The sequence below is a fragment of the Nioella ostreopsis genome (genome assembly GCF_004000255.1).
In the GTDB taxonomy this organism is placed as follows: Bacteria; Pseudomonadota; Alphaproteobacteria; order Rhodobacterales; family Rhodobacteraceae; genus Nioella; species Nioella ostreopsis.
The window spans coordinates 1-46,393 of the sequence record NZ_RCIQ01000026.1; the positions used below are offsets into that span (position 1 = coordinate 1).

Here is a 46,393-nt window from a genome sequence, read left to right on the forward strand (position 1 = left end):
TGAGCGCCCGGCAGGTGCCGGGGCGAATAAGGGCACGGTTGGCGGAGAAGGCGGTGGCTTAACGGTAGCGTGAGCAGGGTGGCTCAGCTTCCGCGTCGAGTGCGCAACACATTTGATCCAGAAGTTCGGATGCGTCATGCTTTGTTCGGGAATTGGGGATTGTGATATCGGGGTATCATCATGGCTACATGGCAGGCGACTCACTACGTGGACTACAATCAAAGCGGTAATCTGGCGGGTGCGGGAACCCTTTCGGCACCTGCGTCCCGCTGGCTGCTCGATGACGGAGATGCAGATACGTCGTTTGAAGTCGGCGACGTTTTCACCAACGATCTGGGCCAATACACCTATCTGGGCACCGTGGAAGTGGACGGGATTACCGCCCCGGCCTTCGAATATGATGCCCCGGGGGTCTCAATCTACGATGGCTATGTCACGGTTTTCTTGCAGGGGCCCTCGACCGCCCCGAGTACGACGCTGTCGATCACGCCGGAAAGCTATATCACCTGTTTCCTGGCCGGATCGCTAATTGCCACGCTAGATGGGGAACGGCCGGTCGAAACGCTTGGGGTCGGTGACAGGATCATGTCGGCAACGGGTGTGGTGTCAGTCAACTGGATCGGTCGTCAGACCGTCTCCACCCGTTTCGGCCCTGCCGAGCGGCTTATGCCGGTGCGGTTCGCTGCCGGGTCTCTGGGTGCGGGTGTGCCGCATTCCGACCTGACGGTCACAGCCGATCATGGGATGCTGGTCGATGGGGTGATCTGTCATGCGGGCGCGCTGGTAAATGGCACGACGATCACCCGCGTGCCTCTGGCTGAAATGGGCCAGAAATACACCGTCTACCACATCGAAACCGAGGAACACGAGATCATCCTCGCCAACGGGGCGCCCGCCGAGACCTTCATCGACAACGTCTCCCGCCGCGCCTTCGACAATTACGCCGAGTTCGAGACGCTCTATGGCGACGTGCCGGAGATGGAGGAGTTGCCCTACCCCCGCGCCATGAGTGCCCGACAGGTGCCGGGCTGGATCAGACGCGCGCTGTCCGCCGGGCAGGCGGCCTGATCGCAATCACGCCGTGCAGGCAGGGTTTCTGCGCGGCGGATCACATGGCAGACGGCCGCGGCCCGACGCAATCGACCGGAGGTTCCGCCCGGCAGTGTGAGGGCCTGTAGCCCCCCGTTCGCGCAGCCATGGCGGGAACGGGGCGCAAGTCTGAATGGGGGAAACCATGCCAACATCTTTCGTATTCGACGGCTACGCCTGGGTCAACGACAGGGGCTCTGTCGATGGCTACGCCACGGGGCCGAATATCCCGACCATCACGGCCAGTGTCGATGACGGCTCCATCGACGTTGGGGATCTGGTCACGCTTTCCGGCATGGCCCCCGATGTCTACGATGAGTTCGCGGGCTCTCCCTTCGACTGGGACGGCGCAATGCGCTATTCCGGGACGGGCACCTTTGACGGCCTGACCGGCTACGTTTTCCGGCTGGAGCCGACAGCGACCGTCCCCGACGGCTATTTCGTGGTCTTCGACACCGCGCCGGGCCCCGTCCTGAACGATCTGGAAGCCTTTTTTGACGACCCGAGCACGCAGACCCTCGGGACCACCGCACTGACCTGTTTCCTCGCCGGAACCGAGATCATGACGGCAGACGGCCCGGTTCGGGTGGAAGACCTTGCCATCGGGGCGCAGCTTCGAACCGCTACGGGGGGCACCTGCACAGCACGATGGATCGGGCGGCAGACCGTGATGACCCGCTTCGGCCCCGCGGAACGCCTGATGCCGGTGCGGTTTGCGGCGGGGTCTTTGGGTGTGGGCCTGCCGCAGACGGATCTGACGGTGACCGCCGACCACGGGATGCTGGTGGAGGACATCATCTGCCACGCGGGGGCGCTCGTGAATGGGACGACCATCGCGCGGGTGCCTCTCGCTGAGATGGGTGAGTCCTACACCGTCTATCACGTCGAGACAGAAGCGCACGAGATCATCCTCGCCAACGGCGCGCCTGCCGAGACCTTCATCGACAATGTCTCGCGCCGCGTGTTCGACAACTACACCGAGTTCGAAACTCTCTACGGTGATGTGCCCGAGATGGAAGAACTGCCCTTCCCCCGCGCCATGAGTGCCAGACAGGTGCCGGAGCGGATCAGCCGAAAGCTTTCAGCCGCTCAAGCCGCATGATATTCCGCACTCTGGGTGGCCGGATATGACCAGTTACCGCAGCCCCCCCCCCGGGCCACGCATGCTGCTGGCACCAGCGCCTTACAACAGTTGAAACTGCGGCCTGGCTCTTACTTTGGCCAAGCTGTCGCGTGCGGGCGCTTTTAATTGACGAATCAAATAATATAATATGGCATTATCTCGCGGCGCAGGTCTCCCTGCGCTGCGGCCTGCGCCAAGCATGGCGGTTGGCCACGTCCGTTTCTGACCTGTGACATAAGGTGGTGCCATGGCAGATCTCTTCTTCCCAACCGGAACCCAGTTCATCGCCTATGACGGTCCCTCGGGCGCGTTTGCAGGATCGGGCACCGTCGATACCGATACCATCTTCCGTGAGACGACCGCGCCGAACTCGGTCTTTGACACGACCGAGCCGATTGACGTCATCCAGTATGGCTATGTCCACCGGCTCGCGACCTATCAGGGAACCGTGACATTCGAAGGGCAGCAATATCCCGTATTCCGACTGGTCAACAATGGGGGCTTTGCCTATGATCAAACTGTGGTTTTTGGCTCGAGTCTGTCCGACGCCTTTCCGACGGTCGCATCCCTGAATCTTGACAGCTCGGATTATCCGTTCTGCTTCCTCAGCGGCACCAGGATTGCCACGCCAATTGGCTCCGTCGCGGTAGAGGAGCTGTGCATCGGAGATTCAATCCTCACGTTTGACGGCCGCTGCGTTCCGATCAAATGGATCGGATACCAAACGGTTTCCACCCGGTTTGGCCCCGCCGAGCGACTGATGCCGGTACGCTTCGCCTCCGGGTCGCTTGGGAGTGGCCTGCCGCAGACTGACCTGACCGTTACGGCGGATCATGGGATGCTTGTGGATGGGGTGATCTGCCACGCGGGCGCGCTATTGAACGGAACCAGCATAACCCGCGTGCCTCTCGCTGAGATGGGCGAGACCTACACGGTCTACCACATCGAGACAGAAGAGCACGAGATCATCCTCGCCAACGGCGCCCCTGCCGAGACCTTTATCGACAATGTCTCCCGCCGCGCCTTCGACAATTACGCCGAGTTCAAGGCGCTCTATGGCGATGTGCCCGAAATGGAGGAACTGCCCTACCCTCGCGCGATGAGCGCAAGGCAGGTGCCGGGCGTAATCCGGGCGAAACTCGGCTGTACGCAGGCCGCCTGAGCGCGTTCCGCGTGGCGGCAGCGGTCTGCTGCCCCTGCGCGGCCTTGCTGTCGGAATCCGTTCATTCGCTTGCATCGGATGGCCAAGTCGGTGCAACTCAGTCCCATGCGACTCTATGCTATCGGAGATGTTCACGGCCATCCGGACCTGCTGCAACAGGCGCTGGACCGGATCGAGGCCGACCGTGCCCGGACGGGCGATTACGCCGCGCCGGTGGTGCAGATCGGCGATCTGGTGGACCGGGGGCCGGACAGCCGCGGCGTGGTTCAGGCACTGATGGACCTGACGGCGCGCGACCCGCGCGTGACGGTGCTGAAGGGCAATCACGACAACATGTTCGCGCTGTTCCTCGACAGCCCGCCACGCGTTGACCCGCGTCTCAGGGCCGATCTGACCTGGCTGCATCCACGGCTTGGCGGGCGGGACACGCTGGCAAGCTACGGGCTGGACCCCGACCTGCCCGAAGACCGGCTGCACGAAGAGGCATTGCGCGCCGTGCCGAAGGCGCATCGGGACTTCCTGAGCGCCCTGCCCCTGTCGGCCCGCCATGGCGATTGCCTTCTGGTGCATGCCGGTATCCGCCCCGGCGTTCCAATGGCGCAGCAGGAGCCAAGCGATCTGTTGTGGATCCGTCACGAATTTCTGGACGATCCCCGAGACCACGGCCCGCTTGTCGTCCACGGGCACACCCCGGTGGATCGGGTCGAGCATCACGGCAACCGGTTGGCCATCGACACGGGCGCGGCCTATGGCGGCCCCCTGTCCGCGGTGGTCATCGAGGCACGTCAGGTCTGGCTGCTGACCCCCGACGGTCGGCAGGACATCCGCCCCCATGCCCCTGCGTGATCTGATCCTCATCGGGCTGGTCGTTCTGGCCTGGGGCAGCAACTTCACCGCGATGAAACTGGCCTTGGAGGACCTGCCGCCGTTCCTCTTCGTCGGCCTGCGCTTCGCGATCCTTCTGCCTCTGCTGGTCGTGCTGAAACGCCCGAAAGTGCCGTGGTGGAAGATCATCGCCGTGGGCGCATTGATCAATATGGGCCAGTTCGCCTTTCTGTTCGCGGCCCTTGCGGCGGGTGCCTCGGCGGGGCTGGCCTCGCTCCTGATCCAGACGCAGGTGCCGCTGACGATCCTGCTGTCGTTCCTGGTATTCGGGGAACGCATCCGCCCCCTGCAGGTGGCCGGGCTGCTTGTGGCGGTGGCAGGCCTTGGGGTCTTCGCGCTTTCAGTCGGGGGCAGCGTGACCCTGACCGGCCTCGGGCTGATCCTGATGGGGGCGCTGTGTTGGGCGCTCGGCAATCTGGTGCTGCGGCGGATGGGGCCGGTGAACACGCTGGCGCTGTTTGTCTGGGCGAGCCTTGTGCCCCCCTTGCCGATGCTGGCCCTGTCCATGACTATCGAGTCCCCCACGCCCTTTGCCACCCTTGCGGCAATGACCGCACAGGGCTGGTTGGCAGTCTTCTACGTGGCCATTGCCTCGACGGTTCTAGGCTATTCGCTCTGGGGCGCCTTGCTGGCGCGGCACCCCGCCTCTGCCGTCACCCCGTTTGCCCTGCTGATTCCGGTCGTGGGGCTGAGCGTGGCCTGGGTGATGTTGGGTGAACGCCCCGCAATAGCGGACTGGATCGGGGCCGCGATCATCCTGACGGGGCTTGCGATCATCCAGACCCGCCCACGTCGCGCCCGGTCCGCACCGCGTCGCGCTGGCCCATGAGGACGGGGCGCGGACAACCTATAGTCAGCCCATGAGCCACGATTCCCTCACCCCTGCACAGGACTGACTCATGCGCCGTTCCCGCAGCGAGACCGACAAGGCCGAACCGCTTGCCCCCGGAGCGCCGCTGGAGGACAACACCCTGACCCGCGCGGGACTGGCCGCGGAGGGCAAAGGCAAGATTCTGCTGCTGGCCTGCGGGGCACTGGCCCATGAAATCGTGGCGCTGAAACGCCTCAATGGCTGGACGCATCTGGACCTGCACTGCCTGCCCGCCATCCTGCACAACAGCCCCGAACGTATCCCGGATGCGGTGGACACCGCCGTCACGAGATACCGCGCGCAATATGAGGACATCTTTGTCGTCTATGCCGATTGCGGCACTGGAGGTCTGCTGAAAGCGCGCTGCGATGCGCTCGGGGTCCAGATGCTGCAAGGACCGCATTGCTATTCCTTTTTCGAGGGCAATCTGGCCTTTGCAGACCGCGCTGAAGACGAGATCACCGCCTTCTATGTCACCGATTTCCTCGTTCGCCAGTTCGATGCCTTCGTGACCAGACCCCTGGGGCTGGATCGCCACCCGGAGCTGCGGAACATGTATTTCGGAAACTATACGAAACTGATCTATCAGGCGCAGACGGAAAACCCGGATCTTCTTGAAAAGGCAAAGGCTTGCGCGGCGTTCTTGAAGTTGGAATTCGTGCACCGAGTCACCGGCTACGGCGATTTGGCCACAGAGCTGAAAACTGTCGCGGAGCGGTGAGGCCGGGCGCGGGGAACCGCTTTGAAAGCGGTTTCTTCAAAGGCGCTTGCAAGCGCCTTGGTCGCGCCTAGCCCAATGCGGCGGTCTGACCGGCCAGCAGGCGAATCCGCTCCACCATCGCGCGCAACCCGTTCGAGCGTTGCGACGACAGGTGATCGTTCAACCCAAGCCGCGCCAGCTCGCCACCTGCATCGACCTTCAGCACCTCGGCCACGCTCAACCCCGAATAAAGCGCATGCAGCACCGCAATCAGCCCGCGCACGATCATCGCGTCGCTGTCGCCCCTGAACCGGAACAGCGCGCCGGGCCCCTCGCCCTCGATCTCGGGCAGAATCCAGACCTGGCTGGCGCAGCCATCGACCTTGGTGGCAGGCACCCGGAACGCATCTTCCAGCGGGTCCATCGCCTTGCCCAGTTCGATCACATGGCGATAGCGCTCTTCCCAATCGTCGAGAAACTCGAACGTGTCGGCAATCTCTTCGAACGCTTCGGTGGCCATGCGTGTCTCCGTCTTCTACCCGCCACAGACCTAGGGCGATGCGTCCCAAAGGTCCAGAGGCGCTTTTCAACCTGTCCTCAATGCGCTAGGCAAGAGCAGATGACAGGCGGAGACAACCGATGACCCCTCGCTTTCTGATGGCCCTTCTTGTGGTGGTGCTTGGCCTGACCGGCTGTGCGTCCCGTCTGAACCCGATGAACTGGTTCGGCCGTGATCGCGAAGAACGGGTGCAGATCAGTGAAACCGTCGCCGCCCCGGTGGATGACCGCCAACTGGTGACCGAGGTGATCAGCCTCAGCGTCGACCCCCTGCCCGGCGGGGCCATCGTGCGCGCCATGGGCCTGCCCCCGCGTCAGGGCTATTGGGAGGCCGATCTGGTCGAGGTGGGCCGCGAAGACGGCGAGATCGTCTTCGAATTCCGCGTCTATCGCCCCGCCGATGCAAATACCCGCGTCGGCACCCAGAGATCGCGCGAAATTCTCGCGGGCACATCGCTGACCACGCAGGACCTTGCAGGGATTCGCCAGATCGTCGTCATCGCGCAACAGAACCGCCGGAGCGTCAGCCGGCGCTAATAGCCCCGCCTGAGCGTGGTGCGGCCGGTTTCTGGCCCCGACTGTTCCACGACCCGCAAGACCGGCCAGCCCTCAAGGACTTGCCGGGCAGGATCAGCTCAGTGCAACGATCTTGACCCGCTGACCCTTGGCTGAAAGAGCAATCTCTCCGTTGCACAGCCGCATCGCGTCCTTGCCGAACACCTCCAGCCGCCAGCCATGCGCCCAGAGCCCGTCACGACCGCCGCAGGCGATATCGTCGAGATCGGCACTGGAGGCGATCAGTTTCTGCGCCACCCCGGCCTCTTCGGCCTTGGCCTTCAACAGCACCCGCAGCAGATCCGCCAAGGCCGGGTTCAGTGCCGACCGGTCCGGCGCATGCGCCGGTTTCGGATGGCGATCGGCGGGCATCTCCAGGCCCCGCTTGACGGCTTCGAGGATTCCGTCACCGATATCGCCCTTGCGCGCCTCGCGCTGCAGCAACCGGGACTTGCCAAGGTCCTGTGCGCTGCGCGGCTTGGTCGAAGCCAGCTCCAGCAGAACATCATCCTTCATGATCCGGTTGCGCGGCACATTGCGCGTCTGCGCGGTCGTCTCGCGAAACTCCGCCAGCTCCTTCAAAACGGCCAGGAACTTGCCTGAATTGGTCCGCGTCTTGACCCGCTTCCAGGCATCTTCGGGCGTCACAACATAGGCGTCGTGATTGGTCAGAACCTTCAGTTCCTCTTCCATCCACGCGGTGCGCCCGGTGCGCTCCAGCTCGCCCGACAGGTATTCGTAGATCTGGCGCAGATGCGTCACATCGGCCAGAGCATAGGTTTTCTGCGCCTCCGACAGCGGGCGGCGCGACCAATCGGTGAAGCGGCTCGACTTATCAAGGCTCGCCTTGGCGATCCGGCGCACCAGCGTCTCATATCCCACCTGTTCGCCAAAGCCGCAGACCATGGCCGCAACCTGCGTATCGAATAGCGGCGCGGGCATCACATCGCCGTCGACATGGAAGATCTCCAGGTCCTGCCGCGCCGCATGGAACACCTTGACCACGCTTTCATTGCGGAAAAGTTCGTAAAGCGGCTCCAGCGACATGCCCTCGGCCAGCGGGTCGATCAGAACCGCATCGGCCGTATCCGTGCCCGGCAGCGCCAGCTGCACGAGGCAAAGCTGCGCGAAATAGGTGCGCTCCCTCAGGAATTCGGTGTCGACAGTAACGTAAGGCACTTTTGCGGCGCGGGCACAGAAATCGGCCAGCGCGTCGGTCGTGGTCAGGGTCTGGGGCAAACGGGCGCCATCCTTCTTTTTCTTGGCTGTAGCGGGACATCCGCCGGTCCGCCCGTGATAGGCCAGCCAGCCGGGAATGAAAAGAGCTCAGACCCCTTTCATCTTGGCGCCAAATACCTCCGCCGGAGGCATCCTGCCCTCTCCACCGGTCCAACCGCCCAACTGGATAAACCGGCATCACCTGAAGTCCGTGGCAACGCGACCCTTCGATGCCTCCGGCGTCAGCCGGGGGTTGAGGAGGGCCGCTCCCGGGTCGACGCGCGATGCGCGGCGAAACCGCTCAGGGCAGCAGGATCGGGGTCCGGTCTCCCGCTGCGAACCGGCGCAGCACCGCCGGATAAAGCAAATGCTCTTGCACCAGCACCCGCGCGGCGAGGGTCTCGGGCGTGTCATCCGCCAAGACCGGCACCCGCGCCTGCCCGAGGATCGGGCCATCGTCCAGTTCCGGCGTCACCTCATGGACGGTGCAGCCATGTTCCGCGTCTCCGGCCTCCAGCACGCGGGCATGGGTGTGAAGACCCCGGTACTTGGGCAACAAGGAGGGATGAATGTTCAGCATTCTGCCCTTGTAGCGGCCCACGAACCCCTCGGTCAGCACCCGCATGAACCCCGCAAGGCAAAGGATATCGGGCTGCGCGGCATCGACCACCCGCGCCAGTTCCGTCTCGAACGCGGCGCGGTCGCCCTTGAAGGGCCGATGGTCCACAACGGCTGTGGGCACATCCATGGCACGGGCCTTGGCCAGCCCGCCCGCATCCGGCAGGTTGGAGATCACGAGACAGGGCCGCGCGGGGTGATCGCCCGTCATGCTTTCGACAAGCGAGACCATGTTTGACCCGCCCCCCGAAATGAAGATCGCGACCCGACGCGTCACGTCAGGGTTCCGCTATAGCGGATGCCCTCGCCTGCAACCACATGCCCAAGCCGCGCGACGGTCTCGCCCTCGGCCTCCAGCAGCGCCGCCAGCGGCTCGGCCCGGTCGGCGGCCACAACCACCACCATGCCAATGCCGGAATTGAAGGTCTTCAGCATCTCGGCCTCGTCCAGGTCCCCCTCGGACATCAGCCATTTGAACACCGGAGGCAGCGCCCAGGATCCAAGGTCGATCTCGGCCCCCATCCCCTCGGGCAGCACGCGCGGCAGGTTCTCGGTCAGCCCGCCGCCGGTGATATGGGCCAGCGCATGCACCCCCCCTGCCCGCACGGCGGCCAGTGCCTGCGTCACGTAAAGCCGCGTCGGGGCCAGCAATGCGCGGCCAAGGCTCTCGCCCCCGAACGGCGCATCGGCCTCCCAGGCCAGGCCCGACCGGTCCACGATCCGGCGCACCAGTGAATAGCCATTGGAATGGACCCCGTCGGACCCAAGCCCGAGCAGGACATCGCCCTGCTCCACATTCGAGGGCAAGGATGCGCCCCGTTCCATCGCGCCCACGGCAAAGCCTGCAAGGTCGAAATCCCCCGGCGCATACATGCCCGGCATCTCGGCTGTCTCGCCTCCGATCAGCGCACAGCCCGAGCGTTTGCAGCCCTCGGCAATGCCCTCGATGATGGTGGCGGCGTCGGCCACGTCCAGCTTGCCGGTGGCGAAATAGTCGAGGAAGAAGAGCGGCTCCGCCCCCTGACAGACCAGATCGTTGACGCACATGGCGACGAGGTCGATCCCGATCGTATCGAAAACGCCGGTGTCGATGGCGATCTTCAGCTTGGTGCCCACCCCGTCGGTGGCGGCCACAAGAACCGGGTCGTCATAGCCCGCTGCCTTGAGATCGAAGAGCGCCCCGAACCCGCCAAGCCCCGACATCACACCGGGCCGCGTGGTGGCCTTGGCGGCGGGCTTGATCCGCTCCACCAGCTCATTGCCCGCGTCGATATCGACACCCGCCTGCGCGTAGGTCAGCCCTTGTTTTTCGTCCGTCATGGCCCGCTCCTTCAAACTTGGCGCCCTGCTAGCAGGGGCCACGGGACGAGTCCATTGCCAGCGTGACGCGGGGCCGGGTCAATCGCTGGTTGCCACAACATGACGCCTTGGTAAGGTTCATGGACCACGTCGAGCGAATGTTCCCACGTTCAGACCCTTGTGTTGCCCGGAATGAAGCAGCCATTCTTGCCCACACCCACGACACATATCGGCGCAGTCCGCTTTACCGGCAATATCTCCGGAAACACTCTGACAATTGGCTCCTCGCCAGCAAACGTCTTCGGGGTCACTCAATGGGATGTGGATGACAGCGGATCCATCAACACCGGCGATTATCTCTATATCAATGCTTCCGCTCAACCTCAGTATTCGGGCTACGGCATCACCCCCATTGGGTCCAGCACGATGTACCCCCTGTTCGTGATTTCGGGATCCGGAGAATACTACGTCCCCCACGACACCGAGATTGGTCCCGGCAATTTTCCGGGCGGCGCCTACACGGTCACTCCGCTGACGGTCTTCTGTTTTCTGGCCGGAACCCTGATCAGCACCCCAAGCGGAGAGATCGCGGTGGAAGACCTGCGCATCGGCGATCAGCTGACAACGGCAGAGGGGTTGGCCGTGCCGGTCAAATGGATCGGCCGCCAGACGGTGTCCACCCGTTTCGGCCCCGCAGACCGGCTGATGCCGGTGCGGTTTGCGGTCGGGTCTTTGGGCAATGGCCTGCCGCATGCAGATCTGACGGTAACAGCTGACCACGGCATGCTGATCGACAGCGTCATCTGCCATGCCGGCGCGCTGGTGAATGGCAGTACGATCACTCAGGTGCCTCTGAAGGAAATGGGCGAGAGCTACACCGTCTACCACATCGAGACAGAAGCCCACGAAATCATCCTCGCCAATGGCACCCCCGCTGAAACCTTCATCGACAATGGCAGTCGTCGGAGCTTCGACAACTTCGCGGAGTTCGAGTCACTTTATGGCGACGTTCCCGAGATGAACGAACTGCCCTATCCGCGCGCCATGTCCGCAAGGCAGGTTCCCGCCCGGATTCGCGTGAGGCTTCAAGACTGCGCACGAAAAGCAATAGCCTGATCTCAAAATCATTTTCGTGAAAGAGGACCTTTGAGGCCCTCTTTTTTGTGCCAATTCGACGGCAATGATTTACAGGGATTACTATTTGATAGCCGCCAGAACTAATAAATGTCTTGACTAAATGAACAGGCCAGAGAATTCTTCATCTGTCCCGATGATATAAGTAACAGTTCCGACAAAACAAAGCTGCGACGCCTGTCGGAGGGACTAATTTACTGCCCGGACCTGGGCTCAAACCATAAGGAAAGCATCATGGCAGAACCATATTTGGGTCAGATTTATCTGGTTGGGTACGACTTTGCGCAGCGAGGTTTTGCGTTTTGCGACGGGCAGCTATTGCCAATATCCTCCAATTCTGCGCTGTTTTCCTTGCTTGGCACCATGTATGGCGGCGACGGCCGGACTACATTCGCGCTGCCCGACTTGCGGGGCCGGGTTGCCATGGGGCGTGGGCACGGGCCGGGTTTGAGTGTGCGCACGATGGGCCAACGTGGCGGATCTGAAACAAATACGCTGACTGTTGCGGAACTCCCGTCCCATAACCATTCTCCGACATTGCACGCTGAATTGAATCCTCCCGGCTCTCCCAGCCCATCCGGCAATATGTTGTCCCTCACGAATATCTATGCAGCCGTAGATTCTGCTGAGGACACACAGCTTGCCACCAATGCCATCAGATCCAGCAATGTCGGCGGCAACCTCCCTGTGAACAATCTGCAGCCCTATCTTGTGTTGAACTACGAGATCGCGCTTCAGGGGATCTTCCCGTCGCGAAGCTAGGCCATCAAAATGTGGTCGCTGCAGAGCCCCTGCGGCAACCATCCCCCTGCTCTTCATTCTTCCAGGAGGATGCCATGACATCTGACACCAAGCTCAGCCGCCGGGGCTATCTGGCAAGCCAGGCCGCCGTGGCGGCTGCGGCGACGGCCCTACCATCTGCGTCATTGGCCCACCCCTCGCCTGAACCTGCCGCAACCGGCCCCGTCGACTGGAGAACGGCAACCGCAGCCGATCTGCAACGCTTTGTCGGCGATCGGTTTCGGGTCACCTCACCTGACGGGTCGGTGACCGTTCTGCACCTGATTGATGTCGTAGCGAGGCCCTTCGGCCCCGATGCGCCCGCCGATCTGCCGCGCGCCGAAGGGGTGAGCGCTGTCTTCGACAGCCCCGACAAGGCCCCTCTCGTCGAGGCCGGCCACATGACCCGGCGCATCAGCCATATGCATCTGGGCGGCGCGGATCTGTTCCTTGGCCCGGTGCACACGCGTGACGGGTCTGACATGCTGGAACTGACCCTGAGTTGAGGCTGTGCAGCACCTAGGAAATGGCCTGCCGCACATATTGCGGCGGGCCTTAACGTTGAAATCACAAGGGAAATCCTGATGCAGCTGACGCGAGCCAAGATCGGCTTTCGCATGATCGAAGATGCGGACCGGGCCTTTCTCTTTGATCTCTATGCCTCCACGCGCGATTGGGAGTTTCAGCAGACCAGCTGGACCGAAGCAGACTGGCGGGACTTCCTGCAAGGGCAGTTTGCCGCGCAGGATCTGCATTACCAGCGGGCATTCCCCAATGCGATCAGACGGATCATCCAGATCGACGGGCGCGATATCGGGCGGCTTTACCTCGACCGGCAGGATGACTGTCTGCGCATCATCGAGCTCTCGCTGATCCCGGACGCGCGCGGGCGCGGGATCGGCACCGATCTTCTGCGCAGCCTGATGAACGAGGCCCATGGCGGCAAGGTTCCGGTGCGTCTGCATGTGGAAAAACACAGCCCGGCGCTCAATCTCTATCGCCGTCACGGCTTTCGCGCGGTATCGGACGCGGGCCACCATGTCGCGATGGAATGGATGCCGAACACCGGGCCCAGGGAGATCTGAGGATCAGTTGAACACCGTCTCGTAGAGAATGCAGTCGTGATCCTGCCGGAACGGCTTGATGAACAGGTCCAGCTGTCCCAACTCCGGATGCGCAACACAGTGCATTCCCGATGGAAGCAGCGCGTCACGCGGTCCTTCCCATGTCAGGGCAAACCCCTTGCGCGGGGGGTAGAGCACACCATCAATGACCAGTTCATTATCGCGTATCATCGAGCCATGAAAAATCTTCACATTGTCCAGCAGCAATTCAATGTCACCTTCGCAAGTTGTGACGGTGAATTTCTGAGCCACGAAAGGTTCAAAGGTGTCATGAGTTGCTGTGATCAGATCAATGGTCATATCTGGCTTTCAAACGGATCAAGTCTCCTATTGACCTGAAAACTGCCGCAAAGGTCAAGGTTGGATTAAAGATGACCGCATTTTGATTGTCATCGGCGATAGCAGTAATGAACCCTGTAAATCAATAAGAGCAACCACCTGCCTGATTATATTTTTCCCCGCTTAATCCTGTGGACCCACACACAAAAACAATCTAGATATGAATTCTGGAAATCACCCTTTGGGTCCACAATCGACCACGATTGGCAGCTTGGGGTTTCTTCAGCGGTTACAGTCAGGAATAACGAGGATTTCAAATGCCAGCATATGTTGCAACCCATTCAACGATTTATGGCGATACCGGCGGAAGAACGGACAACTGGCTTCCGGGGACTGTCACGGACAATAACGGGGATGTTTGGGTTCTGTCGGAAGCGATGGACGACGGGGGCACCGGAAATGGTTCAACCGTAATTATCGGGAGCGGAACCTTCGCAGGCACTGTCACGGTGAACGGCAAGGAATTTCCGGTCCTGCTAACCGGGTCGAATGATTATACCGTTCTTTATGACAATGCGACCGATCACGCGCAGGGGTTGCTCGACTTCGCCACCCATGCCTCCATTGCCTCGGCGCTTGACACATCCGATTTCACTGCCTGCTTCGCCGAAGGCACGGGCATTGCAACCTCTACCGGGGATGTGGCCGTCGAAACCCTGTCGATCGGTGACACGGTTCTGAACGCTGATGGCGCAGAGGTCGCCGTGAAATGGATCGGGCGGCAGACGGTCAAGACCATGTTCAAACCCGCTGAACGTGTGGCGCCCGTGCGCTTTGCAGCCGGGTCGCTTGGCGAGGGATTACCCGTGACCGACCTGACGGTCACCGCCGATCACGGAATGCTCGTGTCTGGCATCATCTGCCATGCTGGCGCGTTGGTGAACGGCACCACCATCACCCGCGTTCCGATGAAGGAGCTGGGCGAAAGCTACACCGTCTACCACGTTGAGGCCGAGAACCACGAAATCATCCTCGCCAATGGCGCCCCGGCCGAGACCTTCATCGACAACGTGAGCCGCCGGGTCTTCGACAATTTCGCCGAATTCGAGGCGCTCTATGGCGATGTGCCGGAGATGGAAGAACTGCCCTACCCCCGCGCCATGAGCGCCCGGCAGGTGCCGCAAAAAGTCCGTGGCACGCTCGACTCCAGATGTGTGGCTTGACGGCAATCAAGGCCAGACAAATCGAACACGGCGGTGCGCTTCCCTGTGTGATGTGAAACTTGGCGACTGCGAAGCATCTTGAGCCCTTAGGCCGGGCCAAAATGCACACACCACTTGAGCGTGTCGTCCCCGCTATTGCCCGTTTTCATTGTGGAGTTGCCCAGAGGCAGTCTGCTGTCTACAGTAAAGTGGGGTCGAGGTCGTGATTTGATTGATTTCGCATAGCTTTGCCTTTTGACGGACACTTTTATTTTGGGGGAATAACATGCCACTTTCAGCGGGCGACATCGCTTTCGTATCCTACTACGCCGACAGTCCGGAATCCTTTTCATTCGTTGCGCTGACCAGTATCAGTGCAGGGGATGTCATATCTTTCACCGACTCCGGCGTGCGTAGCGACACCGGTCAAATCAACCCTGGCGCATCGTCTGTGGAGGGAATTCTCGACTGGACCGCGCCCGCGGGCGGGGTTCCCGCCGGAACCGTTGTTACGATTTCCAGCAACGGAATTTTTACACCTTCGGAAACGATTTCAGTTTCACATGGTTCGGTTGTCGTTGCAGATGATCCAGTGTCTCTGAACGGTGGCAGCGGAGATCAGCTGTTCGCTTTCACGGGCAGTATAGCGAGCCCGAATTATCTTGCCGGCGTAAACGCTAACAATTCTGACTGGGAATCCAGTCTGACATTCGACAGCACCACGCTTTCGGTGCTTCCTACCGGTCTGGTTGATGGCGTTAGCGCGATGCATCAGACCACATTAGCTGACAACATGTTCTACAGCGGGCCTAGCAGCTTTGCGACGCCCGCAGCCGGGCTTGCGGCGATCAACGACTTTAGCAACTGGACGTCCAGCGATGGCGCGCTTGTGAATAGTGGACCGAGCAGTTTTCTCTTTTGCTTTGCTGCAGGCACGCTGATCGCATCGGCAACCGGGGACCGTGCTGTCGAGAACCTTGAAATCGGCGACCTGATAGTCACGCAGGATGGACGGCGCGTGCCTGTGAAATGGATCGGCCGCCAGACCGTCAAGACTATGTTCCTCCCGGCAGAACGTGTGACCCCTGTGCGCTTTGCAACCGGTTCTCTTGGAAACGGCCTTCCGCATTCCGACCTGACGGTCACCGCCGATCACGGCATGCTGGTGGATGGCGTGATCTGCCATGCAGGGGCCTTGGTGAACGGGACGACGATCACGCGGGTGCCACTGGCCGAGATGGGGGAGACCTACACCGTCTACCATATCGAGACCGAGGCGCATGAGATCATCCTCGCCAATGGCGCGCCGGCAGAGACCTTCATCGACAATGTCTCCCGCCGGGTCTTCGACAACTACGCCGAATTCGAGGCAATCTATGGCGATGTGCCGGAAATGGCAGAACTGCCCTACCCCCGTGCCATGAGCGCCCGGCAGGTGCCCGTGCATATCGCGCGTTTGCTCGGTGCGTCGAAAGTCGCCTGACCGAAGCCCAAGATCGGATGCGGGGGCCTGATCGGCCCTCGCGACGGGCTTGACCCCGCCCCTCATCCTGATATTTCCTCGCCTCGGCGGGCCTGTAGCTCAATTGGTTAGAGCAGAGCGCTCATAACGCTTTGGTTGCGGGTTCAAGTCCTGCCGGGCCTACCAAAATTCCGCCTTACCGCGCCAGCACCAGATCGACACGCAGCCCGCCCATATCCTCGGAGCGCGACAGGCGCATGGTGCCACCATGACTGCGGGCGATGTCATTGGCGATGGCCAGTCCCAGCCCGACGCCACCTCCCCGGTTCTGGTTTCGCGCCTCGTCCAGCCGGGCAAAGGGACGAATGGCGCGGTCCCGATCCTCAGGCGCAATGCCCGGCCCGTCGTCCTCGACAGTCAACCGCAGCGCACGATCCAGAACCGTCAGCGTCAGCCGCGCGCGGCTGCCATAGCGCAGCGCATTGACCAGAAGATTCGACAGGGCACGTTTGACCGCGCCGGGACGCAGGGCGACCTCTGGGACCGCTTCAGGCAGCACGAGCTCTACCTGTCCGCCCATGCGGACCGCATCATCGACGACCTTGCGCAGAAGGGCCAGGATGTCGACGCTTTCCGGATCATCCAGCGCATCGGCCCGGGCGAAATCCAGAAACGCGGTCAGCAGAGATTCCATCTCTTCGACATCGCGCAGCAGGTCGTCGGTCTCCGGCCCGGAGTCCAGCAAGGACAGACCCAGTTTCAGCCGGGTCAACGGCGTGCGCAGGTCATGGCTGACCCCCGACAGCATCATGGTCCGCTGCTCGATCTGCCGCTCGATCCGCGCCCGCATCTCCAGAAAGGCGCGGCCAGCGGCCCGCACTTCCAGCGCGCCCGAGGGCTTGTAGGGCGCGACCCTTCCCTTGCCGAAGGCTTCTGCCACCCGCGCCAGCCGCCGGATCGGCCTCACCTGGTTGCGCAGGAAGACAAAGGCCACGGCGGTCATCAGAATCCCCGTCAGGATCATGATGACGAACAGCTGATGCGGGTTGGAGGCCGACACGCGTCGCCGGTCGATCTCCAGCATCAGCGTGTCCTGGTCGCGCCCCAATGCCAGAAAGACCCGCCGGTCGTTGCGCGCAAGGTCGATCCAGACGATTTCCGGCACCATCCCCTGCAAGGTCGAGATCACGACGCGCCCCGAAAGGTCATACCAACGGCGCGATACATCGGTTTCGGAAACCCAGTCCGGTATGGCCGCATCGCTTCGCGCCAGATCCAGCCGGGCCGCCACCGCCATGGCGGCCTCGGCCCCGTCCGCCTGCAAGTGATCCGACACCAGCCGCAGGTCGTGCCCAAGCGCCGAGGTCAGTTGCCAGGTGACATCCTCGAAATGACGTTGCAGGAAGGCCACCGACACGACAAGCTGCAATGACACGATGGGCACCACGAGGATCAGCGCGGCCCGGCCATAGAGCCCCCGCGGCATGAATTGTTTGAGCCAGTCCCATTGCATGGCCCCATCTAACCCCGCGACCGGGGCAGAGGAAAGAGATATGACGGCAACCCTGCTGGAACCCGGCCTGCGCCGGATCACCGCCCCGAACCCCTCGCCCATGACCCTGCATGGCACCAACACCTTTCTGGTGGGGGAACGGGACATCGCGGTGATCGATCCGGGCCCCGCGATCGAGAGCCACCTGCACGGGATCCTGGATGCCCTTGGGCCGGATCAGCGGATTAGCCACATCCTCGTCACCCATTCGCATCTCGATCATTCCCCCCTCGCCCGCCCCCTGTCCGAGGTCACCGGGGCGCCGGTTCTGGCCGCAGGGCCCAGTGACTGGGGCCGCTCGCCTGCAATGCAGAAACTGGCCGATGCGGGCGGGATCGGCGGAGGCGAAGGGGTCGACCGGGAGTTCACCCCCGACCGCGTGATCACGGATGGTGAGGTGATTGCCGGCGATGGCTGGCAGATCGAGGTGCTGCACACGCCGGGGCACATGGCCAATCACCTGTCTTTCGCCTGGAACGGAGCGCTCTTCTCCGGCGATCTGGTCATGGGATGGTCCACCTCGCTGATCTCGCCCCCCGATGGCGACCTCACCGCCTTCCGCAGCTCGCTGACCCGTCTGGCCGCACGCGCGGACCGGCTCTACTACCCTGCCCATGGCGAGGCCGTTCTGGATCCGGCCCTGCGCTGCCGGGATCTGCTGGATCACCGGGCCGGACGCGAAGCGCAGATTCTGGAGGCGCTGCAATCAGGCCCGGCCACCCCCACCGAACTGACAGCCCGCATCTACGCGGATCTCGACACACGCCTCGTGCCTGTCGCCGAACGCAACGTCCTGGCACATCTTATTGATCTTGTTGAAAGAAATCTGGCCACCCCGCATCCGAAACTCGCCATATCCGCCCGCTTTCACGCCGCATGAGGATTTCTTCAATTTTTCCCGCAAACCCTCTGGACGCCCGAAAACGAGGTTGCTATATCCCCCTCAGTTCCGGCGTAGCTCAGCGGTAGAGCAGTTGACTGTTAATCAATTGGTCGTAGGTTCGATCCCTACCGCCGGAGCCATATCACCTCTAAGGTGTTGAAAAGCTACGGTTTCGAAACTTAGCTTCGGCGAGTTTTGGATGAATGGGGTGTTTTCTTTCACAGGCGTTGCACAAAGCTTGCACACGTCCGTCACAACGCCCCTGTGTTCTCTGGCTCACGAGGTCGGACCGCCCGGAAAGCAGGGCGCGATGCGGACACAAGACCACCCTACAAAGGGCAAGTACCTTTATCGTCAGGGACACCGCTTCTATTTTCGAAGACGAATCCCGGGGTTATCCCCAAAATTCGGACCAGTGGTCATCCCTCTGGGCACCACAGATGAGCGTTCAGCGTCTATATTGACGGGACGTATAACTGTGGAATTCGACCGAATGATGTCGTCGCTGATCCTGCTCTCTCCTGCCCTCCCTGAAGAGGTGGTCTCGAAATACGTGGCCATCAGCCTGCGTCAGGTGCTGCCGGAATTTCATCGCAAGGTCCGGATTGAGCGGATGACAGGGCGCGGCCTTCAGGACGGTGCGTGGCTTCGGGACATCCAAAAGCTCGCTGTGCTGACCCTGTTAGAAGACGGTGTTCACTCGACATTCCCTCCACATAGAATCGATCCGGCTTGGACGCCGGCGCAGGTGGAGCATGTGCTTCGCATCTATCAAATCGAATATGCTCGTATCATGTCACCGGAGGCCCGACGGACGATGGTGAAAAGATTTACCGAAACCACCGGTGCGACCCTCGCTTCCATGGAGCATCACGCCCAAGTACGGGAGGCGGATCTAAAGGTCAGGCTGGCAGCCCTATCCAGCATCACTAAACGTCAAAAAGAAACCTATCTGTCGGAAGCTGATGCTCTGCTGACGTCAATAAACTCTGAACAAGTCGAACCGGTCGTCATGGCGAATCAACTGACACCCGAACCCGACACAATCACCACACCTGTTAAGTTCACCAAACAACTCGCGCCTATATCTCACGGCGTCGATTTGATTGATGGGACATATACGGTAGGCGAACTGATGAAACAATTCGCAGCGGCCCAGTCGGCACCTGAACCGGGGGGCGGAAGCTACACTCGCGACATCGCCGGGATATTCTGGAGATATGCCCGACAGGAGGGCCTATCCGACGGTGTGGCGCAGCAGCGCGCCGCTGATCTGCGTCTTTTCTGTTTTGTGAATGGCGTTCAAACGATCGATGAAGTCGAGCAGTGGCACCTGCGGCGTTACGCGGACGCTCTCAAGGAAATCCCGAAGACCTTTCTTCGGTCGGTATATGATCAACGGCGTAGCTATGGCCAGGTTAAGGAGATAGCGGCCAACATGCGCCGAGATCAAGTTGGGCTGGCTGCTGGAACAGTCAAACGTCACCTGAAATCTCTTGAACTTTTTTTGGGCCGCGCCGTTTCCGAGGGACACGCCCTCCGCTTCAAGCCTGAACTCGCTTCTCTGCGGCCGAAAACAAGTGGTCGGGTCCTCGATCACAAACGTCGGTCCGTGTTTCGTCTCGATGAAGTTCGTACTGTGTTTGGGCATCCGCTATGGCAAGGCCACAAGAGCCCAGGCCGCCGGCATGATCCTGGCGAAATGATCAAGAAAGACTCTCGCTATTGGGTGCCCCTGATCCTCGCATACACAGGCGCACGCCGAGGCGAGATCGCTGGCCTCCTGCCCTCTGATATCGTGAGGATCGAGGGCATTCCGACAATCATCATTCAGTCTAACGCCTGGCGTGGGCTCAAAGGCGAGGAAGAAGGGACAACGGATCCGCGAAAGAAACTCACGCGGTTCATTCCGATTCATTCGCACCTGATGGACCTCGGTCTGATGGAACATGCCGCGCGCATGCAGGCAAAGGGCGAAACGTTTCTATTCCCAGATGTTGTCCCGAAGCCGCGGTCGGGCAGCGCACGCGGCCTCAGCCCTGATACCGCTAAGGGCGTGGAAAAATTTGGCGAAAGCATCGACGACATGTGGCGGAAGGCGCTGAAGATCGCACTGAATGGGAATCCACGATGGCTCTGCATGCATAGCTTGCGACACTATGTTAATGACACCCTTCTGCACGATCCCGATGTCCTCGACGTGACCAGATACGACATCACCGGACATGCCTACCGGGGGCAGGATCAAAGGCCCCACAGCGAGATAAATGAACAAACGTATCGCGACGATGTCAGCGTACGCATCAAATCAGATGCGATCGAGCGGTTACCCAGACTGTTCTGATAACAGAAGCAAGCCTCAGTTAAGGCAGGTGCGAATCGTCTGTTCGGACGGATTTGTTATTCAGAGAGACTCGCCGCAGCCCGCCTGCACCGAAATCGTTCAGGTGGGCGGGTCCGAACCGGATCAGGCGGCGCGATCGAGGGGCCGGTAGTGCGCGGACCAGTCCGCATCCTGGTTGCCCGCCCGTTCACCCTCAAGCATGGTCCGGTCCACCTCCCCCAGGATCTCCAGCGCCGCCTCGCCTTGCGTCGGTTGTGCCGTCTCCGGCCTCACATGGGAGTGTAAGGTGCGGCTACCCGTGGGACATTTTGGGTTACCGTTATAGCTTTTCTCTGAGAACTTCGTAAGGCGTTTTTCCGTTGTGTGCTCCATGCGGCCTGTGGAAGTTGTAGAAAGCTTCCCATTCGCCCAATCTAGCTTCCAGATCGACGTCACCTTTGTAGCTGAGCAGTTGGTAGAATTCCTGCTGATCTGAACGATGTGATCTCTCGACTTTCCCGTTTAGCTGGGGCGTTGCACGCCGGATGTAGGCGTGGCGAATACCCAGATCCTCGACATGCCAATGAAACTTCGCCTGGAACTCATGGCCATTGTCGGTCCTGATTTCCCGGATACGAAACGGGAACTGGTTGATGACATGATTTACGAAGTCTATGGCATTAGCCTGTGTGTGCTTTTCATAGACTTTCAGGGCACGCACGCGCGTGGCGTCATCGATTGCCGTGTATTGAAACCGGCGAACCTTTTCTCCCTTTTTACCTTTGAATGTCAGGAATTTGACGTCCATCTGAACATGATGCCCAGGAACCTGTTTCTGATACCGCTTCGTATGAACCTTTCGCATGCGGGTGCCGCGCGGAAGACGGTTTAGCCCATGGCGGCGAAGAATGCGGGAAACCGTTGCATCCGAGATCTTGATGTCGTGGTAGCGCTCCAGATACCAGAAGATCCGCATTGGGCCGAGGTGGTATTTGCGACGAAGATACAGCACCTTCTCTTCACGCTCGGGCGCCGTTCTGTTGCCATGCCACTTGGGGATCGGCGGCGCATTGATCAAACCGGCTTCACCACGTTCCGCATAGGCCTGGCGCCATCGATAGAACGTGGACCGAGCGATCCCAAAGTATCGACAGGTTTTGGCAACATGGCCGTGTTCTTCCGCGTGGCGAAGGATGCGCAATTTGCGCTGAATCTCGCGTTTATCTGTGTTCATGAACATCTCCTTCGTCCCAAAATTGGGAGGTTAAAGAAAATGTCCCGCGAGTACCGACATATCTACAGGCGGGATTGTGGCAACGACATGTCAAGACTGAGGCCCGCGCATGCCCTGTGGTCAAGTCACGCGGCCAGTCCGCCCGTCTCACCCGCGGCCCCATGTGATCTGCTTGTCCTGGATGGTGGTGACATAGTCGAAGCCGCGATCGCCGGGATGGAGGACCTGCTGGCTTTCGGAGATGTAGCGCCAGTTCCGTGCGATGGTGAGATCGATGAGACGGCTCTCATAGCTCAGCGTCAGCGTGCAGGTCGTGGCATTGTCAGTGATCTCCGGCACGTCGAGCCGACCGGCGAAGGCCTTGACGGGATCAGCAATAATCTCGCCCGTCTCGCTCAGAAGCCCCAGCCAGAGCCGTCCGGGCTTGCCCTGCCGGGCCTCCTCGATCGCAAGCGCCACCAGATCGACCGGCACCGCAGAGAGCGAGAGCATCGTGCCGCTGGCCACCACCTGGTTGGTCTCCTCGATCGCGCCAAAGCTCAGAAGCCCGCCAAGACCGGTCCAGGTCTTGCCGTCCCAGTTCACCTCGCCAAGCCCGGTCCAGAGCCGAACCATGCCCGAAGCAAACTCCCCCTCAAAGAAGACCACCGGGCAGAGATCGGCAGAAGCCAACGCCTCGGCGAAGGCCGGGCTCAGTGCACGGGTCATGGGGAGACGGTCCTGTTGGTCTGGGGCAGGGAACAAAAACGCCGCCCCGAAGGGCGGCGCGGCGCAAGGTGATCCCTGCGCAAGAAAAAGGGCGCTCAAGAGACCTCTCGAGCGCCCGTCCATCGGCTTCTTCTGGCAGGTTCTCTTGGGCAGACTGCAGGTAACAAGAGAGCCGAAGGGACTTGCCGGTTATTACCGAGGGGCCGGCGAGCTGGACGACGAGATCGCAAGAGCAATCAGAATGATCGCCAGGATTGGCACAAGAATGCCACCCGCACTGGAGGAGGTGTCCTCCACAATCACCACCGGCTCAAGCACCGGTTCCACATATCCGCCAGCCTGCGCCGTCGTTGCAACCATCGTGGCGAACAGAGCCGCCGTCACTGCTTTTTTCATAACTGTCCCCTTTCGCGAGATCTCATGCCGCCCCGTCCATGCCTGGAAGACGTCGGCTATACGATAAGACCTGAGGGCAGGAGCGGCATCGTCTCTTTGGTATAATTTGCGCTCAAACGGGTATGAGCCTTGCCACTCCATAAAAAAACCGCCCGGCTAAGGGGCAGTTTTTGAAGTTCGAGCATGTAAGGCCGTAAGGCTTTCACACCGCTCTTTTACCCCGGCAGTACGGTGAGCGCACCCACGCGTTCGGATAGCGAATATCTCAAAAGATTCGACCAAGCCCACGCCCAGGCATCTCACAGCGCCTCTCGCGCGGTCACGCTGAAGCGATAGCTGTCCGCGCGTGTGATGCGGGTGGAGACGGGCTCTGTCAGGCGCAGCAGGACCTGCGGAGCGCTCACATTGAGGGGCGCAAACTGCGGCGGCGCTCTGCGCAGGCGCGGCGTGAGGGCCAGCGTGGCCGCCCCGGTCGCGTTCGAGGTCACATCGCCGGTCACCTGATAAAGCCGGGTGCTGTCCTCGCTGCCAAGCGACAGCATATCCCCGGCGCGCAGCACCAGCCGGTCTGGCTCCCAGCCCTCGGTCGCGAGGCGTGCGCCGGTCTGATTGGCCAGCGCCACGGTGGGCGCGCCCGTGCCGGCAAGCGAGTCGGCCGAGGGGTCCGTGAACAGAAACCGTCCGCGCGGCCCCCCGAGACCTGCGAAGAAGGCCGACAGGAGCCGCCCCTGCGCGCCCTTGGTGAGCGCCATGTCAAGGCGAGGTGATCACCGCGACGGAGGTGACCAGCCGCCGCTCGAGGCTTTCGACGAGCGGAAGCGGCAGGAGGGGCAGGCTCATAGCGGGTAGCCTCGCTGGCGTTTGCTCGCGACCGCTTCGATCGCGGCGCGCCGGATCCGCGGCATCGCGGCACTGAGCCGCGCATCGATCTCTTCGGCCACGCCTTTTTGCGCGCCGCGCGCGTCGATATGGACGCTGACGCCGGTGTTGGGCCCACCCCTGCGGCTATAGTGGGCCGCCTCACGACGATTGAGCACCCGCTCCCCGCGCTGCAGGATCGTAGGGATCTCATCGGGCTTGAGACCTGCCCAGCCTCCGCCATGCATCCGGGGCGCTCCGGCAAAGGCCAGGGCAGGCACGGACCGGCTATGTCCCGACAGCCCGACACTCCCCCCGGCATGCGAGACAGCCGCCGCGACCGATCCCGCGCCGAAGATGCCAGAGAGCGCATTGGCCAGCGGCCCCAGCACCGCCCGGCGGAAGGCCAGCACAGCCAGATCGGCCAGGATCGAGCGCACCAGGCTCTTGAAGTCGAGCTTGCCGGTTTCGACGAAGCGGCGGAATGCGCTCTCCGCGCCCTGGAAGGCCCCGCTCAGGGCCTTGCCAAGTCCCTTGCCCCAATTGAGCGCCTCCGCGGCTCAGGACTGCAGCGCCTCGGAGACCGCCTGCCACCCGGAGAGGACCTGCTCCCCGGCTGAGGCCGCGGCACCACCCGCCCGTCCCATCGCCTCCGTCAGACGATCGGCCGAGCCACTGGCCTCCTCGAGCGCGGCGGCCCCGTCCTCCCCGGTCCCCACCAAAGCCGCCCGCAGCGCCTGCCAGGCACTGAGGGGGGCCGTCGCGCCATTGGCGAGATCCGTCGCGGCCTGGCGGTAGGTGTTGGCCGTGGCCAGGGCCTCGGCTGCGATGTCATCGAGCCCAAAGTCCGGCGCCGTCAGAGGCCTGTCCTCAAATGCCCGCCGGAACGCCGCGGCGGCGGCCGTGCCCGCCTCGGACGCGGCTCCTGCGAAGGGGTTTTCGAGATAGCCGAGGCTGATGTCGCCAATCTGGCCAAAGGCCGTTTCGATCCCGACCGCCGCGAGCGCGTCTCGAATGCTGCCGGTGAAGGCCTCGATCCGGCGGATGACAGCGTTCAGCATCGCCTCGATCCCGTCGATCATCCGGTTGGCCGCGGCATAGACCATCTCGCCGATCATTCCGGGCAAGCGGCCCCAGATGACGCGCACGGCCGCAAGCGCGCCCTCGAAGCTGTTCACCGTGGCATTGCCGAAGGCCACCACGCTCTCAATGGCCGACGCCATGCCGGAGGCCGCATCCGCCTTGAGGTCAAAGAACATCGCCGTGGCGCGCGCGCCGGCCGCGGCGGCGCCCATGCGGATCCGCTCCCAGACCTCGAGCGCCACATCCTTCAAAAGCCCCATGGCCTCGCCAAAGCCGCCAGCGCCCTGCATGAGCCGGGTGAACCAGTAGACCAGTTCCCCGGCACCGACGATGAGGGCACCGATGCCGGTGCGAATGAGGGCCCCGCGCAGAAAGGCCAGGGTCATGGCGAGCCCCCGCACCGACAGCGCAGCGGCCACCATCCCCGCCGCCCAACGTCCGGCGAGGAAGGTTGCAAAGGTCCCTGCATAGATCGCCAGCCGGTCAAGGTTGGCGAGCACCGCATCGAAGGCTCGGCTAATGGGGCTGGTGCTGGACGCAAGGGCGACAAACGCATTGGCCACGGCCTCCAGCGAGAGGGCGAGCGCCACCGCGATCCGGTTGCGCACCCCTGTAAAGACCTGACCGATGCTGACGAGCGCCAGTTCCGACCGGCGCATCGCCGCGATGGCATCTGCGTCCAGGACCGCGCCCAATGCCTGAGCCTGCGCGCCAAGCCGGGTCATTTCCGCACCGCCATTTTGCAGGAGCGGAATGAGCCGCGTGGCATCGGATGCCATAGCCTCGAGATAGAAGGTCATCTCCTGTTGGCTGACACCCGCCCGCTCGAGGCTATCGACATAGAGTTGCAGGGCTTCCGGCCCCGAAAGCCGCGCAAACTGATCGGCCGTCACGCCCACGCGGGGCGCGATATTCTCGAAGAAGTCGGCCATGGGCCCGCCACCCGTTTGCAGGAAGTCGCCCACCCGGTCATTCACATCCTGCAGGATCTGCGCGAGCTTCTCCTGCTAGATGCCCACCGTGGCCGAGGCGGCCGACCGGCGCTGGAAGATCTCCGGGCTCGCATTGGCCACCTGGGAGAGCTGGCCGATCTCGTTGGCCGCCGCGACTGTTGAGCGGGTCATGGAGACAACGGCGCCGGTGAGCGCGGCAGCCGCCACTGTCGCCGCGATCCGGGCCCGGCGAGAAAGGCCGCCATGCAGGCATTTGCAAGCTCCATCTCACGGCTGAGACGGCCAAAGCTGCGCGACCCGGCCTCGCCAACGCCTTACAACTCGGCACGCACCTGGCGGCCGCCAGTCGCGGAGAGGCGGACTGAAACGCGCTTTTCTGCCATGAGAGTAGGTCCTCGGAACGCGGTGAGACCTCGTTCCCAATGGAAACGAGGTCAGCTCAGGCCCGATCCGGCCTGCAGGTGTTCATTGATCTTGCGTACCATCACCGCCTCGATCGGCGGCAGGAGTTCCGCGAGGTTAAGAGGCGAGAGGCCGAGAGCCGCCCCGAGCTGAAGGGCCGCGCCCATGTCCCAGCCGAGGACAGCGCCGCCGCTCATCCCGCCCGCGACGCGCACCTGTCCGCCGAGGCGCTGGACCAGATCCCAGACCTGCCAGCCTCGAGAGTCAGGGGGGCATGGAGCATGCGCGGGCAATCGGAACAGGGCGCCGCGCAGGCCGCGCAATACTCTCCGCCCCCGCCGAACTCCCACTCGGCGAGGGCGGTCAGGCGTTTTTTTCCGCATCCAGGATGAGCGCCCCAGCGATGTAGTTGGTCTGGAGTACCTCGAAGATCGGCCAGATTTCAAGAAGCGCGTCGATGCCTCGGGCGTCATAGGCGACGGGTTGCCGTCCTCGTCACCCACACCCTCCCAGTCCTGCACGACGAGGCGCGCGACGGCCTTGGCCACGATCCGGGTGAGGTAGTCGTTCGAGGAAGAGCTTTCGGAGGTCGCCGCCGCGGCGACAATCGCCGGGTCGCTGCGCGCCGCCAGCATTACTGCCGTCGTCAGCGGCTCCACCAGCAGGCGGACGCCATGGCCGAGGTCGAGCCACGCGGGGCCTCTGGACAAGGTCAATCTGAGCATGGTTATTCCCGTGAGGAGTTGAAAGGGACATGGGGTGAGCGCCAGCGCCAAGTCTCATGGCACAATCTGGCGATTGGAGGGGGCGACATGGCGCTGCATGTCAAAACGAATGTCATGATCAACGTGCCGGTCGCGAAGATGTTTCGTGTCCTCTCCGATCCGATGCGTCTGCCGCATTGGTGTTCACGGATCTCGTCAGCCCAGTGGGTGACCCAGCCCGACAGAATGCAGAAAGGTGCAGAAATCCTCTTCACCGCTCGCGTGCTGGGTCGCGAGGTGCCGTTTACCTGTGAGGTCGAGTACTATCGCCTCAATCAAACCCTGGTGCTGCGCTCCACCGATACCGCGTTTGACTTCGAGACAATCTACGACGTCTTCGCACAGACCCCGACGACAACCCGCATGGTGCTGCACAGCATTATCGAGCCCAATGGCAGCGCCCGATTGGCGGGTCCGCTGGTAGCCCGTGCGATCAAGATGGCCGATCGATGGGATCTTGCGCGGCTAACGGCACTTTTGGAGCGGGCTGATCTGGAGTCTTTGGAACGAGCGCCTCAGTAACTCTGCACATCATTGACGAGCGTGATGATCGCCATCGCTTCTCCATTGCTTTGCCGAGAGGCCTGCCAGTCGAAGCTGACTTGTACCCCTTGAGGGCCCTGGATCTCCCCTCGGGGCCGCGGCAAAAACACTCGAGGCGCCTCCAAAGTGAGGCTTTCCCCACTCGGCAGCGCGTAGGAGAACGCGAGGCCAAAAGCCTCGCCATTGATCGCCTGCGTCAGAAGCGTCGTGTCGGCAAAGCGCACATCGATCTTGCCCGTGAGCGCAGCAAGTGAAGGATCCGCCCCCTCAATCTTGCCATCGGCCCGGATCGTCTCAATCCGGTCGAGCGTGTTGGCATAGGTAATCTCGGCAGAGACCACGTTACCGATGTTGGCCCTATTGCGCGTGATCGCCCCGTTGACGAGGCCAAAACGCGTGAGCGCGAGGGGCGACACCACCCCGGCCGCACTCGCGGAGGCCAGCGTCTCGTCTTGGGCCACGATTTCTAGAGCGTCGTCCATTTAATCTGCAACATAACCGGCAGCCCTGAAGAAGTTTTCGCATTCTTTGCGGGGGAAGAGTTCGCAGGTTTGGGCGACCGACTGGAACAGCGTCCCGAAGGTTCGTGCTTTGAATCGGCGCAGATGGGCCTTGAGTTTGGCGTAGGCCATCTCGATCGGGTTCAGGTCGGGGCTGTAGGGTGGCAGGAAGAGCATCCAGTTGCCCTGTGCATTCAGGCAGGCCTGCGCGCGGGCGGATTTGTGCGATGATAAATTATCCGCGATCACCACGTCGCCGGGCTGCAGGAGCGGTGCGAGCTGGGTCTCGATGTAGCTGTCGAACGCGGCCCGGTTCATCGGCCCATCCAGCACCCATGGCGCGATCAATTCATCGACACGCAGCCCGGCGATGAAGGTCTGGGTGCGCCAGTGGCCGAAGGGGGCATCGGCCTCCAGCCGCGTCCCGCGCGGGGATCGACCGCGCAGGCGGGTCATCTTGGTGGTGACGGCGGTCTCGTCGATGAAGACCAGCCGGTGCGGCTCAAGGCGCATTCTCGGCATCCGCCGGTGCTGCCACTCGTACCTGGCGGCACGGACCCGTTTGCGCAATCGCTCCGTCGCGATCAGGGATTTTTTTATATGTGAATCCAAGTCGATGGATCAGGTGGCGCGACAGCATAGCCGGTGTCGCCCGTAGCCCATGCGCCGCCGCCAGCTCCTCGGCTAATTCCGGCATCGTGATGTCCGGCTCGGCTTCGACGCGCAGCTTGAGCCAACCCGAGACCGCGTCCAGCTTGCTCAGCCGCGGACGGCCCTGCGGCGCGGGTTTCACCCCGCCCGTCCGCTTCCTGCGCTGCATGATCCAAACCGCGCTCGCCGCAGATATCCTGAGCCTGCGCGCCGCCTCATGGCATGAAAGGCCCTCATCCACCAAGGCGACGACACGCTCCCGAATATCCAATGATAGCGATTTGCCCATGATCCACCTCCAAATATGGTGAATCACAAAATCCCCCCGGTGGGAATCCCTTCGATTCAGATTTCATGGACGAAGCTCTAGCGGCGCCGTCAACAGGCCACAACGCGCCATTTGCCAGCTCAGACTATCCACCATGCAGCCCGAATACATCGCGTAGCTTGGCACCTCCGGCAGGCCCGTCTCGACCGAGAAGGAAGGCAGACTCCAGGATCCGCTCTGGAAGACATGCGTATAAAGATCCGTCCCCGTGGTCGTTGGTGCGCCAAACGTGGCCTTCAGCCAGGTCCCAAAAGCGCGCGCGTCAATGGGCACCGTCACGCTGCCATCGGCCGGCACCGCATCCAGGATCGGATCAAGAGGATCGCGGCCGTAACCCAGAAGTTCCGATGTCTGCAGCGGTTGCTCTGCCCCAAGCGTCGTACTCGCAAACGGCATATTCGTGTAGCCGCTCTCGGGTGGCGTGCCATAGGTCGTCTCGAAAGCAAGCGCCATCTGCGCCCGCGCCCCTTGGGCTCGTGCCATTGCTGTGTTCCTTCACTATCTTCTGATGGAGGTTGCGGTCTTGACCTCAAGTCACCGGACGGGCCATCTGCTGTCATCCGATCCTCTGGGCGAGTACATGTTCAAAAAATCCACCAAACCCGCTGCCCCTGCCAAACCCGCAACGACACAGGCCCCTCCTGAACGTCCTGTGTCAATGAACACGCCAGCGCCGGCACCAATGGTGGCGCCTCCGCGACCGGCCAACCCAAAACCAACGCGCCAACGCTCAGTACTGCAGTCAGACCTGCAGATCGACGGTGACATAAGCGGTGCGGGGATGGTGGATCTTGCAGGCTCTCTCGTGGGCAATATCGACGTCCAGGGGCTTGTACTTCAGGCCGAGGGACGCATCCAGGGCCACGTTCACGCGCCCTCAGTAACCATTGACGGCTCTATTATCGGAACGATCCGCGCTGAATCCGTCGTTATCTCCAGCACCGGTCGCATCAAAGCCGATATCCTTGCTGATCGTCTTGACCTGCAGAGTGGCGCCAAGATCATCGGCACTCTCTCGATCAAGCCCTCCGCCTGAGCTGCGCGCAGTCAACACAGCGGGTCGGCCGTGCAATAATCTAGGATGACCGGAATGACGGCCGCCTTCAAGCTCATCGCGCCTTCAACAGGCAGATCGATGGGCTGCGGGGCTTCAGCTTCAATCCAGTCGCAGAGCCCGCCCAGTGTTCGGTCTACAGCGAGAGCCGTGCCGATGCTGGCGGCCAATGTGTCGAACGTGGCGTCACGCGCCACGCCCTGCACGACCGCCTCGAGCTGGTAATGGTAGCGCAGGGGCGACAGCGTCACCGCAGGCTCCCCTGGCTCGCCGTCGCGCAGGATCAGCAGGCCAGTCCATCGCCCCAGAGTTTTCTGAGACACCGCCGAAGGCTTATTTTGGGCCCTCAGAAGGTGGGACATGAAAGAAGACGGTACGGAAAGCGCCTCGGGCGCGAAGATCTCAAATATCGCAGCGTCCGAGGCGCCGGGCCGCGAGCGCCGCATGACAGGGCGGCGCAAGCAGGAAGCCGTCTTGCGCGTTCTGCGGGGGGAGCCGCTGGAGACGGTTGCGCGCGAGATCGGCGCGACCGTGCCGGATTTGAGCGGATGGCGGGATCGGTCCCTCGAGGGCGGGGCTGCCAGCCTGAAATCGCGTCCGCGGGATGATCGGGACGACCGGATCGTGCAGTTGCAGGCCAAGCTCGGCGAGATCACGATGGACAACGAGCTGCTCTCAAAAAGATCGCTCGCATGGAGGCCGGTCGCCATTTGGGCCAGCGGAGGTCGAGGAAGTGAGCGCAGTGCACTCGATCTCCAGAAGTCAGCGGTACGGCATTGTGCGCGTTTGCCGGGTCTGGGATGTCAGCCGGGCTACCTTGTATCGCACCCGGGCACGACATGTTACGCCACCCAGCCCGCGCAGTCGGCCAGGTCCAATAGGTCCGATGCCTGATCAGGACCTGGTCGAGCGCATCCGCGCGGTGTTGATCAACAGCCCATTCCATGGCGAAGGATACCGCAAGGTCTGGGCGCGGCTACGCCATGTCGGGGTGCGCACCTCGAAGCAGCGCGTGCGGCGGCTAATGCGGGAGCATGACCTGGCAGCGGCGCGCGCTGGCGTGACACCGCGGGGGCCGCAGGCGCATGACGGCACCATCATTCCCGAAGGGGTCGATCAGATGTGTGGCAACGATATGACTGCCGCGGTCACGACACAGGACTGTCAGGCGGCCGTGTTCATTGCCATCAATCACTTCACCGCTGAGTGTGTCGGCATTCATGCTGCAAAACGGGGAACGCGCTTCGAGGCGCTTGGAGCCCCTCCGCCAAGGTTTACAGGCCCGCTTCGGCGCGATTTGCAAGGATGTTGCCGAAGGTCTCCGCCTACGCCACGATCATGGCACGTGGTATATGTCGTATGACTTCCAGAACGAGATCCGGTGGCTTGGGATGACGTCGTCGCCCGCGTTCGTGCGCGCGCCCGAAGGCAATAGCTGCGCCGAGCGGTGCATTCGGACGCTGAAGGAGAACCTGCTCTGGGTCCGCACGTTCGATACGGTCGAGGACCTGCGGCAGGCCCTGCTCGCGTTCCAGCGGCGATACAACGAGGAGTGGCTAATCCAACGCCACCGATACCGATCACCCGCCCAGTTCAGGCGGGATCTTGAGGCAGCGCTACCAGCTGCCGCATAGTGCAACGCGGTGTCTCAGAAACCGGGGGCGTTACACTTTACAAGAAATCACCCGGCACGGGTGCGGTGCTTGGCTTCATGGGCCATGCGCCTATTGAAAACCGGCACGGGTTTGTCGTGCAGGGGGATCTGACCCAGGCCGACGTCACCACTCTCAAGTGCGCATTAGCCCATGTGCCACGTTTTTTAACGGGGTCCAGCCCACCAATAAGCCATCGGCAACTGCCCTTCGAGCGCAACATAGCACAAGCTGTTGCTACCGCGCACAGGCGGGCGGCGGCCCGGAACAGTTTTTTAGGATGTCACGCTCCGCCTTGAGCTTGACGACCTCCTTCTTCAGAGCTGCGATCTCTGCCAGCTCGGCACGCTGCTGGCCATTGCCGGGGAACGCCGTGATCGGGGCCTCTGCGGCCTCTCGAATCCACCGACGCAGCACGCTTTCGGCCAGATCCAGATCTCGTGCCGCCTGCGCTATCGCAACGCCCCGTTCTGTCACCAGCTTCACAGCCTCAAACTTGAACTCCTTCGTGAACTTCCGTCTTACCATGTCCGATCTCCGTTTCCTTGGTCACGATCTTATCTTCGTGTCCACGAAACCAGCAGCAGGCCAGTATGCGTCTTTCTCTTTGCCATTTAGGATCGTCTCTTTCGTCATGCGATCCACCTTAACGCCTGGTCCAAATTTCCGCGATCACCTCTGGGTTCAATATCGAAGACACCCACATTACCGAACCTGACAAGCTCGCGACCTTGCTCGTACTCGTCGCTCTCGCCGTCACATGGGCCTATCGCTGCGCAAACCGCGTTATTGCAAGGGGCCCCATTCGGAGAAAAGGACATGGAAGACGCGAAAAGTCCTGGTTCCGAACAGGTCTCGATGCCCTGCGAAACTGGATCATCCATCAACCAGGTCACGCGCGCGAGGCTTGGACAAATAAATGTCCGCGAAGGCCCATACAGGCTTCAAAATAAAGGGAGTCGTGTACCGTGAACCCACGCGAAATCATCCTGTCAGACGGCCCTCCGCTTAAGCTTACCCGGAGCTGTCTAGGAATTACCGAAATCCCTGTCCTGGAATTTGCGAAACCCACAGTCAGAAGTTTCTTGCGTAAAGGGCGGCAACAAAAGGAGATTAGACACTCTCGTCTGAAGCGCACGCGAGAGCTCCGATTAGCGGTGCATCGCCGCCGAACGCGGCAGGCTCCACTGGCACTCGGAAAAGATCAGGTTCCGCGTCGAGCGCGTTAATTATTCGCCTTTTATAGCTTTTCTCAAGCCCGATGCTGCCGCCGATAACGACCCTCTCGAGTCCAAGGATAACCGTGAGGTCGGTGACAAGTGCCGCAACGGCATTTGCGGACCTGTCAAGGATCGCCCCGGCCCAGACCTCGCCTCTGACGTCTGCTTCGCAGACGCCACGCGCGTCGGTTGCATGTCCTGCTAATGCAGCGGCCGCTGCGATTGCACGCCCACCTGCGATGCTTTCAACCGTCCCGACACGCCCACTGCCGCATTCACTATCTGCGAATCGCGACGTGGTAAATCCGACATGCCCCGCAAGGCCCGATGCGCTTTCCAGAAGCCTTCCACCGACCATCAGCCCGCCGCCGACCCCGGTCGAGACCGTGACGAATGCCAGATTGTTGGCCCCGCGCCCGGCGCCATGGCGCGCCTCGGCCAGGACTGCCGCCGCGCCGTCGTTCAGGCAGCGACAGGGCCCAATCAGGCGTGACACGAGATCGTGCAGCGCAACCCCCGACACCCGGCTGAGCGTGCCGCGGTTGACCGCATGCCAGCAGCCCTGTGCATCGATGCGCCCGGCAACCGCAATCCCGAGCGGTTCGCCCGAGGTGTAGCCAAGGGGGAGCAGCAGATCCCGCATAGCCGCCACCTGCGCCTCAGGCGGGGCCGCGCCGTCTGTGTCCGCCCGGCTGCGCGCCATGATCGTTCCGGCCTCGATCCGGGCCGCGGCGATCTTGGTGCCGCCGAGGTCGACCGCAAATCCGGACAGCATCTCGCGGGCGCCGCTCATCGGCCCGGCTCCGGTGCGGTCATGGCGGCGCGGAACCAGCCTGTCATGATTTCAAGCCGGGTCAGGGCCGTTCCCACCGTGGCGGCATCGGCCCCGGCCCGCATCGCGCGCGCCACGAGGTCCGGCCGGTTCAGGCGGCCCTCTGCCATCACGAAGGCACCCTGCGCGCGAAAGGCCGCGATCAGGTCGAAATCGGGGTCCGATCCCAGGTGCGCGGTCTCGGCCGTGTAGCCCGACAGGGTGGTGCCGAGAATGTCGAAGCCGAGCGCCCTGCAGGCCGCGCCATCGCCCGGGGTGGCGCAGTCCGCCATGGCCAGAACGCCCGCCTCGTGGATGGCAGAAACCAGCGCGGCGCGCGGCACCGGGCGGTGACGGTCGGTTCCATCAACCGCGATGATATCGGCCCCTGCCCCGGCCAGCGCGGCGACATCCTCGACATGGGGTGTGATACGCACCGGGCTGTCGGCCAGGTCGCGCTTGATGATGCCGATGATCGGCACCGTCACGGCTTCGCGGGCTGCGCGGAGGTTGCCCAAGCCCTCGATCCGCACCGCGGCCGCGCCCCCCGCGACCGCCGCAGCCGCCATCGCGACGACGATCTCGGGCCGGTCCATCGGGCCGCCGTCAACCGGCTGGCATGACACCACGAGCCCACCGCGCAGGCTGTGCAGAAGGCCGGTCATCGCATCAGGCCCGGCAATCCGGTCGCAAGGATCGGGAAGGCACAGACCAGGATCAGCACCACGATCGGCGGCAGAAGCCAGGGCAGGATCGCACGGGCAAGGCGTTGGTAGGGTATGTTGCCCACCTGGCTGACGACGAAGAGCGCCATCCCCATCGGCGGCGTCATGATCGAGATCATCAGGTTCAGGATCACGATGATGCCGAAGTGAATCGGGTCGATGCCGAAGCCCATGGCCACCGGCACTAGGATCGGCACGATTACCAGCAGGATGACCAGCGCCTCGATGAAACAGCCCAGAACGAAGATCATCAGGTTGACCATGATGAGGAACATCAGCGGCGAATCCGCGACCGACAGGAAGATCCGCGCCACCTGCTGCGGTGCCTGCTCGCGGGCGAAGATGAAACTCAGCAGCGACACGCCCGCCACGATCGTGGCAATCGAGGCAGATGTCACCGTGGTCTCGTAGACCGCATCCCACAGCCTGCGCCAGGTCAGTTCCCGGTAGAAGACAAGGTCGATGACGATTGCATATAGCACCGTCACCGCCGCCGCCTCGGTCGGCGAGAAGTAGCCCGAGAAGATGCCGCCGATGATTACGAGCGGCGTCAGAAGCGCCGGAAGCGAGGTGCGGAACCGGGCACCGATCTCGGAAAGCGTGCTGCGGGGGTCGACCAGATAGTCGCGACGCAAGGCCACGAGATAAACCATCACCATCAGCGCCCCGGCGCACATCACGCCGGGAACCACCCCACCGAGGAACAACTGGCCGATCGAGACATTCGCGATCACGCCGTAAAGGACCATTGTGATCGACGGCGGCACCAAGGGCCCGATCAGGGAAGAGGAGGCGGTGACGGCGCCGGAAAAATCGTCGTCGTAGCCTGCCTCGCGCATCGCCTCGATTTCCATCTTGCCAAGGCCGCCCGCATCCGCCAGCGCCGAGCCCGACATCCCCGAAAAGAACAGCGAGGCCAGCACGTTGACATGCCCGAGCCCGCCGCGCACATGGCCCACGAGCGAGCGGGCGAAGCCGAACAGGTGGTGGGTGATGCCCGCAGTGTTGAGGATCGCGGCGGCGAGGATGAACAGCGGCACCGCCAGCAGCGGAAAGCTGTTCAACCCGTCGACCATGCGCTGCACGGCGATGAACATGCCCCGTTCCATGTACCAGAAATAGCCCATGGACACGAAGATCATGGAAATGCCGATCGGCAAGCCGATCAGGACCAGAAGCAGCCAGAACCCTCCGATGATCAGAAGCGTCATAGCGGGTCTCCGGTTCCGATATCGCCACTGCGACCGGCAAAGATACGTCGCAGGATGCGGTGCGCGACAAGAAGAAGGGCAAGGAAGGCCGAGAGGTACAGCATGCCGTTTGACACCGGCAGCGTGACCGAGGAAGCGTTCCAGGTGCGCCCGACCGTCTGCCAGCCGATCCAGCACAGCTTCGCAGCCACGCCGAGATAGACAAGATCGAGGATCGTGAAGATGATGCGTCGCACCATCGAGGGCAGCATCTCGGCCAGGAAGCCCATGCGCAGGTGCTTGTCCTGCCGTTCGACCTCGCCAATTCCGATCAGCGCCATCCAGACCCAGATCCAGCGCGCCGCCTCCTCGGTCCAGACCGGCCCGCGGAACAGGGGCGTTCGGCCGAGGACCTGGATCATGACGATACCGATGAGAACGATAAACAGGATCGACGCCAGGATCCCCTCAAGGCTGTATTTCGGACGCTGCGGCACGCGGGATTCCTGCCTTGGAGTAACGGAAAACGGCCGCGCGCTAATGGGCAGCGCGCGGCTATGAGGGCAATCAGCGATCGCCGCGGATGCGCGCGATGGCACCTTCGCCGAACTGCGCTTCAAGCTCTTCGTAGTAGGGCTGCATCGCCGCACGGAACGGCGCGAGGTCGGGCTGCGTCACGCTCAGCCCCCGGCCTTCGAACGTGGCCAGAAGCTCTGCCTCGGCCTCTACGGTGCGGCTGTCGTTGACATCGCCGCCCGCTTCGACCGCCGCCATGACCCAGCCCTGCTCTTCTTCGCTCAGGCTCGTCCACAGGTCGTCCGAGATCATCATGGCGATAGAGGCGATGAAGTGGTTGGTGATCGCGATATGGCTCTGCACCTCGTCGAAGCGCATGGCCTCGATCGTCGGCAGCGGGTTTTCCTGCGCATCGACCTGGTTGGTCTGCAGCGCAAGGTAGACCTCGGCGAAGGCCACTGGCGCGGGGGTCGCGCCCACGTTCTGGGCATAGGCGATGAGGAAGGGCACGTTTGGCGTGCGCATTCTCAGGCCTTCCATGTCGGCCATGCTCTCGATGGCCCGGTTCGAGGTGGTCTGACGCGTCCCGTAATACCACAGGTCCAGCATCCGGATGCCCTGGGCTATGAAGGCGGCGTCCATCTCCTGGCCCCAGGGGCCGTTCACGATCTCTTGCAGATGGCCGAAATCATCCGCCACGTAGGGCGCGCCGATCAGGTTCAGCTCGGGGATCACGTAGCTCATGTCGGGATAGCCGGTTGTGACCATGTCGAGCTCGCCCGCCTGCACCTGCGCGACCATCGCCCGGAAGTCGCCAAGCTGCGACGAGGGGAAGATCGTCAGCGTCATCTCTCCGCCCGACACTTCGGCCAGGGTTTCGCCCATGGCCTGAAGGCCGGCATAGAGGTTCGACACCTCATTATCCTGCGTGCCAACCGTCAGCTCCCGTTCGGCAAGCGCAGGCGCGGCCAGTGCCAGGCTGGCGGCGCAGGTCATCAGGAATGTCTTGAGTTTCATTGGATCCTCCCTTTTTGAGTTGTGTCTTGTCGTCTGTCTGTCCTCTGCCTCTCCGGCCCGGTCACGCTGGCGCCGAGGCCAGCGCGGCCGCCTTCAGGCGGTTGCGATATGCCCGTGCGAGGTGCTTATCCATCACGTCGACGGCGGTTGCGGCGTCACCATCAAGAACGGCGGCAAGGATGAGGCGGTGTTCGTCATGGGCGATCCGGTCGTGGCGCTCGGCATCGTCATGCGCGGGGCGCTGCGCGATCAGCTGGCTGACGAACATGTCATGCAGGCTGAGGATCACGGGGTTGCCCACGACCGAGACGAGCGCTCGATGAAAGGCGATGTCGGTTTCCACGAATTCGGGGGTTCCGATGGCCTTGGCGTTGACGTCGAGGGCCTGCTGAAGCTTGCTGAGGGCCACCGCGTCGGCGCGGATCGCGGCTTCGCGCGCGGCGCCCATCTCGATGAACTGGCGCATCTGTTCCAGGTGAGCGCCCGCCTCGGCGTCACCGAGGATTTCGAGGATAAGGTCACCGGCATTGCGCAGGATATCGTCGAGCGAGGGGCGCGCCGCGCGGGGGCGATGACCCGCATGCGCCGTGGCGTAGCCCTGCATCTGCAACTGGGTAAGCGCCTCGCGCACGGTGGGGCGGGAGGCGCCGAACCGCTCGCAAAGCGCACGCTCGGTCGGCAGCGTTGCCCCAACCGGCAGAACACCGGTCTTGATCTCCTCCACCAGCGCCTCGGCAATCATGTCGCTGCTGCGGCGCAGGGCCGTGTTCGCGGCGTCGATCTCGTCGATTGGTGTGGCGGCTGCCGTCATGCGGGACGTGCTCCCCGGGAGGATGGTGGCAATGTTGGGGAGATTCAGTAGGGCCGGACAAGAACATTGTCAAACCAAAGTTTTGAATCTGGACATTTTTGGTAATACCATATAGCAATCATGGCAAGAACCTATGCAATGCGAGGCCCTGCATGACGAAGCCGCTGGCGGGTATGTACGCTGCCCTGATGACCGGAATGGATGACGAAGGTGCGTTCGACGCGGGACGCCAGTCGATGCTGACCGCCCATGTTCTAACCCAAGGGCTATCGGGCCTGTATGTGGGGGGCAGCAGCGGCGAGTCGGGTCTGCTCGAGGTCGATGAACTGGCCGCGCAGCAGGAGGTCGTCCGCCGCGACGCCGAGGGCAGCGGGGCGACCCTGATCGCCCATGTGGGCGCCCCGTCGCTTGCAGGGTCGCTGCAGCTCGCGCGACAGGCCGAACGGCTCGGATATCACGGGCTGTCGGCCCTGCCGCCGCATTCCTACCCGTTCAGCGATGGCGAGATCCTCGCCTATTACAAGGCGCTCGCATCGTCGACCGCGCTGCCGCTGATCGTTTATGAGGTGCCGATCCGCACCGGGCGCCCGCTGCCGCTGGAGCTGCTGGTAGCCATCCTGGATCTGCCGGGTGTCGCCGGGATCAAGTTCACTTCCACCGATCTGTTCAAGCTGACGCTTCTGCGCCGCGCCCGGCCCGACAGAACCTATTTCTTCGGGTTCGACGAGATCTTCCTGTCAGGCGCCGCCCTGGGCGCGGACGGGGGAATCGGCACCACCTACAACCTGCTCGGCCGGCTTTACATGGCGCTGCATGGGGCGATTGCCGCGGGTGACCTGCCGCGCGCTCAGGAATTGCAGGCGGTCTCGGCGGAATTCGTGGAAGCCTTGCTGGAGGTGGGCGTGCTGCCCGGCATGAAATCCGCTTTCACCGCACTGGGGATGGATTGCGGACCGACGCGCGCGCCTCTTGCCGCGCGCATGCCCGACACCGATGTGCGCATGGCAGAGCTGTTGAAACGCCCCACGATCGCCCCCTGGCTGGGGGCGTCCACCTAGCAACTGTATCTGTCAGGCTTCCGCGGCTGTCCATTTCTGACCGCTTTTGCACAGGGCTTTCGCGATGGTAGCGAGCTTTCTGGCGACGGCGGTGATGATGACCTTGTGCGGTTTTCCAGCCTTGCGGAGGCGATCTGCGAAGGCTTTCATGATTGCGTTGTGATATGCCGCAACCAGTGCCGCTTGGAACATCACGTGTCGCAGGGCACGGCGACCTCCAGCTATGGCTCGTTTCCCGCGAAGGGTTCCACTGTCGCGCGCGACCGGGGCTAAACCAGTGAGTGCGGCAGCTTGTTCACCGGTGATAATGCCGATCTCGGGCATTTCGGCGATCAGCATTGTGCTGGCAACCGGGCCGATTCCCGGGATCGAACGGAGAATACCTGCGGTCTCCGACAGGCGATCATCGCTCGCGATGGCCCGGGTTATCCGGTCCTCCAGTTCCTTGATCATGCTGTCGATCCGGTGCTTCAGCTCGGTGTCGATATCCTCGAACATCGCGGCGGTGCCGAGTTTCTGGTGCGCCCGGATTTGGGCCAGAAGCCGTTTGCGCATTTCGACCAGCTGGGCTCGCTTCGACGCCAAGGCTCTGAGAAGGCGCAGTTTTTCCGAAGGAAGACTGCGGCCTGCCTCAGGCCGGAATGCGAAGAAGCGGGCGATGAGTTCCGCATCGATCCGGTCTGTCTTGGCGCGGGTGCCCCGGCTCTGCGCAAAGGCCTTCACCTGAGCTGTGGGCACCTGCCGGGCTGTAACGCCTTCTGCTTCCAGAAGTGCCCAAAGCTGCCATTCCTGACCGCCCGTCGATTCAAAGCAGACCACGGCATCTCTGTTCCGGGCAAGATCCGCTACTGTAGCGTGACCGACCGGAGCGTTGGGCACTCTGCAATGATGCCCGTCGGGTAGGCAATGGGTCGTGTCGCGAATGCTGTGGAAATTCCCTAGCGGCGCGCTCCGGGCATGTGATGGATCGATGTTTTAGGCTGCGAGGTCAAGGGGCATGGGTTCGAGAGGCTTAGAGAGGGTCTCCCAGCCGTCGACCTTGCGCATCTGGATCTGGCCTGAGGCCAGCAGAGCCCAGAGGAGCATCGGCACGGTCTTGGCGCAGGGCAACACGGTCTGTGTCTTGATACGGCGACGGAACTCCTCGTTGAGGCGCTCGATGGCGTTGGTGGTACGGGCGGATTTCCATTGCGAGGGATCAAGGCGGGCGAAGGTGAAGAGCCGGTCGCCAGCCTCCTCCAGGCTATCGGCGACGGCCCTGCACTTCAGGCGCCACTTGCGGAGAAATGCCCTGCGCCTTTTCTCGATCTCGACTGCGGTGTCGGCATAGATCATGTCCCGGTAGTCTTCGGTCAGCTCGTCGTGGATGTGCTTCGGGGCATGGGCCAGAAGGTTACGGCGCTTGTGAACCGTGCAGCGCTGGATCGGCAGATCATCGCCCCACAACCCCACGAGCGCAGCCTCCAGCCCCGGGGCGCCATCGACAATCACGAATTCGGGCCGTTTCAGGCCGCGGGCATCAAGATCGTCGAGGAACTGGCGCCACGCGGCGGTGCTCTCCCCGCCCATATTCTTGATGGAAAGCAGCACCTTCTGACCGTCGCGGCGCACACCGATGGCGGCCAGCACTGAGATGTTCGTCGCCTTCTTATCGATGCGGGTCTTGATCACGGTACCATCGAGAATGAGCCGGACGATGTCCTCATCGGCGAGGCTGCGGGCGCACCACGCATCCCAGTCCGTCTCCACCTTGCGCCAGGCCCGGCTGACCACGTCCTTGCTCACAGCGCCCTCGAACAGCCCGAACAACGCTCGCTTGACGCGCCGGGTGTTGGTGCCGGAGAGATAGACCGCGGCGATCAAGGCCTCGGCCTTCTTGGTCAAGCGCTGGTATCGGGGCAGCGCCTTCGACCGCCATTCCGTCAGCCTTCCCGTTTCGTCCTCAATCCGGGCGCGCGGCACCCGCACCGTCTCGGTCCCGAAAGTGCCGGTCAGCTGCCGTTCCCGGTGTCCGTGGCGATAGCCTTTCGTCGCGCCGGTGCCCCGGCTGTAGCGCAGGCGGCCGAGAAAGTCGGCCAGTTCCTCCTCGAACACAGCCTCGATGGTCGCGCGGATGTTCATCCGCAACCGCTCCTCGATCGGGTCGAACCCGGCCTCATGGGCCAGTAGCGCAAAGCTCGAAGTATCAGTAATCTGGTTCATGGCGTGATCTCCCTGGCGGTTGCTGCCGCCGGTTAGGTGGGTGTTGGTTCACCCGGAGATTACGCCGCCTTCAAATTTCCACCATCTCCGAGACACGACCAGGCAATGAAGGTCCAGCCAGTCGCGGCTGACGTCTATCCCGATAACGCGGCCATGTGATAGTATGTCCATGCTCTCTTCCTTCTGGTGCGCGGTCCTGCAAGGCCGCAATCAACTGTTCGAGACGATGAAGAGAGGCGGTGCCGACAGGCTAAGAAACGTGGTCATGCCACAAGGGTCAGACGTCGTGCACCACCCCGCCATCGGCCCTGGCCGGGGCCGGTGACGGGGACAGTATAGCAAAACCCAGATATAGAAGGGTCAGGATTAATAACCAGTAGATGACGACGGCTGCGAGCGCGATGGCCGAGAGGAAGACCTTGGGACACCTGTCTTAGCGGGTCGCCACGCGTCTCCAGTCTTTGAGCCTGCCGAACATGATCTCAATGCGGTTGCGACGTTTGTAGCGGCGCTTGTCCATTGCCCGACAGGGAATTGCGCAGCAATGTCCCGAGAGGGGTATTTCACGATCGTCTTGCGCTGTTTTCGTCCAGGGATGCAGGCGCGTATCCCTTTGTCTTTCAACGCATCTCTGAACCAGTCGGCGTCGTAGCCTCGGTCTCCGAGCAGCCATTCGACCTTTGGCAAACCGCCCAGCAATGCCCGTGCGCCGATATAGTCACTGACCTGTCCGGCGGTGACGAAGAGGTCGAGCGGTCGTCCCTGGCTGTCGCAAATGGCGTGAAGCTTGGTGTTCATACCAACTTTGGTCTGGCCAATCAGGCGACCGCGCCCCCCTTTTTAGCGGCCATGCTGGTCGCTGTTCGATGTACCTTCAGGTAGGTCGCGTCGATCATGACTGTCTTCTGTTCGCCGTGCTCGGCAGCCAGCCCCACCATCATCCGCGCGAATATGCCCTTTTCGCTCCAGCGCTTCCAACGGCTATAAAGCGTCTTGTGTGGGCCATAGGCTTCGGGAGCATCGCGCTACCTTAACCCATTGCGGTTGATGAAAATGATCCCGCTCAGAATCCGCCTGTCGTCGACTCTTGGCTTACCGTGCGACTTTGGAAAGTAGGGTTTCAGACGGGTAGTGTCCCGTGAAGTGGTGTAGGAACTGGCGTCCAACTGCTTCTTCATAGCTGGTGTCGTTCGTTCACTGAGCGGCGATCATCGTCGCCGCATCTTGATCGTTGCACATGGCGGTCAGTTTTTCCACCGGCATGTAGCGGCGCGAGACGGCCCACTCATCGTTCTGCTCGAGCATGAGCGCGCCGACGAGGCGGATTACGGCCTCGCGGTTCGGGAAGATCCCGATCACGTTGGTCCGCCGCTTGATCTCATTGTTGAGGCGCTCCAGCGGGTTTGTGCTGTGCAACTTCGAGCGCAGGCTCTCGTCGAAAGCCATAGAGGCGAGAACGTCGTGTTCGGCCTCGTCCATCAACTCGGCCACGTCTCGGAACCGCTCCCGCAGGTTGTCAGCCACCTCGCGCCAGCGGACATGGGCCTGGTCGCGCTCCTTCTCGGCGAAAACGGTCTTCACCACGGCGCTGACCACGGGCTTGTGGGCCTTGTTCACCAGGGCGAGCAGGTTGCGCTGAAAATGCACCCGGCAACGCTGCCATCCGGCCCCCAGGACCTTGCGCGCGGCGGCTTTCAAGCCCTCGTGGGCGTCGCTGATCACCATCTGCACGCCACGCAGGCCGCGTCGCGTCAGAGAGCGAAGGAAGTCGGACCAGAACGTCTCGGCCTCCGAGGGCAGAACCGTGATCCCGAGGATCTCCCGGCGTCCGTCGGTGTTGACCGCGACGGCCACTATCACCGCCATCGAGACGATGCGTCCGCACTCACGCAGCTTCACGTAGGTGGCGTCGAGCCAAAGGAAGGGCCAGTCGCCCTCAATGGGGCGGTTCAGGAATGTTTGCACCCGCTCGTCGATGTCCTCGCAAAGCCGCGAGACCTGGCTCTTCGAGGTCCCTGTCAGCCCCAGGGCACGCACCAGGTCGTCGACAGCCCGCGTAGAGACGCCCTGGATGTAGGCTTCTTGGATCACGGCCATTAGCGCCTTCTCGGCCGTCCGGCGGGGTTCCAGAAAGGTGGGGAAGTAACTCCCCTTGCGCAGCTTGGGGATGTTCAGGCCGATGGTGCCCGCCCGGGTATCCCATTGGCGCGGCCGGTAGCCGTTGCGCTGGTTCTCCCGGTCCGGGCTGCGCTCGCCATGCCCCGCGCCGCAGACAGCAGCCACCTCAATATCCATCAGCCGCTGCGCGGCGTCATGGACCAGCTCATGCAGAAAATCCGTGTCATCGCTCTTGGCGATCATGCCCGGAAGGTCGATCATGGTCTCGGTCATCGTGCTCTCCTTCGTTGTCATCGGTCTTTGAACAACCTCAGACTACGAAGACGCGCGGTGGCCACCAGTACGGCCGCGCGCTGCGCTACGCCAAAAGTCTACGCGCGCGGCCTCGTACACCACCCGGTGGGGCACTACCGCCAGTTCCATGGCACGGCGCTTGTGGGCGACCAGGCTCGGACGGGCCCAGAGATAATCCTCGCCCTTCGTCAGCATGTGCCAGCAAAGGGTAGCAAGCTTGCGCGCCACGGCAACGGCGGCGATCTGGTGGCCGCGGCGCGCTCGGATACGGATGAAGAAGGCGCGCAACGGGCCCGGCGCTTTTGCTGCGGCCCAAGCCGCTTCGACCAGCATGGCGCGTGCATGGCTGCGGCCAGCCTTGCTGATCCGTCCGTGGTGAGCGGGTCCCAGACCGGATTGGCGGACGCGTGGGTTCAACCCGAAATAGCTCACCAGTTTCTGCGGCGACTTGAACCGCTCGATACTACCGATCGCGGCCATCAGCCCTGCCGCCACAGTCAGATTGACGCCGGTGATGGTCAGGAGGCGTTGGATGGCTTCATCGTCCAGAGAGCCCTGGGCGATGTCGCGGTCGAGTTTGGCAAGATCTTCCCCGAGCCGGTCGAACTCGCGGACATGACGCACAATCGCGACCCGTTCATCCTCCGGAACCGGTTGGCGGGTCAGCCAATCGCGGCCGCGCTTGTTGAAGAGATCGGCATGCGGGCATTTCGGGATCAGATGCGCATGCAGGATCGCATGCACCTCGTTCTTGATCCTGGTCCGGTGCCGGACAATCTGATAGCGACGGGCCACCAGCCTGCGCATACGTTCCGTTGCTGCGTCCGGGGTCCAGATTTTCGGCAGATAGCCGGCCGCGTGCAAGCTGGCCAGTGTGCCGGCGTCGACCTTGTCGGTCTTCACATGGGCATGGGCGATCGCCTTGACCTGAAGCGGATTCGCAATCACTACCCGTTTGACATGGGGCGACAGGACCCAGGACACCGCCATGCAGTTTCCCGTCGCCTCGATCACCACTTCGTCCGTCTTCTTCAATTGCCTGCCGAACCCTTCCAGGGCGGTTCGGGTCATGTCGACCCGGCCTTCGTGCCGGGTCAGACCATTCTCCCAGATCACCACCTCCCCAAAGGTGCGGTGGATATCGATTCCGATAACGCGTCGCATGTGCGTCTCCCTTGCCAGTTATAAACAGCGGGAGCGGCGGGCGACACGACAACTACGGATTCGCGCTCTCGGCGCAACCGGGCGAGTCGCAGAGGCGGCCAGCTACTAACTCGAGCTCTCAGCTCATGGTATAGGAACGGCCTGCCCGCACCTTCGTGCTCCCGGTGCCTCTGTCCCGGATGCTCGCAACATACACCCTGATCCGAAAACCGGGGCCGAACATCGACACCGGGATCTGCATACCGGTTACGAACGCCATTGAGGCGCTGAACTCGAAGATCCGCCGAGCCGTCAGAACCCAAGGCCATTTCCCAAGCGACGACGCGGCGGCGAAATTGATCTATCTCGCGCTCAATGCTACATCGTCCGAGTGGAAGCGTTCGGTGCGCGAATGGCACGCTGTCAGAAGCCAGTTCGCCATCATGTTTGAAGACAGCTTCCCGATGGCCTAACAAAACGCGTCAGGCACAAAATTCGGCATAGTCTCCGCAACCCTGCGGCGTAGGCTGTCGTCAGGGCCGCGCGCGCCTTCAGCGACGNTAGTCTCCGCAACCCTGCGGCGTAGGCTGTCGTCAGGGCCGCGCGCGCCTTCAGCGACGGAACCGCCTCAAGAAAATGCACGACCTCGTCGGCGCTCAGGATCGTCGGCAGCTTGCGCGGCGCGCGCGCATGGGGGATCCGCTCGGGGATCTCGGCCCGATTCAGCGTCACGCCATAGAAAAAGCCCAGGGCGCAGACCGTCTGATTGAGCGCCGGCCACGAAATGCCCTGCGACACCAGATAAACCTGAAAAGCCCGGACATCATCCAGCCCCAGTCGCTCCGGTGAGCGGTTGAAATGCCGGCTGAACTTGGAAACGGCATGAAGATAGGATCGTTGTGTGGCCGGCGACAGGTTGCGAAGCGTCATGTCGTCGATCATACGGCGGCGCAGCGGACTCACCGCTGGTGTGGCATCAGCTGGGATGGTCTCCTGATCAAAGGTCGGTCTCAGCAAACAAACCTTCCCATCAGGAGGCCATCCCCGCCAATAGTGACGCCCATCCCGCGTCAGCGGGTTCGTTCAATCCTGAATGTCCACGGTCCCTAGAACCGGAGCACGTTACCGATCCCCACCACTCACATCTCGAGCCCGTCCTCCTTGAGATCCGCGATCGTTTCTGCCGTTTCCCCGAGAAGCGCGAGCCCCTCATCCCGAATGAATTTCGGCATGCCCGGCAACTTGAGCCATCTCACGAAGCGACTGAGCAAGAGCTCCAGGCGGTTCAACATCCAGTGGGCCTGCGTGGTCTGAGCCTCGGCGGCGTTCTGGTCCCGTTCGAGCT

The 46,393-nt window shown here is 62.4% G+C and carries 44 protein-coding genes, 2 tRNA genes and 7 pseudogenes; 23 read left to right on the forward strand and 30 right to left on the reverse strand.

The window, feature by feature from the left end; genetic code table 11:
• The first annotated feature begins 180 nt into the window (after positions 1–180).
• The 6 genes from EP237_RS19545 to EP237_RS19570 all read left to right on the forward strand — a co-directional run bounded on the left by EP237_RS19545 (position 181) and on the right by EP237_RS19570 (position 5,851).
• On the forward strand, positions 181–1,068 hold the full coding sequence (locus tag EP237_RS19545) for a Hint domain-containing protein (protein WP_127562568.1): 888 nt from the start codon (positions 181–183) through the stop codon (positions 1,066–1,068).
• Positions 1,069–1,234: 166 nt separating this feature from the next.
• Complete coding sequence (locus tag EP237_RS19550; RefSeq protein ID WP_164744773.1) at positions 1,235–2,191, forward strand: Hint domain-containing protein; 957 nt, start codon at positions 1,235–1,237, stop codon at positions 2,189–2,191.
• A gap of 268 nt (positions 2,192–2,459) precedes the next feature.
• Positions 2,460–3,374 (forward strand): Hint domain-containing protein, encoded by a 915-nt coding sequence (locus EP237_RS19555; RefSeq protein WP_127562570.1) that lies wholly within the window; start codon positions 2,460–2,462, stop codon positions 3,372–3,374.
• Positions 3,375–3,479: 105 nt separating this feature from the next.
• Positions 3,480–4,220, forward strand: coding sequence for a metallophosphoesterase family protein (locus EP237_RS19560; RefSeq protein ID WP_127562571.1), 741 nt, complete (start codon positions 3,480–3,482; stop codon positions 4,218–4,220).
• Positions 4,207–5,088, forward strand: coding sequence for an EamA family transporter (locus tag EP237_RS19565; protein WP_127562572.1), 882 nt, complete (start codon positions 4,207–4,209; stop codon positions 5,086–5,088). The genes EP237_RS19560 and EP237_RS19565 overlap by 14 nt, the downstream gene beginning before the upstream one ends.
• Before the next feature lie 70 nt (positions 5,089–5,158).
• Complete coding sequence (locus EP237_RS19570) at positions 5,159–5,851, forward strand: DUF1638 domain-containing protein (protein ID WP_127562573.1); 693 nt, start codon at positions 5,159–5,161, stop codon at positions 5,849–5,851.
• A 67-nt stretch (positions 5,852–5,918) separates the two neighbouring features.
• On the opposite strand, the gene EP237_RS19575 is transcribed toward EP237_RS19570, so the two are convergent.
• Positions 5,919–6,350 carry a SufE family protein gene (locus tag EP237_RS19575; protein ID WP_127562574.1) on the reverse strand — a complete coding sequence of 144 codons (432 nt, stop codon included), beginning with the start codon at positions 6,348–6,350 and terminating at the stop codon, positions 5,919–5,921.
• Positions 6,351–6,469: 119 nt separating this feature from the next.
• Between EP237_RS19575 and EP237_RS19580 the strand changes: the two genes are divergently transcribed.
• A complete protein-coding gene (locus EP237_RS19580; RefSeq protein ID WP_127562575.1) occupies positions 6,470–6,925 on the forward strand; it encodes a hypothetical protein in 456 nt (151 codons plus the stop codon).
• A 93-nt stretch (positions 6,926–7,018) separates the two neighbouring features.
• Here EP237_RS19580 and rnd read toward each other — a convergent pair whose 3' ends face one another.
• The 3 genes from rnd to purM form a co-directional block, all read right to left on the reverse strand.
• Positions 7,019–8,182 carry a ribonuclease D gene (rnd, locus tag EP237_RS19585; RefSeq protein ID WP_127562576.1) on the reverse strand — a complete coding sequence of 388 codons (1,164 nt, stop codon included), beginning with the start codon at positions 8,180–8,182 and terminating at the stop codon, positions 7,019–7,021.
• A 280-nt stretch (positions 8,183–8,462) separates the two neighbouring features.
• Positions 8,463–9,056, reverse strand: coding sequence for a phosphoribosylglycinamide formyltransferase (purN, locus tag EP237_RS19590; RefSeq protein WP_127562577.1), 594 nt, complete (start codon positions 9,054–9,056; stop codon positions 8,463–8,465).
• A complete protein-coding gene (gene purM, locus EP237_RS19595; RefSeq protein WP_127562578.1) occupies positions 9,053–10,099 on the reverse strand; it encodes a phosphoribosylformylglycinamidine cyclo-ligase in 1,047 nt (348 codons plus the stop codon). Before purM ends, purN begins: the two co-directional genes overlap by 4 nt.
• Positions 10,100–10,270: 171 nt before the next feature.
• On the opposite strand from purM, the gene EP237_RS19600 reads away from it, so the two are divergent.
• The 4 genes from EP237_RS19600 (at position 10,271) to EP237_RS19615 (ending at position 13,077) form a co-directional block, all read left to right on the forward strand.
• On the forward strand, positions 10,271–11,194 hold the full coding sequence (locus tag EP237_RS19600) for a Hint domain-containing protein (RefSeq protein WP_127562579.1): 924 nt from the start codon (positions 10,271–10,273) through the stop codon (positions 11,192–11,194).
• 252 nt (positions 11,195–11,446) lie between these two features.
• Positions 11,447–11,974: a phage tail protein gene (locus EP237_RS19605; RefSeq protein WP_127562580.1), complete on the forward strand. Its 528-nt coding sequence runs from the start codon at positions 11,447–11,449 to the stop codon at positions 11,972–11,974.
• 74 nt (positions 11,975–12,048) lie between these two features.
• Positions 12,049–12,498, forward strand: a complete 450-nt coding sequence (locus EP237_RS19610) for a DUF6916 family protein (RefSeq protein ID WP_127562581.1) — start codon at positions 12,049–12,051, stop codon at positions 12,496–12,498.
• 78 nt (positions 12,499–12,576) lie between these two features.
• The gene (locus EP237_RS19615; RefSeq protein WP_127562582.1) at positions 12,577–13,077 is read left to right on the forward strand and encodes a GNAT family N-acetyltransferase; all 501 of its coding nucleotides are present in this window, start codon (positions 12,577–12,579) and stop codon (positions 13,075–13,077) included.
• 3 nt (positions 13,078–13,080) lie between these two features.
• Here EP237_RS19615 and EP237_RS19620 read toward each other — a convergent pair whose 3' ends face one another.
• Positions 13,081–13,416 carry a DUF6916 family protein gene (locus tag EP237_RS19620; RefSeq protein ID WP_127562583.1) on the reverse strand — a complete coding sequence of 112 codons (336 nt, stop codon included), beginning with the start codon at positions 13,414–13,416 and terminating at the stop codon, positions 13,081–13,083.
• A 296-nt stretch (positions 13,417–13,712) separates the two neighbouring features.
• Here EP237_RS19620 and EP237_RS19625 point away from each other — a divergent pair, with 296 nt between their 5' ends.
• The 3 genes from EP237_RS19625 to EP237_RS19635 all read left to right on the forward strand — a co-directional run bounded on the left by EP237_RS19625 (position 13,713) and on the right by EP237_RS19635 (position 16,245).
• Positions 13,713–14,618: a Hint domain-containing protein gene (locus EP237_RS19625; protein WP_127562584.1), complete on the forward strand. Its 906-nt coding sequence runs from the start codon at positions 13,713–13,715 to the stop codon at positions 14,616–14,618.
• Positions 14,619–14,883: 265 nt separating this feature from the next.
• Positions 14,884–16,080, forward strand: coding sequence for a Hint domain-containing protein (locus EP237_RS19630; protein WP_127562585.1), 1,197 nt, complete (start codon positions 14,884–14,886; stop codon positions 16,078–16,080).
• 88 nt (positions 16,081–16,168) lie between these two features.
• Positions 16,169–16,245, forward strand: a tRNA-Ile gene (locus tag EP237_RS19635).
• A 10-nt stretch (positions 16,246–16,255) separates the two neighbouring features.
• Here EP237_RS19635 and EP237_RS19640 read toward each other — a convergent pair.
• Positions 16,256–17,572, reverse strand: a complete 1,317-nt coding sequence (locus tag EP237_RS19640; protein WP_127562586.1) for an ATP-binding protein — start codon at positions 17,570–17,572, stop codon at positions 16,256–16,258.
• 40 nt (positions 17,573–17,612) lie between these two features.
• Here EP237_RS19640 and EP237_RS19645 point away from each other — a divergent pair, with 40 nt between their 5' ends.
• From EP237_RS19645 to EP237_RS19655, 3 genes are all read left to right on the forward strand, one after another.
• Entirely contained in the window at positions 17,613–18,491 is an 879-nt protein-coding gene (locus EP237_RS19645; RefSeq protein WP_127562587.1) for an MBL fold metallo-hydrolase, read from the forward strand.
• 68 nt (positions 18,492–18,559) lie between these two features.
• Positions 18,560–18,634: transfer RNA gene (locus EP237_RS19650), tRNA-Asn, on the forward strand.
• Between the two features lie 356 nt (positions 18,635–18,990).
• Positions 18,991–20,838 (forward strand): site-specific integrase, encoded by a 1,848-nt coding sequence (locus EP237_RS19655; protein WP_127562588.1) that lies wholly within the window; start codon positions 18,991–18,993, stop codon positions 20,836–20,838.
• 319 nt (positions 20,839–21,157) lie between these two features.
• On the opposite strand, the gene EP237_RS19660 is transcribed toward EP237_RS19655, so the two are convergent.
• From EP237_RS19660 to EP237_RS19690, 6 genes and pseudogenes are all read right to left on the reverse strand, one after another.
• Positions 21,158–22,051 carry an IS481 family transposase gene (locus tag EP237_RS19660; protein WP_127562589.1) on the reverse strand — a complete coding sequence of 298 codons (894 nt, stop codon included), beginning with the start codon at positions 22,049–22,051 and terminating at the stop codon, positions 21,158–21,160.
• 147 nt (positions 22,052–22,198) lie between these two features.
• The gene (locus EP237_RS19665) at positions 22,199–22,759 is read right to left on the reverse strand and encodes a hypothetical protein (RefSeq protein WP_127562590.1); all 561 of its coding nucleotides are present in this window, start codon (positions 22,757–22,759) and stop codon (positions 22,199–22,201) included.
• 192 nt (positions 22,760–22,951) lie between these two features.
• Positions 22,952–23,155 carry a hypothetical protein gene (locus tag EP237_RS19670; RefSeq protein WP_127562591.1) on the reverse strand — a complete coding sequence of 68 codons (204 nt, stop codon included), beginning with the start codon at positions 23,153–23,155 and terminating at the stop codon, positions 22,952–22,954.
• A 299-nt stretch (positions 23,156–23,454) separates the two neighbouring features.
• Positions 23,455–23,907 carry a hypothetical protein gene (locus EP237_RS19675; protein WP_240661705.1) on the reverse strand — a complete coding sequence of 151 codons (453 nt, stop codon included), beginning with the start codon at positions 23,905–23,907 and terminating at the stop codon, positions 23,455–23,457.
• Positions 23,908–23,991: 84 nt separating this feature from the next.
• A pseudogene (locus EP237_RS23850) lies at positions 23,992–26,432 on the reverse strand (phage tail tape measure C-terminal domain-containing protein).
• Between the two features lie 51 nt (positions 26,433–26,483).
• The gene (locus EP237_RS19690; RefSeq protein WP_338068197.1) at positions 26,484–27,176 is read right to left on the reverse strand and encodes a DUF7697 family protein; all 693 of its coding nucleotides are present in this window, start codon (positions 27,174–27,176) and stop codon (positions 26,484–26,486) included.
• Between the two features lie 87 nt (positions 27,177–27,263).
• Between EP237_RS19690 and EP237_RS19695 the strand changes: the two genes are divergently transcribed.
• Positions 27,264–27,737, forward strand: coding sequence for an SRPBCC family protein (locus EP237_RS19695; RefSeq protein WP_164744774.1), 474 nt, complete (start codon positions 27,264–27,266; stop codon positions 27,735–27,737).
• Here the strand turns inward: EP237_RS19695 and EP237_RS19700 are convergent.
• The 3 genes and pseudogenes from EP237_RS19700 to EP237_RS19710 all read right to left on the reverse strand — a co-directional run.
• Positions 27,731–28,240 (reverse strand): phage tail tube protein, encoded by a 510-nt coding sequence (locus EP237_RS19700; protein WP_206052331.1) that lies wholly within the window; start codon positions 28,238–28,240, stop codon positions 27,731–27,733. The two genes, EP237_RS19695 and EP237_RS19700, sit on opposite strands and share 7 nt — an antisense overlap.
• Positions 28,241–29,198, reverse strand: a protein-coding gene (locus EP237_RS19705; protein ID WP_127562594.1) for an IS630 family transposase whose coding sequence is annotated in 2 segments (ribosomal slippage) — positions 28,241–28,855 and positions 28,857–29,198 — 957 coding nt in all. Because the reading frame shifts where the segments join, the coding sequence is not laid out codon by codon here.
• Positions 29,199–29,270: 72 nt separating this feature from the next.
• A pseudogene (locus tag EP237_RS19710) lies at positions 29,271–29,720 on the reverse strand (phage tail tube protein); the annotation flags it as partial.
• Positions 29,721–29,919: 199 nt separating this feature from the next.
• Between EP237_RS19710 and EP237_RS19715 the strand changes: the two are divergent.
• Positions 29,920–30,273 carry a bactofilin family protein gene (locus EP237_RS19715; RefSeq protein WP_276317013.1) on the forward strand — a complete coding sequence of 118 codons (354 nt, stop codon included), beginning with the start codon at positions 29,920–29,922 and terminating at the stop codon, positions 30,271–30,273.
• 11 nt (positions 30,274–30,284) lie between these two features.
• Here the strand turns inward: EP237_RS19715 and EP237_RS19720 are convergent, their stop codons facing one another.
• Entirely contained in the window at positions 30,285–30,653 is a 369-nt protein-coding gene (locus EP237_RS19720; RefSeq protein ID WP_240661707.1) for an acyl-CoA transferase, read from the reverse strand.
• On the opposite strand from EP237_RS19720, the pseudogene EP237_RS19725 reads away from it, so the two are divergent.
• Both EP237_RS19725 and EP237_RS19730 read left to right on the forward strand, forming a co-directional pair.
• A pseudogene (locus EP237_RS19725) lies at positions 30,652–31,925 on the forward strand (IS3 family transposase). The gene EP237_RS19720 and the pseudogene EP237_RS19725 overlap by 2 nt on opposite strands.
• Positions 31,926–31,960: 35 nt before the next feature.
• Positions 31,961–32,068 (forward strand): annotated as a pseudogene (locus tag EP237_RS19730) (IS5/IS1182 family transposase); the annotation flags it as partial.
• A gap of 148 nt (positions 32,069–32,216) precedes the next feature.
• Here EP237_RS19730 and EP237_RS19735 read toward each other — a convergent pair.
• The 7 genes and pseudogenes from EP237_RS19735 to EP237_RS19765 form a co-directional block, all read right to left on the reverse strand.
• Positions 32,217–32,471, reverse strand: a pseudogene (locus EP237_RS19735) (transposase); the annotation flags it as partial.
• Between the two features lie 585 nt (positions 32,472–33,056).
• A complete protein-coding gene (locus tag EP237_RS19740) occupies positions 33,057–33,956 on the reverse strand; it encodes an ROK family protein (RefSeq protein ID WP_127562597.1) in 900 nt (299 codons plus the stop codon).
• On the reverse strand, positions 33,953–34,639 hold the full coding sequence (locus tag EP237_RS19745; RefSeq protein ID WP_127562598.1) for an N-acetylmannosamine-6-phosphate 2-epimerase: 687 nt from the start codon (positions 34,637–34,639) through the stop codon (positions 33,953–33,955). The genes EP237_RS19740 and EP237_RS19745 overlap by 4 nt, the downstream gene beginning before the upstream one ends.
• Positions 34,636–35,910, reverse strand: a complete 1,275-nt coding sequence (locus EP237_RS19750) for a TRAP transporter large permease (protein ID WP_127562599.1) — start codon at positions 35,908–35,910, stop codon at positions 34,636–34,638. Before EP237_RS19750 ends, EP237_RS19745 begins: the two co-directional genes overlap by 4 nt.
• The gene (locus EP237_RS19755; RefSeq protein WP_240661708.1) at positions 35,907–36,386 is read right to left on the reverse strand and encodes a TRAP transporter small permease; all 480 of its coding nucleotides are present in this window, start codon (positions 36,384–36,386) and stop codon (positions 35,907–35,909) included. Before EP237_RS19755 ends, EP237_RS19750 begins: the two co-directional genes overlap by 4 nt.
• A 70-nt stretch (positions 36,387–36,456) precedes the next feature.
• Positions 36,457–37,422, reverse strand: a complete 966-nt coding sequence (locus tag EP237_RS19760) for a sialic acid TRAP transporter substrate-binding protein SiaP (protein ID WP_127562600.1) — start codon at positions 37,420–37,422, stop codon at positions 36,457–36,459.
• A 61-nt stretch (positions 37,423–37,483) separates the two neighbouring features.
• Positions 37,484–38,233, reverse strand: a complete 750-nt coding sequence (locus EP237_RS19765) for an FCD domain-containing protein (protein WP_127562601.1) — start codon at positions 38,231–38,233, stop codon at positions 37,484–37,486.
• Between the two features lie 173 nt (positions 38,234–38,406).
• On the opposite strand from EP237_RS19765, the gene EP237_RS19770 reads away from it, so the two are divergent.
• Positions 38,407–39,291: a dihydrodipicolinate synthase family protein gene (locus EP237_RS19770; RefSeq protein ID WP_276317014.1), complete on the forward strand. Its 885-nt coding sequence runs from the start codon at positions 38,407–38,409 to the stop codon at positions 39,289–39,291.
• 12 nt (positions 39,292–39,303) lie between these two features.
• Here the strand turns inward: EP237_RS19770 and EP237_RS19775 are convergent, their stop codons facing one another.
• The 5 genes and pseudogenes from EP237_RS19775 to EP237_RS19795 all read right to left on the reverse strand — a co-directional run bounded on the left by EP237_RS19775 (position 39,304) and on the right by EP237_RS19795 (position 45,069).
• Positions 39,304–40,170: an IS110 family RNA-guided transposase gene (locus tag EP237_RS19775; RefSeq protein WP_127562603.1), complete on the reverse strand. Its 867-nt coding sequence runs from the start codon at positions 40,168–40,170 to the stop codon at positions 39,304–39,306.
• 96 nt (positions 40,171–40,266) lie between these two features.
• Positions 40,267–41,493 (reverse strand): IS256 family transposase, encoded by a 1,227-nt coding sequence (locus EP237_RS19780; RefSeq protein WP_127562604.1) that lies wholly within the window; start codon positions 41,491–41,493, stop codon positions 40,267–40,269.
• A 370-nt stretch (positions 41,494–41,863) separates the two neighbouring features.
• Positions 41,864–42,671, reverse strand: a pseudogene (locus EP237_RS19785) (IS5 family transposase); the annotation flags it as partial.
• A 16-nt stretch (positions 42,672–42,687) separates the two neighbouring features.
• Positions 42,688–43,884: an IS256 family transposase gene (locus tag EP237_RS19790; RefSeq protein ID WP_240661710.1), complete on the reverse strand. Its 1,197-nt coding sequence runs from the start codon at positions 43,882–43,884 to the stop codon at positions 42,688–42,690.
• Positions 43,885–43,926: 42 nt separating this feature from the next.
• Positions 43,927–45,069: an IS110 family RNA-guided transposase gene (locus tag EP237_RS19795; RefSeq protein WP_240661711.1), complete on the reverse strand. Its 1,143-nt coding sequence runs from the start codon at positions 45,067–45,069 to the stop codon at positions 43,927–43,929.
• 239 nt (positions 45,070–45,308) lie between these two features.
• On the opposite strand from EP237_RS19795, the pseudogene EP237_RS19800 reads away from it, so the two are divergent.
• A pseudogene (locus EP237_RS19800) lies at positions 45,309–45,521 on the forward strand (transposase); the annotation flags it as partial.
• Here EP237_RS19800 and EP237_RS19805 read toward each other — a convergent pair.
• Together EP237_RS19805 and EP237_RS23345 are read right to left on the reverse strand one after the other, a co-directional pair.
• Complete coding sequence (locus tag EP237_RS19805) at positions 45,490–45,990, reverse strand: phage integrase N-terminal SAM-like domain-containing protein (RefSeq protein WP_127562606.1); 501 nt, start codon at positions 45,988–45,990, stop codon at positions 45,490–45,492. The pseudogene EP237_RS19800 and the gene EP237_RS19805 sit on opposite strands and share 32 nt — an antisense overlap.
• A gap of 197 nt (positions 45,991–46,187) precedes the next feature.
• Positions 46,188–46,393, reverse strand: a 206-nt coding sequence (locus EP237_RS23345; protein ID WP_206052332.1) for a hypothetical protein, incomplete at its 5' end; no start/stop codon positions are given.

What these genes read in the sequence shown, in the direction of transcription:
- EP237_RS19545 (WP_127562568.1), top strand. Translation starts at nt 181, where the DNA reads ATGGCTACATGGCAGGCGACTCACTACGTGGACTACAATCAAAGCGGT.
- EP237_RS19550 (WP_164744773.1), top strand. Translation starts at nt 1,235, where the DNA reads ATGCCAACATCTTTCGTATTCGACGGCTACGCCTGGGTCAACGACAGG.
- EP237_RS19555 (WP_127562570.1), top strand. Translation starts at nt 2,460, where the DNA reads ATGGCAGATCTCTTCTTCCCAACCGGAACCCAGTTCATCGCCTATGAC.
- EP237_RS19560 (WP_127562571.1), top strand. Translation starts at nt 3,480, where the DNA reads ATGCGACTCTATGCTATCGGAGATGTTCACGGCCATCCGGACCTGCTG.
- EP237_RS19565 (WP_127562572.1), top strand. Translation starts at nt 4,207, where the DNA reads ATGCCCCTGCGTGATCTGATCCTCATCGGGCTGGTCGTTCTGGCCTGG.
- EP237_RS19570 (WP_127562573.1), top strand. Translation starts at nt 5,159, where the DNA reads ATGCGCCGTTCCCGCAGCGAGACCGACAAGGCCGAACCGCTTGCCCCC.
- EP237_RS19575 (WP_127562574.1), bottom strand. Translation starts at nt 6,350, where the DNA reads ATGGCCACCGAAGCGTTCGAAGAGATTGCCGACACGTTCGAGTTTCTC.
- EP237_RS19580 (WP_127562575.1), top strand. Translation starts at nt 6,470, where the DNA reads ATGACCCCTCGCTTTCTGATGGCCCTTCTTGTGGTGGTGCTTGGCCTG.
- purM (WP_127562578.1), bottom strand. Translation starts at nt 10,099, where the DNA reads ATGACGGACGAAAAACAAGGGCTGACCTACGCGCAGGCGGGTGTCGAT.
- EP237_RS19600 (WP_127562579.1), top strand. Translation starts at nt 10,271, where the DNA reads ATGAAGCAGCCATTCTTGCCCACACCCACGACACATATCGGCGCAGTC.
- EP237_RS19605 (WP_127562580.1), top strand. Translation starts at nt 11,447, where the DNA reads ATGGCAGAACCATATTTGGGTCAGATTTATCTGGTTGGGTACGACTTT.
- EP237_RS19610 (WP_127562581.1), top strand. Translation starts at nt 12,049, where the DNA reads ATGACATCTGACACCAAGCTCAGCCGCCGGGGCTATCTGGCAAGCCAG.
- EP237_RS19615 (WP_127562582.1), top strand. Translation starts at nt 12,577, where the DNA reads ATGCAGCTGACGCGAGCCAAGATCGGCTTTCGCATGATCGAAGATGCG.
- EP237_RS19620 (WP_127562583.1), bottom strand. Translation starts at nt 13,416, where the DNA reads ATGACCATTGATCTGATCACAGCAACTCATGACACCTTTGAACCTTTC.
- EP237_RS19625 (WP_127562584.1), top strand. Translation starts at nt 13,713, where the DNA reads ATGCCAGCATATGTTGCAACCCATTCAACGATTTATGGCGATACCGGC.
- EP237_RS19630 (WP_127562585.1), top strand. Translation starts at nt 14,884, where the DNA reads ATGCCACTTTCAGCGGGCGACATCGCTTTCGTATCCTACTACGCCGAC.
- EP237_RS19640 (WP_127562586.1), bottom strand. Translation starts at nt 17,572, where the DNA reads ATGCAATGGGACTGGCTCAAACAATTCATGCCGCGGGGGCTCTATGGC.
- EP237_RS19645 (WP_127562587.1), top strand. Translation starts at nt 17,613, where the DNA reads ATGACGGCAACCCTGCTGGAACCCGGCCTGCGCCGGATCACCGCCCCG.
- EP237_RS19655 (WP_127562588.1), top strand. Translation starts at nt 18,991, where the DNA reads ATGTCGTCGCTGATCCTGCTCTCTCCTGCCCTCCCTGAAGAGGTGGTC.
- EP237_RS19660 (WP_127562589.1), bottom strand. Translation starts at nt 22,051, where the DNA reads ATGAACACAGATAAACGCGAGATTCAGCGCAAATTGCGCATCCTTCGC.
- EP237_RS19665 (WP_127562590.1), bottom strand. Translation starts at nt 22,759, where the DNA reads ATGACCCGTGCACTGAGCCCGGCCTTCGCCGAGGCGTTGGCTTCTGCC.
- EP237_RS19670 (WP_127562591.1), bottom strand. Translation starts at nt 23,155, where the DNA reads ATGAAAAAAGCAGTGACGGCGGCTCTGTTCGCCACGATGGTTGCAACG.
- EP237_RS19675 (WP_240661705.1), bottom strand. Translation starts at nt 23,907, where the DNA reads ATGGCGCTCACCAAGGGCGCGCAGGGGCGGCTCCTGTCGGCCTTCTTC.
- EP237_RS19690 (WP_338068197.1), bottom strand. Translation starts at nt 27,176, where the DNA reads ATGCTCAGATTGACCTTGTCCAGAGGCCCCGCGTGGCTCGACCTCGGC.
- EP237_RS19695 (WP_164744774.1), top strand. Translation starts at nt 27,264, where the DNA reads ATGGCGCTGCATGTCAAAACGAATGTCATGATCAACGTGCCGGTCGCG.
- EP237_RS19700 (WP_206052331.1), bottom strand. Translation starts at nt 28,240, where the DNA reads ATGGACGACGCTCTAGAAATCGTGGCCCAAGACGAGACGCTGGCCTCC.
- EP237_RS19715 (WP_276317013.1), top strand. Translation starts at nt 29,920, where the DNA reads ATGGTGGCGCCTCCGCGACCGGCCAACCCAAAACCAACGCGCCAACGC.
- EP237_RS19720 (WP_240661707.1), bottom strand. Translation starts at nt 30,653, where the DNA reads ATGTCCCACCTTCTGAGGGCCCAAAATAAGCCTTCGGCGGTGTCTCAG.
- EP237_RS19740 (WP_127562597.1), bottom strand. Translation starts at nt 33,956, where the DNA reads ATGAGCGGCGCCCGCGAGATGCTGTCCGGATTTGCGGTCGACCTCGGC.
- EP237_RS19745 (WP_127562598.1), bottom strand. Translation starts at nt 34,639, where the DNA reads ATGACCGGCCTTCTGCACAGCCTGCGCGGTGGGCTCGTGGTGTCATGC.
- EP237_RS19750 (WP_127562599.1), bottom strand. Translation starts at nt 35,910, where the DNA reads ATGACGCTTCTGATCATCGGAGGGTTCTGGCTGCTTCTGGTCCTGATC.
- EP237_RS19760 (WP_127562600.1), bottom strand. Translation starts at nt 37,422, where the DNA reads ATGAAACTCAAGACATTCCTGATGACCTGCGCCGCCAGCCTGGCACTG.
- EP237_RS19765 (WP_127562601.1), bottom strand. Translation starts at nt 38,233, where the DNA reads ATGACGGCAGCCGCCACACCAATCGACGAGATCGACGCCGCGAACACG.
- EP237_RS19770 (WP_276317014.1), top strand. Translation starts at nt 38,407, where the DNA reads ATGTACGCTGCCCTGATGACCGGAATGGATGACGAAGGTGCGTTCGAC.
- EP237_RS19780 (WP_127562604.1), bottom strand. Translation starts at nt 41,493, where the DNA reads ATGAACCAGATTACTGATACTTCGAGCTTTGCGCTACTGGCCCATGAG.
- EP237_RS19790 (WP_240661710.1), bottom strand. Translation starts at nt 43,884, where the DNA reads ATGACCGAGACCATGATCGACCTTCCGGGCATGATCGCCAAGAGCGAT.
- EP237_RS19795 (WP_240661711.1), bottom strand. Translation starts at nt 45,069, where the DNA reads ATGCGACGCGTTATCGGAATCGATATCCACCGCACCTTTGGGGAGGTG.